The sequence below is a fragment of the Ruminococcus sp. genome, assembly GCF_016283395.1.
Window position 1 is genome coordinate 1 of record NZ_JAEEMU010000049.1, and the last position, 57,671, is coordinate 57,671.

Annotated in this window: 48 protein-coding genes and 1 tRNA gene (1 of these 49 running past the window's edge); 19 read left to right on the forward strand and 30 right to left on the reverse strand. The window is 43.6% G+C overall.

What is annotated here, in order from left to right; translation table 11 throughout:
• Positions 1 to 12 precede the first annotated feature (12 nt).
• The 13 genes from QZZ41_RS12450 to QZZ41_RS12510 all read right to left on the reverse strand — a co-directional run bounded on the left by QZZ41_RS12450 (position 13) and on the right by QZZ41_RS12510 (position 8,784).
• On the reverse strand, positions 13 to 834 hold the full coding sequence (locus QZZ41_RS12450) for a DNA adenine methylase (protein WP_295072863.1): 822 nt from the start codon (positions 832 to 834) through the stop codon (positions 13 to 15).
• Between the two features lie 91 nt (positions 835 to 925).
• Entirely contained in the window at positions 926 to 1,123 is a 198-nt protein-coding gene (locus tag QZZ41_RS12455; protein WP_295072661.1) for a hypothetical protein, read from the reverse strand.
• A 126-nt stretch (positions 1,124 to 1,249) separates the two neighbouring features.
• On the reverse strand, positions 1,250 to 1,504 hold the full coding sequence (locus QZZ41_RS12460; RefSeq protein WP_295072664.1) for a hypothetical protein: 255 nt from the start codon (positions 1,502 to 1,504) through the stop codon (positions 1,250 to 1,252).
• A gap of 3 nt (positions 1,505 to 1,507) precedes the next feature.
• Positions 1,508 to 1,855 (reverse strand): LPD28 domain-containing protein, encoded by a 348-nt coding sequence (locus QZZ41_RS12465; protein ID WP_295072667.1) that lies wholly within the window; start codon positions 1,853 to 1,855, stop codon positions 1,508 to 1,510.
• Positions 1,852 to 2,121 carry a DUF4314 domain-containing protein gene (locus tag QZZ41_RS12470; RefSeq protein ID WP_295072670.1) on the reverse strand — a complete coding sequence of 90 codons (270 nt, stop codon included), beginning with the start codon at positions 2,119 to 2,121 and terminating at the stop codon, positions 1,852 to 1,854. The genes QZZ41_RS12465 and QZZ41_RS12470 overlap by 4 nt, the downstream gene beginning before the upstream one ends.
• Before the next feature lie 4 nt (positions 2,122 to 2,125).
• Positions 2,126 to 2,578 (reverse strand): hypothetical protein, encoded by a 453-nt coding sequence (locus QZZ41_RS12475; protein WP_295072673.1) that lies wholly within the window; start codon positions 2,576 to 2,578, stop codon positions 2,126 to 2,128.
• A gap of 13 nt (positions 2,579 to 2,591) precedes the next feature.
• Complete coding sequence (locus tag QZZ41_RS12480; RefSeq protein ID WP_295072675.1) at positions 2,592 to 3,608, reverse strand: DUF6329 domain-containing protein; 1,017 nt, start codon at positions 3,606 to 3,608, stop codon at positions 2,592 to 2,594.
• 12 nt (positions 3,609 to 3,620) lie between these two features.
• Positions 3,621 to 4,550 (reverse strand): ArdC-like ssDNA-binding domain-containing protein, encoded by a 930-nt coding sequence (locus QZZ41_RS12485; protein WP_295072677.1) that lies wholly within the window; start codon positions 4,548 to 4,550, stop codon positions 3,621 to 3,623.
• Positions 4,551 to 4,818: 268 nt separating this feature from the next.
• The gene (locus QZZ41_RS12490; protein ID WP_295072680.1) at positions 4,819 to 5,751 is read right to left on the reverse strand and encodes an ETEC_3214 domain-containing protein; all 933 of its coding nucleotides are present in this window, start codon (positions 5,749 to 5,751) and stop codon (positions 4,819 to 4,821) included.
• Between the two features lie 371 nt (positions 5,752 to 6,122).
• On the reverse strand, positions 6,123 to 6,551 hold the full coding sequence (locus QZZ41_RS12495; RefSeq protein WP_295072683.1) for a hypothetical protein: 429 nt from the start codon (positions 6,549 to 6,551) through the stop codon (positions 6,123 to 6,125).
• A gap of 13 nt (positions 6,552 to 6,564) precedes the next feature.
• A complete protein-coding gene (locus QZZ41_RS12500) occupies positions 6,565 to 6,918 on the reverse strand; it encodes a hypothetical protein (RefSeq protein WP_295072686.1) in 354 nt (117 codons plus the stop codon).
• A 122-nt stretch (positions 6,919 to 7,040) separates the two neighbouring features.
• Positions 7,041 to 8,243 carry a hypothetical protein gene (locus QZZ41_RS12505; RefSeq protein WP_295072689.1) on the reverse strand — a complete coding sequence of 401 codons (1,203 nt, stop codon included), beginning with the start codon at positions 8,241 to 8,243 and terminating at the stop codon, positions 7,041 to 7,043.
• Positions 8,230 to 8,784, reverse strand: a complete 555-nt coding sequence (locus tag QZZ41_RS12510) for an RNA polymerase sigma factor (protein ID WP_295072692.1) — start codon at positions 8,782 to 8,784, stop codon at positions 8,230 to 8,232. Before QZZ41_RS12510 ends, QZZ41_RS12505 begins: the two co-directional genes overlap by 14 nt.
• A gap of 283 nt (positions 8,785 to 9,067) precedes the next feature.
• On the opposite strand from QZZ41_RS12510, the gene QZZ41_RS12515 reads away from it, so the two are divergent.
• The gene (locus QZZ41_RS12515; RefSeq protein WP_295072694.1) at positions 9,068 to 10,072 is read left to right on the forward strand and encodes a hypothetical protein; all 1,005 of its coding nucleotides are present in this window, start codon (positions 9,068 to 9,070) and stop codon (positions 10,070 to 10,072) included.
• A 477-nt stretch (positions 10,073 to 10,549) separates the two neighbouring features.
• Here the strand turns inward: QZZ41_RS12515 and QZZ41_RS12520 are convergent.
• Positions 10,550 to 10,638: transfer RNA gene (locus QZZ41_RS12520), tRNA-Ser, on the reverse strand.
• A gap of 107 nt (positions 10,639 to 10,745) precedes the next feature.
• Positions 10,746 to 12,536: a 1,4-alpha-glucan branching protein GlgB gene (gene glgB / locus QZZ41_RS12525; protein WP_295072697.1), complete on the reverse strand. Its 1,791-nt coding sequence runs from the start codon at positions 12,534 to 12,536 to the stop codon at positions 10,746 to 10,748.
• 243 nt (positions 12,537 to 12,779) lie between these two features.
• Between glgB and aroC the strand changes: the two genes are divergently transcribed.
• From aroC to QZZ41_RS12570, 9 genes are all read left to right on the forward strand, one after another.
• A complete protein-coding gene (gene aroC, locus QZZ41_RS12530; RefSeq protein ID WP_295072700.1) occupies positions 12,780 to 13,871 on the forward strand; it encodes a chorismate synthase in 1,092 nt (363 codons plus the stop codon).
• 31 nt (positions 13,872 to 13,902) lie between these two features.
• A complete protein-coding gene (locus tag QZZ41_RS12535; protein ID WP_295072702.1) occupies positions 13,903 to 14,931 on the forward strand; it encodes a 3-deoxy-7-phosphoheptulonate synthase in 1,029 nt (342 codons plus the stop codon).
• A gap of 421 nt (positions 14,932 to 15,352) precedes the next feature.
• Entirely contained in the window at positions 15,353 to 15,568 is a 216-nt protein-coding gene (locus QZZ41_RS12540; RefSeq protein ID WP_295072864.1) for a putative Se/S carrier-like protein, read from the forward strand.
• Entirely contained in the window at positions 15,555 to 16,691 is a 1,137-nt protein-coding gene (locus tag QZZ41_RS12545; protein ID WP_295072705.1) for an aminotransferase class V-fold PLP-dependent enzyme, read from the forward strand. The genes QZZ41_RS12540 and QZZ41_RS12545 overlap by 14 nt, the downstream gene beginning before the upstream one ends.
• A gap of 140 nt (positions 16,692 to 16,831) precedes the next feature.
• The gene (gene cdaA, locus QZZ41_RS12550) at positions 16,832 to 17,719 is read left to right on the forward strand and encodes a diadenylate cyclase CdaA (RefSeq protein WP_295072708.1); all 888 of its coding nucleotides are present in this window, start codon (positions 16,832 to 16,834) and stop codon (positions 17,717 to 17,719) included.
• Positions 17,716 to 19,059, forward strand: coding sequence for a CdaR family protein (locus QZZ41_RS12555; RefSeq protein ID WP_295072711.1), 1,344 nt, complete (start codon positions 17,716 to 17,718; stop codon positions 19,057 to 19,059). The genes cdaA and QZZ41_RS12555 overlap by 4 nt, the downstream gene beginning before the upstream one ends.
• Before the next feature lie 229 nt (positions 19,060 to 19,288).
• The gene (locus QZZ41_RS12560) at positions 19,289 to 21,265 is read left to right on the forward strand and encodes a DUF5620 domain-containing protein (protein WP_295072714.1); all 1,977 of its coding nucleotides are present in this window, start codon (positions 19,289 to 19,291) and stop codon (positions 21,263 to 21,265) included.
• A gap of 300 nt (positions 21,266 to 21,565) precedes the next feature.
• Positions 21,566 to 23,821 carry a D-alanyl-D-alanine carboxypeptidase family protein gene (locus QZZ41_RS12565; protein ID WP_295072717.1) on the forward strand — a complete coding sequence of 752 codons (2,256 nt, stop codon included), beginning with the start codon at positions 21,566 to 21,568 and terminating at the stop codon, positions 23,819 to 23,821.
• A gap of 915 nt (positions 23,822 to 24,736) precedes the next feature.
• A complete protein-coding gene (locus QZZ41_RS12570; protein ID WP_295072720.1) occupies positions 24,737 to 27,169 on the forward strand; it encodes an extracellular solute-binding protein in 2,433 nt (810 codons plus the stop codon).
• 481 nt (positions 27,170 to 27,650) lie between these two features.
• On the opposite strand, the gene QZZ41_RS12575 is transcribed toward QZZ41_RS12570, so the two are convergent.
• The 9 genes from QZZ41_RS12575 to pyrR form a co-directional block, all read right to left on the reverse strand.
• Positions 27,651 to 29,795 carry a cellulase family glycosylhydrolase gene (locus QZZ41_RS12575; protein ID WP_295072723.1) on the reverse strand — a complete coding sequence of 715 codons (2,145 nt, stop codon included), beginning with the start codon at positions 29,793 to 29,795 and terminating at the stop codon, positions 27,651 to 27,653.
• 63 nt (positions 29,796 to 29,858) lie between these two features.
• Entirely contained in the window at positions 29,859 to 31,667 is a 1,809-nt protein-coding gene (locus QZZ41_RS12580; RefSeq protein ID WP_295072726.1) for a cellulase family glycosylhydrolase, read from the reverse strand.
• A gap of 226 nt (positions 31,668 to 31,893) precedes the next feature.
• The gene (gene uvrB, locus QZZ41_RS12585) at positions 31,894 to 33,855 is read right to left on the reverse strand and encodes an excinuclease ABC subunit UvrB (RefSeq protein WP_295072729.1); all 1,962 of its coding nucleotides are present in this window, start codon (positions 33,853 to 33,855) and stop codon (positions 31,894 to 31,896) included.
• A 277-nt stretch (positions 33,856 to 34,132) separates the two neighbouring features.
• Positions 34,133 to 37,324, reverse strand: a complete 3,192-nt coding sequence (carB, locus tag QZZ41_RS12590; RefSeq protein WP_295072732.1) for a carbamoyl-phosphate synthase large subunit — start codon at positions 37,322 to 37,324, stop codon at positions 34,133 to 34,135.
• Positions 37,325 to 37,451: 127 nt separating this feature from the next.
• Positions 37,452 to 38,552 carry a carbamoyl phosphate synthase small subunit gene (locus QZZ41_RS12595; protein ID WP_295072735.1) on the reverse strand — a complete coding sequence of 367 codons (1,101 nt, stop codon included), beginning with the start codon at positions 38,550 to 38,552 and terminating at the stop codon, positions 37,452 to 37,454.
• Between the two features lie 190 nt (positions 38,553 to 38,742).
• A complete protein-coding gene (locus QZZ41_RS12600) occupies positions 38,743 to 39,357 on the reverse strand; it encodes a hypothetical protein (protein ID WP_295072738.1) in 615 nt (204 codons plus the stop codon).
• 185 nt (positions 39,358 to 39,542) lie between these two features.
• Positions 39,543 to 40,469, reverse strand: a complete 927-nt coding sequence (gene pyrF, locus QZZ41_RS12605; RefSeq protein WP_295072741.1) for an orotidine-5'-phosphate decarboxylase — start codon at positions 40,467 to 40,469, stop codon at positions 39,543 to 39,545.
• Positions 40,470 to 40,486: 17 nt separating this feature from the next.
• Positions 40,487 to 41,755 (reverse strand): dihydroorotase, encoded by a 1,269-nt coding sequence (locus QZZ41_RS12610; protein ID WP_295072744.1) that lies wholly within the window; start codon positions 41,753 to 41,755, stop codon positions 40,487 to 40,489.
• Positions 41,756 to 41,787: 32 nt separating this feature from the next.
• Positions 41,788 to 42,309 carry a bifunctional pyr operon transcriptional regulator/uracil phosphoribosyltransferase PyrR gene (gene pyrR / locus QZZ41_RS12615; protein WP_074717979.1) on the reverse strand — a complete coding sequence of 174 codons (522 nt, stop codon included), beginning with the start codon at positions 42,307 to 42,309 and terminating at the stop codon, positions 41,788 to 41,790.
• Between the two features lie 547 nt (positions 42,310 to 42,856).
• On the opposite strand from pyrR, the gene QZZ41_RS12620 reads away from it, so the two are divergent.
• The 6 genes from QZZ41_RS12620 (at position 42,857) to QZZ41_RS12645 (ending at position 46,977) form a co-directional block, all read left to right on the forward strand.
• Positions 42,857 to 43,042: a hypothetical protein gene (locus QZZ41_RS12620; protein ID WP_295072746.1), complete on the forward strand. Its 186-nt coding sequence runs from the start codon at positions 42,857 to 42,859 to the stop codon at positions 43,040 to 43,042.
• A 173-nt stretch (positions 43,043 to 43,215) separates the two neighbouring features.
• Positions 43,216 to 43,878: a tRNA (guanosine(46)-N7)-methyltransferase TrmB gene (gene trmB, locus QZZ41_RS12625; protein WP_295072749.1), complete on the forward strand. Its 663-nt coding sequence runs from the start codon at positions 43,216 to 43,218 to the stop codon at positions 43,876 to 43,878.
• Between the two features lies 1 nt (position 43,879).
• Positions 43,880 to 44,089 (forward strand): hypothetical protein, encoded by a 210-nt coding sequence (locus QZZ41_RS12630; RefSeq protein ID WP_295072752.1) that lies wholly within the window; start codon positions 43,880 to 43,882, stop codon positions 44,087 to 44,089.
• Positions 44,090 to 44,165: 76 nt separating this feature from the next.
• A complete protein-coding gene (locus QZZ41_RS12635) occupies positions 44,166 to 45,176 on the forward strand; it encodes a M20/M25/M40 family metallo-hydrolase (RefSeq protein WP_295072755.1) in 1,011 nt (336 codons plus the stop codon).
• Positions 45,177 to 45,178: 2 nt separating this feature from the next.
• The gene (locus tag QZZ41_RS12640) at positions 45,179 to 46,183 is read left to right on the forward strand and encodes a M42 family metallopeptidase (RefSeq protein WP_295072758.1); all 1,005 of its coding nucleotides are present in this window, start codon (positions 45,179 to 45,181) and stop codon (positions 46,181 to 46,183) included.
• Positions 46,180 to 46,977 carry a GNAT family N-acetyltransferase gene (locus QZZ41_RS12645; RefSeq protein ID WP_074717989.1) on the forward strand — a complete coding sequence of 266 codons (798 nt, stop codon included), beginning with the start codon at positions 46,180 to 46,182 and terminating at the stop codon, positions 46,975 to 46,977. The genes QZZ41_RS12640 and QZZ41_RS12645 overlap by 4 nt, the downstream gene beginning before the upstream one ends.
• 419 nt (positions 46,978 to 47,396) lie before the next feature.
• Here the strand turns inward: QZZ41_RS12645 and QZZ41_RS12650 are convergent, their stop codons facing one another.
• The 6 genes from QZZ41_RS12650 to QZZ41_RS12675 all read right to left on the reverse strand — a co-directional run bounded on the left by QZZ41_RS12650 (position 47,397) and on the right by QZZ41_RS12675 (position 54,733).
• On the reverse strand, positions 47,397 to 48,971 hold the full coding sequence (locus QZZ41_RS12650) for a tetratricopeptide repeat protein (protein ID WP_295072761.1): 1,575 nt from the start codon (positions 48,969 to 48,971) through the stop codon (positions 47,397 to 47,399).
• A 75-nt stretch (positions 48,972 to 49,046) separates the two neighbouring features.
• Positions 49,047 to 49,859 (reverse strand): hypothetical protein, encoded by an 813-nt coding sequence (locus QZZ41_RS12655; RefSeq protein WP_295072764.1) that lies wholly within the window; start codon positions 49,857 to 49,859, stop codon positions 49,047 to 49,049.
• 332 nt (positions 49,860 to 50,191) lie between these two features.
• Positions 50,192 to 51,334 (reverse strand): leucine-rich repeat domain-containing protein, encoded by a 1,143-nt coding sequence (locus QZZ41_RS12660; protein ID WP_295072767.1) that lies wholly within the window; start codon positions 51,332 to 51,334, stop codon positions 50,192 to 50,194.
• 187 nt (positions 51,335 to 51,521) lie between these two features.
• On the reverse strand, positions 51,522 to 52,511 hold the full coding sequence (locus QZZ41_RS12665) for a diaminopimelate dehydrogenase (protein WP_295072769.1): 990 nt from the start codon (positions 52,509 to 52,511) through the stop codon (positions 51,522 to 51,524).
• Between the two features lie 417 nt (positions 52,512 to 52,928).
• Complete coding sequence (locus QZZ41_RS12670) at positions 52,929 to 54,161, reverse strand: hypothetical protein (protein ID WP_295072771.1); 1,233 nt, start codon at positions 54,159 to 54,161, stop codon at positions 52,929 to 52,931.
• An 11-nt stretch (positions 54,162 to 54,172) separates the two neighbouring features.
• Positions 54,173 to 54,733 (reverse strand): sigma-70 family RNA polymerase sigma factor, encoded by a 561-nt coding sequence (locus QZZ41_RS12675; protein WP_295072774.1) that lies wholly within the window; start codon positions 54,731 to 54,733, stop codon positions 54,173 to 54,175.
• Between the two features lie 530 nt (positions 54,734 to 55,263).
• Between QZZ41_RS12675 and QZZ41_RS12680 the strand changes: the two genes are divergently transcribed.
• The 3 genes in view from QZZ41_RS12680 to QZZ41_RS12690 are tightly spaced (at most 36 nt apart) and all read left to right on the forward strand, a layout consistent with a single transcriptional unit that may run on beyond the window.
• A complete protein-coding gene (locus QZZ41_RS12680; RefSeq protein WP_295072867.1) occupies positions 55,264 to 56,280 on the forward strand; it encodes an SDR family oxidoreductase in 1,017 nt (338 codons plus the stop codon).
• 36 nt (positions 56,281 to 56,316) lie between these two features.
• Positions 56,317 to 57,498, forward strand: coding sequence for an iron-containing alcohol dehydrogenase (locus QZZ41_RS12685; RefSeq protein WP_074718005.1), 1,182 nt, complete (start codon positions 56,317 to 56,319; stop codon positions 57,496 to 57,498).
• Positions 57,495 to 57,671, forward strand: the start of a protein-coding gene (locus QZZ41_RS12690; protein ID WP_295072779.1) for a cyclase family protein. It continues 402 nt past the right edge of the window; the window shows 177 of its 579 coding nt (coding positions 1-177); it begins with the start codon at positions 57,495 to 57,497; its stop codon lies beyond the right edge, outside the window. Before QZZ41_RS12685 ends, QZZ41_RS12690 begins: the two co-directional genes overlap by 4 nt.

Consider the following 57,671-nt stretch of genomic DNA (forward strand, 5'->3'; position numbering starts at 1 on the left):
TCTTTTTCATTATTAATATCCTTCCTCGTCATCGTCAAGAAATGACAACTGACGGTTTAAATTACGCCTTTCAGACGTATCGTAATTGCTGATAAACACCTCATGATATTCGGCGCCGTTTTCATACCGCAGTGCAAGATTATTAGGTCTGACAACTTCCTCAAAGTATATACCGGGGATATCCCACAGCTCCCTTATCTCAGGACAGTCATTGTATGATACAAGGAACTTGCCCTCACATTCGAGCAGGGTATTTCTCAGGCGAATGTGATCCTCTCTTTTGAAGTCCACATCGTTATAGAAGCTCTCCGTATCGTAATACGGCGGATCACAGTAGAAGAAGCTGTCAGGCCTGTCATAGAGCTTTATGAGTTCCTCAAAGTCCCTGTTCTCGATAGCCACTGACTGAAGCCTTTCTGCGGCTCTTTCGATAAGCGGGAACTTCTTCCACATAGAAACAGGTTTGCAGCAATATTGGTCAGTTTTGTGACCGTAGCTGTACTGTATGAGATAATAGAATTTCGCGGCTCTATCGTAGTCACGGAATCGTGTAAAAAGACCTCTCCTGCGCTGCTGCACAATGCAGCGAAAATCATCACGTGCATTTATCATAAACATGAGCTTGTATATGAGCTTTCTGGCGTTTCTGCGTACACAGCGATAAAGGTTTACAAGATTACTGTTGGCATCGTTGAAAACCTCAAATTTCTCAGGTGTTTTATGAAAAAGCACCCAGCCTGCACCGCCGAAAACTTCTATATACCGCCCATAGTTAAGCGGAAAACGTATTATTATCTTGTCCCGGAGAGATTTCTTACCTCCCACCCATGACATGAAACTGTTCATACGCCTCCTTTCCGCCGCTTATGCGTCGGAAACAGAAAAAGCCGCCTGCATGGAACATTTCTGCTCCCGACAAGCGGCTTTAAATATTATTCTTCTTTGCCTGTAAACAGGCTGATATCATTCCTTTCTTTGTAGTATAGTCTGCCGCCTCATTGACGGCGAAACACAGCTCGCGGTACTGCTTACAGGAAAGCACCGTTTTTGCTCTTTTCAGCATTGACGGTACAGTTCCATTAAGTGTAACACTTGCTTTTTCGTATCTTTTGCGTGTCTGCATACGACCTCCTTCCCTCAAAGGTTATCAGGACGTATCCATATTTCATTCCTCCTTTATTGCTCCGAGATTGACAGTATTTCTGCCGAGCCGTCGCTGTTTTTGAAATATATATATTAACAGCAGTATTTATAACTGCTGGGATAGGCTTTCGGCATCTTCAGTTTCTGCCTGCAAGTCCTGTTCTCTGCAGGGCTCAATATATTCGCCGATAATACAGAGTGCTTTCAGATAGTCATCCGAAGAAGTAACGCGGTTATACATTTCCTTTGCTTCTTCAGCCATACCGTTTTCTTTTAATGTCCTTGAAGCAATCCCAAGTAAATTGAAAATATTTCCGTTAGCTCCTATTATCGGGCTCATTGGCTTTTTCTTTTCTGACATTTATTACATCTCCATTTCTGCGGACTCTTCTTCATAACAGTCCGTATTTATATATTCATCAAGCTTTACGCTATCGCCGAGATAACTGTAATCATCCTTATCAACAAATTTGCTATGCCAGAACTCATCCAGTTCAATAGGCTCTTTACAGATGATCGTACCCCAGTGATTTACCATTACAGACGGCTTTATCTCACATATTTCGCCTGTACAGTCATCATCGTGTCTGACATCGTATGCATAAAGACCTTCGGGTACTGTGCTTCGGTCAACTCTCATATTTGTGAAAAGCACTGTCTGTCCGAAAAGCTCCATAAGCTCAAAGTCTTCTTCTGCTGCATTTACCTTCATAGCTGCATACCCATGTCATGAGCTTCTGACTGGCTTTCTTCCTGAGATATGACATGAAAGCTGTCAACTCCGGGAACAAGAGAAAGCCCTTGCCCGTTATCCCACCTCACCATAATGCTGCACATATCATCAACGCCTATAACAGTTCCCGTAGTACCGGGTGGTACAGGTCTGGGATCGTCAGACATACAATCACAGCATATCCTTGTTCCTGCAGGATAACGGCTGCGGTAGTATTCTATTTCTCTTTCACTTGGCATTCTCATAATATCAGCTCCTTTGCATGGCAGGAAATATGGGCTCTATAGCCCACCCGTTCATAAACCACAGGTAAATGATTATCCTGCCGAGTTTTCTTGTTTTTATTTGCATTTTACTGAGACTTTCATTCGCCTGTACAACCCTTTTCTCCCACCAGGTGCAAAGCTCATCAAGCTCAGATTCCGCAAGTGTGCTGTAACATTCACAGTTAAGGCAGAGCATGAGTTTGCCGTTCTTTTCCTCAATAGCAGGAACTGCAGAATAAATGCGGTGTTCAAAGCACTGCGGAAGAGAAACAGGGGTAAGTGCATTACAAGAACTTACATATATCTCATTCCTGCATTTTTTCTTCTCACGCTCGATAAGGACGCGGTAATCGTCGCCGCCGTCCCACGGATTTTCGTATGGCGCTTCTCCCTTTACCATTATCGGTGAAAAGAGCTTTAGTTTTACAAATTTCATATTTTACCTCCGATCATAAAGAAAGACCGCCGATCTCTTCAGTATCAGCGATCATATTCTGTGTTTCTTCTGTTGTAACGGTTATTTCGGGCTGCAGTGGAATGTTGAGGTTACTGACTTCAACAGAACTTATCCCGTCAAGCTTCCTGACTTTCTGTGCGATAGCATTAAGCAGCATATCGTGTACATCGTCCAGAGAGCAATCAAGGTCTTTCAGAACATCTTCAATAGTGAAGTCCTTATGACCGAGATGCGCGAATGTTGCTATCCTGTCTGCTGCACTCGATATGGTATCAAGAAGCCTTTTTTCGCTCTCTGTAATGGGAGCTTTGACTGTTTTCAGTCCGCTTTGCTCCAGTTCATGCTGTTCAAGCATAGTTTTTGCATGAGGAACAAATGCTGAATATTTCGGGTAATTACAACCGTCAGCATTAATTATAACTCCATCACCGCTTGTATCATCATAGATAAGGATACAATGATTATTGTTATCTTTATCGTAATACATACACTCCTGATTTTCAGCAATAAAATCATAGCAGCTGTCAGTAATATTGATTAGGGCATCATATTCTTCATGCGGTATAGCTATGGCTTTCTCAACTATGCAGTCAGCAGGCTCATAGAAGTTTGCGTTATAGTTAAGCGTAGTCCTTATGACGAGCTTATCAGTAGTTTCGAGCTCTGGCGGAGTCGTTAATTCGTTATATAGGTCTGAGATCGTTTCAGCATGGCTTTCACATATCCTGTCATACATTTTATCAGCATCTCTGTTTGAAATGTACAGCATAAGGTCATTAAGCAGACCGATATTATCATGCAGAATTATTCTTGAAGCTACCTCCATGTCAATCTGACTCTGAGCATATATCTCAAGCTTATAGCCGATATCATTATGATTTGAAAGGTTTATTTCCTGCAGTGGTACATTCAGTCCGATACCTGCAAGCTGCTTTTCAAGTTTTTCTGTTTCCTTTGGAAGTCCTGTAAACAGTGCTTTCTCATTGTTTTTTATAAGGATTCCTATCAAAAAAATACCTCCTTACATAGAAATGCCGAGGAACTTGTCCTCGGTCTGTTCTTCTGTTTGGTTTTCGGATAATGCCTGAAGCTCCGTGTCTATGGCATCACATATCGTCCTAGCAGTATAATGTATCTCATTAAGGAAGCGATTGAGCTGTTCAAGCTGTTTGCCTTGACTCCATGAGGCAATATATGGGAAACTGTAATCACTTGTGTCTATACCGTACCTCGAAGCCACAATGTACGCCACCGATTCAGCCTGTACTTCCTTATCACTTCGGGAAGTATTCGCCGTTGGGAGCTTTTTATCGGGATCATGCAGCAGGGCATGAGCGCATTCGTGAATAACAGTCTTTACGGCTTGTGCGCCGCTGAGATTCTCCTGTATCACTATTCGCTGTTCGCCGTAGCTGTAATATCCCTTTGCTCCGCTGCTGATATCCTCGAAATCCACAGGAATACCTGTTATATCGTGAACAGCATTAATTACAACTTCAACGTGCTCGTCCTCTAAAGCTTCATTAAGCTCATGGACATATTCGGGAATAGGCTTGCCGCTGGTCTGAGATACATCAAAGACATGTACCTTTTTGAAGCCGATTGAAGTTTGTTCGACCTCAACCTTTTCTTTTTTCTCAGTTCCGTCAGCGTTGTATACCTGATTGCCGCAGCTGTCCGTAACAGGTTGCTCCTTGATTTCTTTACTCTTGAAGGACATAGGAGCAAGTATGGCTATACCTTTCTCTCCCTTGTTGATAGTCCTGCCGAGTTCCTTCCACTTGCCGAATGCTGCTACAAGGCTTGCATCGGGCTTCTGAAGCATAATGAGAATACAATTGCCTGCGGAGTAATTCGTGAATTTACTCATATACCGCAGGCATTCTTTGTAACTATCTGACTCAAAAACAGCCTTAACGCCATCATCGATCTTTTTGAATAAGTTCTGCATTTCCTCACGCTTTTCAGCCTTATATTCAGCTTTCTGCTGCAGCGTGAGCTTTTTCTTCCATGCCAGTATTATCGACCTCCCTTGTCATGAAAATTATGTATATATGCCAAAAAGCCGACTCTGCATAAAACAAAGTCAGCTATATAATCGAATTTCACCTCATAAAAACTACCTTTACCGCCACTCGTATTCATGATTTCATCTGTAAACATGAGTACTTTAGTCTTTGAAAATCATTCATTTTTAAAATAACGTATAAAAATACTGTTTATGGTTTATCCGTGTCATCTAGATAATAAAACGGTTCTTTTTTTAACTGAAAACTATCAAATCCTCTGCTATCATATAATAAAGTCCAAGCCAACTGATCTGGAATAGCACCTGTAGATAGTCCAAAAGTATTGGGAATGTTTTCTTTTCTATTTTTTATATTTTGCATTCCTAATACTTTGGGAGGATTTTCAATGGTTTTATCATCCCATTCTATTTCTGTTCCACAAATGGAAATTTCAAAAGGACAGTCAATACCATAATCAAGATTGCCAAATATAAAATTATAATAATTGCCAGCTGAGTTATAATAAAAAGTCTCTCCATAAAAAGTTCTTAAATTTCCATTTGAAATACCTCCTCCAATAATTGTTGGTGAACCATATATGTCATAATAAGAAAAATCACCAATAGGTTTATTATTTACATAACGTTTATATGTTGAAGGTAAATTTATAACATACTTTTCATTTATGGAAGTTATATAAAATGCCTGACACGAAAGATCTTCTTTTTCAAAGTATACTTTGCAAACAGCTAAATCTGTTACATAAATACAACTCAAAAAATCGTATTGCATTTCCTGAGGTGTCATATCAATTAGCGTAATAGTTCCATCACAAGTATATGTAAATGTTGGAACACCTAATTTATCATCTATCCACTCTTTAGAACAACCTATATAAATATTTTCAAGAGTATCAATTTGCATATTTATTTTTTCTTCTCTTGCCAATTTTAATAGGCTTTTTTCAATCAAATAGTCCGCTAAATAAGCAGTAATAATTGGAGCACAAAACAGCGACAGAACACAGGCAAAAAATTTTTTAAGTTTTGATTTATAATTGTTTCTTGTTTTAGATTTGTGATGGTCTATTTTTGTTATTTTAAAAGAGTGTAATTTGTTGTTTTTTATAATATGAATTTTCATTTTATCCCCTATTTCTATAATATAACGATTTTTTCAAATACGACATTGAATGTGATTATTGAGTTCTATAATATCATGCCGCGTTTATTTTATTATACCTTAAAGTGGAGATATTTTCAATATAAATATGTAAACAATCACAAGGAAATTTCCTATGTGCTACATGGTCTTGCGAAAACATCATAGAATGCATCAATTGTACATGTTCCTTTCTCACTCTATATTTTTTCATTTTATACTTTTACAAAAATATAGCCCCCTGATTCAGATTGAATCAGAGGGCTATGACAGACTGAAGCAGCGCATCATTTGCAGCTTTTTTAATTCTTAATGCGTAATTGCTGTGTCAGCCTGTGCGGACGAAATAATAATTATGACAGCTTTTCTGTCATTGTGTCTATTATGGTAACTCCGTCAGACTCATATACGTTGAATGATCTTGGTACATATGTCCCGTTTTCGACAGCCTCCATATATTTCTCAACTTCTTCAGGAGTCATATCAGGTCCTAAGAAATCTTCCTTGTAAGCATAGCCGATTTTTCCGTTGTCCCCCATTACAGCAACAAGATCGGGATAATCCTCAATATATATAACATCTCCTGTAGTACCATAGGTCTGACCATTGCCATTGACCTCATATTTTTTATGAGAATGTTCTATTATTTGAGTTTTCTCTCTATCGGCATATATGACCTTTTCATTGCTCTTAGAGCTTCCATAAGCAAGTATACCTGTTGTAAGTGAAAAACCTGCCAGTAATGAGGCGGCTATGATAGAACTTCTGAATACTTTTTTCATTATAATCATCTCCTCATGAATAATCATTAAGCAATATAGTTGCATTTGAACTATAATTAATGTAGAAATTTGAGTATTTAATTTTTATATTTCCTTTTGCTTTTAAATATGGTGAACCAGAAAAACCTGATAATGTAACTGAATGACTCATTCCAGAAACATTACTAGTATTATAATACCAATTTCCAGTAACAACAGCAATATCAGAATTATTATATATTACTGGTTGTACTCCCATTTTATTTGCAGGCTGATTATAATAAGTATCAATATCGATATAGCCACGAGCAAACTTATGAGCGTCATTTCCTTCACGACCAGTATACAACGTATTAAATGCAGTAAAATCTTCACTGTCAACTGTCATAGTCGAGGTTGATCCAGTAGTATAAGCATAAGCTTTTGCATAAACTGGAATGGCCATGCAAACAGAACTGAGAGCGACACCGCAGAGGAACGATTGTACTACTTGTTTATATATCATATAAACTAATAATTTTCAATTATATAATTTATTATCTCATTTGCTTTATCCTCACCGATATAGTAACAAGAACCAATTCTTCCAATATTAGTAGAGATATAACCATTTTCTGAAATACCAAATGAACCAGAAATAGCATTTATATATGGTGAAGTATAATAAAAACTAATTTTAGGAACAATTACTATTCCATTTTTACTGCAATATTTACTCTTATTAGGAAGATCTATATTTTCAGTAATCATATTCCAAACTTTATTTATATCGAAACCTTTACATTCTTTATTATCTAAATTTACATATGCTGTATCATTTATTCCATCTGAACTTAACGCAAGATCTTCTATGAGCTTACTTAACGTGTTAGGATAATAACTTTTATCAAAATAAAAGTAATATTTATCATCATCTAAAAAATTTACTGCTACTGCTGATTTGGAGGAAATATCCTTTATGCTATACATTTCTATATCTGTTTCAATTGTTTTTAGTTCATTATCCGCATAATATTCTGTTTGAATATGTTGTTTATCAAATATATTTTCGATTAAATCATCTTCGACCAAAACGTTTGTATAACTATATGTTTTGTAGTTATCTTCACCTATGGCAGACTCCATACCTTTTTTTATTTTTATTTCTATAAATTTATTTTGTAATGATGATTCATGATTATATGGATTTTCTGGTATTGTTGTTGGATTTTCAATTTGAGTTGTTAATGCTACAGTAGTTGTATGAGGTTGAGTTATTTGTGGAATTGTCGAAATCTGTTTAACATTGTCAGGTTTGGCGGTAGTTAAAATAGTATTAGATGCAGGTATAGTTTGAGAACGCATTTCAGTTGTCATAACACCGGAATAACATGTTGTCGAAACTGAATCTATTGCTTTTGTAGTAATAGTTTTATTTGAAGTAGTTGAAGAAAAAGAAGATATAGATTTTGTAGTTATCATATTAGTTACTTTTTCTGTAGATTCAAAATTATTCTCAACATCATCTAAAATATAGTTTTCGTTATAATTATTGTTATTAAGATTATTTGATGATGTAATACGCCATACACCCACACTAACGATAGCAGCAGCACATATTCCTGATACAGTAGCCGATGTTCTTTCTATTTTCTTTATCTGTATTCTTTTTTTCTCAATTAAAGCATCTCCCTTAGAGAAAATACTTTCAATAGTTTCATCATAAGTTTTCATAAACAAATCCCTCCTTTTCAAGCTCTGCTTTCAGAGCTTTTTTAGCGTTATATAAAAGATTTCTTATCTGCCTGTTTGTCTTATTCATTACTTTGGCAGTCTCATCACTTGAAAACTGTTCAAAAAAAACAAGATACAGTACCTGTTCATAATCGGGTTTGAGCCTTTGCATAGCTTTATGAAGAGTAATATTATCTTCACTTTTCACAAATGAATGTTCCATGTTTTCTTCATTAGAAATATCTATAATACTATCATAAGGAATAATTGAAATACGAGTTTTTTTACGTATATAATCAGTTGCAGTATGCTTGCCTATAGAATAAAGCCATGTTTTAAAAGAGCTTTTCTCAGAATATTTCGGTTTTTTTACATATATCTTTACAAAGGTATCTTCCATTATTTCTTCAGCTATATCCATATTTCCGACAATACTAAAAATATACAAAGTAAGACCGTCTCTATGTGTGCGAATTATATCTACGAGACCATCTTTATCGCCCGAAAGGAAACGGCGGTAACTGCTCACACCATTATCCATATGGTTCCTCCTTTCAAAAGTTCCAGGTTAAGAGCAAGTATTATATAAAATCAGCCATAATCCTCTCTATTACTTAGTCGCACAAATACAACTTTTGTCTAAGGAAAATTTTTAAAATATATCATAAACAAATAGAAACATAAAACATCTTTTATTATCTCGTTAAATATCTAAAATATATATTTTTTTGTCATTTAACTTAGACAACAATAAATATAAAACGACTAATAAGTGAAAAAAACAATCACCACCCTTATTTTCAAAATAAAAAGGAGGTCTTCTCATGAAAAAGAACAAACGAATAATTGCTGCATTGATGTCAGCAGTAACAACCATATCATTATCTGCAAATTTAACAGCCAATGCTATGGTCGATGGCAGAACCAGTGAAAGATTTGCAGAATTACTTGAAGGATATGGATATCCATATTCAAGAATTGAAGATGCAAGTGCGCTTGAGATTCAGGAATATGAAATAGAAAGAGGTGCTGTTTACTATATAAATGAAATAGGGCAAGTAATAGCTGTAAAACAGTCCAGCCCTTATGTAGTAATAAAAATGTTAGATGATGCAGATGAAAAAAAACTAAATGAAGCTATTGCAGAAAAAATACCTAACACTAAAGTTGAAAAAGGAGTAGCTTATAACACAGATGGAGTAATAATAAAGGAAATAGAAATTTCTTCCCAAACAGGAGACGAAATATCATTATTACAGGCTAAGGAATTGTTTTCTATAGTTAAAGATGATATTATCGGCTATGATTATATTTCTGCATTATATAGGATCGGTCATCCTCAGTACGAATGGAGAGAAAATACCGATGGAACAAAACGCCAACATTTCACTTCATATTTTAAATGTAATGATAAAAAAGATGAAATACAAGCAGTTATTGATGAAGATAATTTGCCATGCCATATCGAAGAACTTAGTGACAAAATTATAGATGTTGTTTTCGATACGCAAATGAACTATCTGGATGAAATAGCAGCCGCAAGTAAGATAACTAACGCTACAGGTGCTAAATGTATTGCGGTAACCCCTGAAACAGTCGGGGAAAAAATAGAGGGTTCTAAAATAGATATATATAATTCAATAAACGGCGATGCTAACTGTGATAAACAAATGGATATGTCCGATGTGGTTCTTATTATGCAGACTCTTGCAAATCCAAATAAATACCAGCTCTCAACACAAGGCAGCTATAACGCTGACCTTGACGATAACGGTATAACAGTTGGCGATGCTCAGGCGATACAAGAAAAACTCCTCGGAATAAATTGAATATAGATATAGTTTATCAGAGAAGCTCCGCAATGCGGAGCTTTTCTTTCTATATAATTATACTACTATAATTATAACTTATTTATACGATGTTTTCTATATTTTTTCCTAATCTGCAACTAATTTTCCTAATTTGCAAATAATTATCACCATAATATTTCTGTAATAAAACAAAAAACATTTTTCAATATTTAATAACAAAAGACTCTGTATGGTTTCTGTAAAAAGCCAACAAAATCGGCTTTGAAATCGCTTTAAAATTCTATATTATATTTTTTCCTTTTTGTGGTGTATTATTCGTTTTTGACTCCTGATAACATCAAAAGCAGCTCTGAAAAGGTTCCTTAAAAGGGTTCGAATCCAATTTTTATGGCTCGGGATCTACGGCTTCACCTTGAAAATTTTTCTCTCTTAAAACAAAAAAACTCCCGTAAAATCGGGAGTTTTTAGCTTGGGATCTAAATTGATTCACCATTTTGGCGCAGTGGGTGGGATTCGAACCCACGTCCCTCAAGGGGCATCATGATTTCGAGTCATGTCCGTTATGACCACTTCGATACCACTGCATAAAAATTACTATAATATTATATCACACTGCTGTTTGGAAATCAAGAGAATTGTAAAAAAATAATATTATAACAAAAAGAGCAGAGGATTTCCCCTGCTCTGTGTATTATTTAGTCAGCAGGAACATTCTGCCGCTGAACGGCGGGATATCCATATCAAGTCTGCCGTCTTTGCACGAAAATGCTGTTTTTCCATGCGGTGTAGTACCGCTGTAGAGCTGATCGTCGGAGTCAAGAAGCAGTTCTGCACTGTACTCATCGCCTATACGGACGGAATATTTTGACTGAAACCAGTCCGAGAAATTGAACACTGCAAGTATATCGCCTTCCGCGGACTTCCTCCTAATTGCGTAAATGCACCTTTCTATTGCATTGCAGTCCGACCACTCAAAGTTTGTGGGATCATGGTCGTAGTGAAGCGCACTATGATCAAGATATATCTTATTAAGAGCTTTGATAAACTCACGGAAAGAGTCATGCAGCGGATATTTCAGCATATCCCAGTCCTGCTGACGCTTCTCGTCCCATTCCCTGAGCTGAGCGAACTCACTTCCCATAAAGTTCAGCTTCTTGCCGGGGTGAGCTATCATATACATATACAAAGCCCTCGCCTGCGGAAATTTCTCGGGATACTGTCCGTTCATCTTCTGTGCGACTGTAGCCTTTCCGTGGACTACCTCATCATGGGAAAGCGGAAGAATGAACTTCTCATTATAGAAATAAAGCATGGAAAAAGTCAGCTTATGATAGTCCCGTGAGCGGTACATCGGCGCACTCTGAAAATACTCCAGCGTATCATGCATCCAGCCCAAGTCCCATTTATAGTCAAACCCAAGACCGCCTGCAAAAACAGGAGCAGTCACTCTCGGATATGCTGAGGAGTCCTCTGCGGCTATGACAGCAGAAGAATGACGTGCTTTAAGTCCGCAGTTCATAGCTTTTATGAACTCTATTGCAGTACGGTTCTCTCCGCGGTGTTCATCGCCGTTCCAGTATATCATATTGCGAATAGCGTCCATGCGCAGTCCATCGAAATGATACACACTCAGCCAATAATCGGCAGCCGACTGTATAAAAGACCTTATCTCACCTTTCGAGTGATTGAAGTTGCGGCTTCCCCACTCGTTATACCCTGCACTGTCGTCAGGATATTCATAAAGCTTAGTGCCGTCATACTCGGTAAGTCCATAGTGGTCAACTGCAAAATGCACAGGAACAAAGTCAACTATTACGCCTATGCCGTTTTTATGACATTTATCCACAAGCTCCATAAGCTCAGAAGGAGTGCCGTAACGCGAAGTAGGAGCAAATAATCCCGTACTCTGATAGCCCCACGACTCATCGCATGGATGCTCGCTGAGAGGCATGAATTCGATGAAATTATAGCCGTATTCCTTAACGTAAGCGATGAGCTCGTCAGCTATCTCGGCATAGGAATACCAGCCTGTCTCCTCTTCATCTGAACGCCTTTTCCATGAGCCGAGATGCACTTCATATATATTCATGGGCTTGTCATGGCAGTCCGTGCGATTTTTCAGCCATTCATCATCTGTAAAGGAATAGTCATCAATGTCCCTTATAACGGAGCAAGTTCCGGGGCGCACCTCCATGCCAAACCCATAGGGATCACAATGGTCGATGAATTCACCTTTTTTATCGTAAATACGGTACTTATACCGCATACCTTCCTCAGCTTCGGGCAGACATAACTCAAAGAACCTGCCGTCCTCAACAGACTTCATGGGGATATCCTTCCAATCGCTGAAATCGCCTATTACCGATACCTTTGACGCATTCGGCGCATATGTACGAAAAACAGTTCCCTTTTCAGTGATATGAGCACCGAAATATTTATATGCTTCAAATTCCTCTCCCTTGTAAAAACTCATAATGTCCATACTATCAGCTCCCGTCACCGATCTCTCTTTTCTGATTATAACACGATATATCGTCAAAGTCAATGATGTCAAATACGACAAAAAGGAGCAGCTGCACCTATACAAAATCACTATTTACTTTAGCACTTTGTACCTGCAAATCGTTAAATTGCCGTGTTGACATATTTTTGACTCAGTGATATAATTTAATAGTGTTCCGAATATGGATATCGGGGCATAAAACGTTATCAGGGAGATGAAATAATGAAAAACACCTTTGGTTCAAGCGTTTCCGTAACCGTATTCGGTGAGAGTCACGGCGAAGCTATCGGCGCAGTGCTTGACGGAATGGCATCAGGTATCCCCGTAGATGAGGATTTCATAGCACAGCAGATGCAGCTGAGACAGTCTATCGGTGCTCTTTCCACAGCAAGACGCGAAGCAGACAAGGTAAGGATAGTCAGCGGAATCTTTAACGGAAAAACTACAGGAACTCCTATGACGTTTATCATAGAAAATCAGGACACAAGAAGCAAAGATTACGGCGAGCTCGCTTACAAGGCACGTCCCGGACACGCAGACTTTTCCGCACAGATGAAGTATCACGGCTTTCAGGATTTCCGCGGCGGCGGACACTTCTCGGGCAGGATAACAGCAGGAATAGTTGCGGCAGGCGCAGTGGCAATAAGTGCTCTCCGCTCTAAAAATATAAACATAGCAACTCATATCTTATCATGCGGCGGAGTCTATGACCGACCGTTCAATAACATCAAAGACGACATAAAGCAGCTCAATTCTATGGAATTCGCTGTTCTTGACGAAAAGAAAGCCGAAGAAATGAAGACTGCAATAACTGCTGCAAAAAACGCCGGCGACAGCGTAGGCGGCAGGCTTGAAACTATTGTTACGGGACTTCCCGCAGGTGTAGGCGAACCCTGGTTCGACACCCTCGAAAGCGTACTTGCTCATGCACTTTTCGGTATTCCTGCCGTTAAGGGCGTGGAATTCGGCGCAGGCTTTGCCGTTGCCGATATGCTTGGAAGCCAGTGCAATGACTCTTTCCGTTCAGCTGACGGAAAAATCTACAGCGCTACCAACAACAACGGCGGTATCATCGGCGGTATAACCACAGGACTGCCTGTACTTTTCAGGACAGCAATAAAGCCTACTCCTTCTATTTACAAGGAACAGGAAACTATCGACCTCAACACACTTGAAAATACCACATTGCAGATAAAGGGCAGACATGACCCTGCAATCGTTCACCGTGCAAGAGTAGTGGCAGACAGCATCACCGCTCTTGTACTCTGCGACCAGTTGTCGCTCCGTTTCGGAACAGACTGGCTGAAAGCGTAAAACGCTTTTCATTAAGAAAGGAAAAAGTAATATGGCACTTAATATTATCCGCGAGCTGCCTCATCCGTCTGAACTGAAGGCTGCTCATCCGCTCTCACAGGAGCTTATCGACATCAAGGCTAAACGTGACGAAGAAGTAAAGAAGATATTCAGCGGCGAGTCTGACAAGTTCCTCCTCGTTATCGGACCTTGTTCCGCCGACAACGAGGACAGCGTACTGGATTATATAACCCGTCTGCGTGAGCTTCAGGAAAAGGTCAGCGAAAAGATACTTATGATACCGAGAATATATACAGGTAAGCCAAGAACTACAGGTGCAGGCTATAAGGGTATGCTCCACCAGCCAAACCCTGCTGCAATGCCTGACCTTAAAAGCGGCATCATAGCTGTAAGACATCTCCACATGAGAGTCCTCTCGGAAACAGGCTTTTCATCTGCTGATGAGATGCTCTATCCCGAGAATTACAGCTATCTTGACGACCTTCTTTCATATATCGCTATCGGTGCGCGTTCTGTAGAAAATCAGCAGCACCGACTGGTATCAAGCGGAGTTGATATCCCTGTTGGTATGAAGAACCCAACAAGCGGCGATATTTCCGTAATGATGAACTCTATCACAGCTGCACAGCACCACCATGCTTTCATATACAGAGGCTGCGAGGTTAGAAGTGACGGAAATCCTTATGCACACGCTATCCTCCGCGGCTATGTCAACGACAAGGGACAGTCATTCCCGAATTATCACTTCGAGGATCTTTACAACCTTGCACAGACATATGCAGAAAAGGAACTGAAAAATCCTGCTCTTATCGTAGATACCAACCATGCTAACTCAGGCAAGCGCTATGAGGAGCAGATAAGAATATCCAAGGAGATACTCCACAGTATGCGCCACAGCGATGACATCAAGAAGCTGGTCAAGGGACTTATGATAGAGAGCTATATCGAAGACGGAGCACAGAAGATAGGCGAAAACATCTACGGCAAGTCTATCACAGACCCATGTCTCGGCTGGACAAAGACAGAAAAGCTTGTATACGATATCGCAGAACAGCTTTAATAAAAAAGTGCGAATTTAATCTCGGCACTCATATAGAAGTTTATAGTTAATTATCGGGGGAACCCTTTCTGAGGAAAGGTTTTCCCCCGAACCCCTTTCCAAAGACTTTTATCTGATTTTTTTCCAGATAGAGCGCGACCTGCATTTTGACAGGTCTTTTTTATTGCTTGTTCGCGCCCTATCTGGAAAAAAATAAAAACAGAAGTTTTCGGGAGAGAGTTTGAGAGAAGCCCCTTTTTCAAAAGGGGTTCTCTCAATAATCAGCATAAAATTTCCTATATAAGTATTGAAGTTAAGTTCGTACTTTTTATTATGACATTTTCTGTCATATCTACATATAATAAACAGTACCGCATTTCCTGCTGACCTGCGCAATACGCAGCAGTCAGGGGTGATACTATTGACCAACAGTATTCTAGATATGCCCTCATATACCTACGCTGTCAAAGCACAGCGGCTTCTGCGGTCACGGGGCTATCCATGCATGATAAAAAGGCGAGAAAAGAGCTCTGAACGAGGCTGCGGCTACTCAGTCCACATTGCAGGGAGCAGTGAAAGCGCAGTTAAGCTCCTTGAAAGCCGCGGTATACCCTATTCTGTCGTAAATGACGGAGGTGAAAGCGATGACCAACTTTGACAACGCAGCCACCACCTATCCCAAGCCGCTGCCCGTACGCCGTGCCGCTGTGGAAGCCATACGCAATTACGGAGGCAATGCAGGCAGAGGCGGTCACGAGCTTGCCATGCGTACCTCAGAGGCACTTTACTCCGCCCGTGAGACCGTCGCAGGATTTTTCGGAGCAGAAACTGAAAACACCGTCTTTACGCTTAACTGTACACACGCTCTGAATATGGCGATACAGGGAGTGATGAAAGACGGCGGACACCTTATCATAAGCAGTCTCGAGCACAATTCCGCAGCCCGTCCCTCATTCACTCTTGCAGCCGAAAAGCGCGTGACTCTTTCAATAGCCGAGGTCTTTGCTGATACGGAGCAGACTGTGGAAAGCTTCCGCCGCCTTATCCGCAGCGACACAAAAGCAATAGTCTGCACACTTGCAAGCAATGTTACAGGTCAGCTTCTCCCCTACAGGGAAATAGCCGCCCTTTGCCGTGAAAACGGCATATGCTTCATAGCAGACGGCGCACAGATATGCGGCATATATGATATAAAGCTCGAAAGCGGCATAAATATACTATGTACCGCAGGTCATAAGGGACTTTACGGCATCACGGGCACAGGTCTCCTTATAACTGACGGCAGCTTTCCTGTATATCCGATAATACAAGGCGGCACGGGAAGCGATTCCCTGCGTCTTTTCCAGCCTGATATGCTCCCCGACAGTCTTGAAAGCGGAACACCGAATATCATCGGTGCAGTTACCGTGGGTGCAGGCATAAACTATATAAACTCCTACGGCATGGAAAATATACGACGCCACGAAGAAAAGCTTTGCAGAATGTTCATTTCAATGCTTGAAAATACGGATGGCATTACCTTCTACCGTGACAGCAATGCGGAATATGCTCCGATCGTATCCTTCAATATCGACGGCTTTTCATCTGAGGAAGCAGCCAACCTGCTTGCTGAAAAAGGCTACTGTCTCCGCGCAGGATACCACTGTGCAGCACTTGCTCACGCTTCCCTCGGGACTAAAAACGGCACTGTGCGTTTTGCACCGTCAGTATTTAACACAGAAACCGAAGTAAAAAATCTTGTACTTTTTGTTAAGACAATGAAAAATTTACAAAATTCTTAAAAAACTATTGAAATTATCTGAATTTGTGGTACAATAATAATATAGTATTGCGCAGTCAGCTATGAGGACAGCCGTCCTCATACATAAACAGATGACGCAAAATAAATATGTGTAATAATTCCCCGAGGGGGTGTATATAATTGTTCAAAACCAAACTCCAGGATGTGCTGGATGCTTTTCTCAGCGTAATAAGTACGTTCAAAGCTAAAGACGTAATAGACGTTCTTATCCTTACATACGTTATCTATATTCTGCTGAAGCTTATACGTGAGACCCGTGCAGGTCAGCTCGTTAAGGGAATTTTATTCCTTGTTGCCAGCTATTTTATAAGCGTTGCTCTTGAACTCAATGTCGTAAGCTATTTACTGAATAAAGCTCTCAGTATGGGTGTTCTTGCAATGATAGTCCTCTTCCAGCCTGAGCTCAGAAGAGCTCTTGAGAAAGCAGGACGTACCCGTTTCGGAATACATCTTTTCGGTATCGGACAGAACAACGATGAATTACAACAGCGTTGGGGTCCTGCTATCGAAGCCATATGTGATTCATGCGTAGAGCTTTCCGCCACCTGTACAGGCGCACTTATCGTCGTTGAAAGACAGGTGCGTCTGGGCGAACAGATTGAAACAGGCACTATACTTAATGCAACACCCAGCAAGGAAGTGTTCGGAAATATATTCTACCCGAAAACACCTCTCCACGACGGTGCTGTTATAATGAGAGACGGCATAATACTTGCCGCAGCCTGCTTCCTGCCAAAGCCGCAGAATGACGCTATAATCAATAAAAAGCTCGGTTCAAGACACAGAGCTGCAATAGGCATGAGTGAAAACTCAGATGCCGTAGTCGTTGTTGTTTCCGAAGAAACAGGTCAGATCTCCGTAGCAGTAAACGGTACTCTCACAAGAGACTATACTCACGATAAGCTTAAACTACTGCTTGAAGATATGCTCTTCAACGATAAGACAGAAATATCTATAGGCAAGAAGAATATCTTTTCTTCATTCTCCGAAAGGAGGAAGAAAAAATGAGTTTTTTAAATCCCGGAAAGCCGCATAATCCAAAGGACGCGAAAAGCAACGCCATGCTTTTTGTCATTGCTTTGATATGCGCCATAGCCTGTTGGTTCATAATCGCTATGAAGATATTTCCGTCTACTTCAAGACACCTGTACAACATTCCAGTATCCCTTGATGTAAGCGGTACTTCCGCAGCAGAAAACGGATTGCAGGTGCTTTCTCCCGAAAAAGTTACCGTAAATGTCAGCTTTGACTGCAGCCGTACCGATTTCAACAAGCTCACCAATGACAATATCATAGCTTACGTTGACTTTAACAATATAGATACCATAGGTTCAAGAGAGCTTAAAGTCGAAGTAAAAAGCAAGGACGGCTCAGGAATGTCAAACATCAGCTGTAGTCCGTCGACCATAAAGGTATATCTTGATAAGTTTGAGACCAAAACTATCTCGCTCAAGCCAAAGCTCCAGAATTTGAAAACTGTGGAGGGTATGTCTTATTACGATGATGAGATCACCTGCACACCTGACGAGATAAAGATCACAGGTCCTTCTCAGCAGCTTGCAAAGATCGCCGAATGTTATGTGGTATCAAATAAAGATGCTACCCTTGACAGAGAATCTGATATGGCAGGCGAAGCTTTCCAGATACTTGACGAAAACGGAACAGGTCTTGACGATACGGGTATCAAATTCGGCGTTGAAGCACAGAGCGTAAGTATGCATATACCTGTACGTATACAAAAGACTGTAAAGCTTGATGTTGGTCTCGGAGTATGGCCCGATAACTTCAATCCCGACTGTCTCAATTTCACTATAACACCTGAAAGTATCCCGATCGCGGCAATGGATACCGAGTCAAATATCCCTGATACACTGACGATACCTATCCGTCTCAGCGCACTTGATATCGGATACTCATGGGATACAGAGATAGATAAGCTGCTGGCAGACAGCAACCTGAAGAATATATCGGGAATAGACAAGATCAATGTTACTCTCAACAGTGAAGGTCTTTCATCTAAGGAGGTCACTATCAACTGTGAAGATATACCTCTTACCAACAAGCCCAGCGATAATAATGATTATACGATACTTACCGGTCAGGTAAAAGTCAAGATCGTAGGACCTGAGGACATAATCAACGAACTCACAGCAAAGGATCTCAGTGCCCGTGTCAATCTCCTCGGAGCAGACACCTCCAGCGATCAGTTCAAGTATAACGTTACTGTATCGTGTTATACATACGATAATGTATGGGCTGTAGGCGATAAGAAGGTAGAGATAAAAAAGACTCCGAAAGACGGAAAAACCTCTCAGTCTTCCACGACAGCAACTACAAGTGCAAACTGATATCAAAAGCTCCACTGTACTAATGTACAGCGGAGCTTTTTTTGTTCATACAGATACATAGCATTAGCAATTTTTCACAAATTATTCACAACATATTAAAACATTATGCCGAATTTTACCGCTTGTTAACATTTTATTAACATTTCAACGTCATAAGAGTGCTATAATGTGCGTGTACAGTGATGTACGATCTTATTTTATTTAATCTTATCTGAAAGGATGATACACAATGAAAAACCATCTCTCCAACCGAATAACCGCTTCTGTAATGAGCCTTGCAATGGCAGTTACTGCTCTCCCGTTATATGCTATGCCCGCAGTTGCTGCAACTCCGTCGGGAAATATAGCAGCTGTCAGAAACGTAGAGCTGTCTCAGACTATGAAGGTAGACTCTGTATACAAGGGCACTTTCCCTGAGGGCGGTGCTGACTCTGTTACATTCACTCTGAGCACAAGCTACTCGGGACAGAGCTTTTCATACGGCTTCGGCTGCTCGACCGCAGAAGATCCATACTGGCTCGAACTTGACAAGAGCGGCAAGTGGATGGAAGGCGGAAAAAATTCAAAGGTAGAGGGTACTGCCTGCAAGCTTGACAAATCATCGAGCACTATCACTATCGACCTGAAAAAGGCTGGTATAAAGCCGGGCGGCTCATTTGAATTCAGATGCTATTATTCGGCACACTGGGATAACTCCAAGAGCGATATGGTGGACAACTCCGTTACTCTCACAAGTGTGGATTTCAAGGGTGGAAGCAGCTCATCTTCTTCATCTTCAAGCAGCTCATCTACAACATCAAAGAACGCAAAGAGCGGCGCATGGAGCTTCAAGGACAACAAGGACGGTACTGCTACTATTTCATCAACTGTAACAAAACAGCTTGACGACCTTGATTATAAGCTCACAGTAGGCTATGATGAGGACTATTACACTTCAAAGGGAGAAAAGATAACAGACGACTCCCCTATCAACAGCCATAAATTCAAGTACAGCGATTTCGGCATAACCGAGACCGAGGGCATCACCATAGAGTCACTTGATGTTATCGTTGAGACAGATTTCGACGTTGATAAATTCATGTACGGCTGCGGAACCAACGTAGAAAAAGGCTCTCCTGCCGATACAGAATACGCTAAGAGCGGCATAATAGAGGGCAAGGATACTGCCGGATACTGGTACAACGAAATGGGTGAGGATTCACGCAAGGAATTCGAGGACGCAGGCGTTGAATTCGGTATCAAGGATATAGGTGAAGGTACAACTCTCGAAGGCGCAGGCAAATGGATAGAATGTGTCTGGGACGTTCCCGCCGAAGTACAGAAGTATCAGACCACAGCAGGAAACGATTCTATCGGCTTCCAGTTCTGGTACGGCACAAAGGATGCTACAAAGTATACCGAGATAACAGAAAAAGATGATGTTACTATCACAAGTGCTGCACTTACATATACAATAACAAAGACTGTCCCCTATACCAAGTCTGTGAAGAGTACTATAGGCAAGTCGCTTGACTGCACAGCTACATCTGACTCAAAGAAGAACCTTGAAGTAGCTTATTCCGACCTCGGTATAGAGGACAATATGAAGGTCTACGCTATCAGATTTGATGTTTCCGCAAAGAAGGACGTAAAGAAGCTTGTTTACGGCACAGGTACAGGCACAACAAATAAAGCTGATGATTACTGGTATCAGGAGCCTGTAAACTCTGTTATACTCAACGCAGGCAAGTCCGCAGAGATAATGTGGGTACTTCCTGCAACCATCACAGGCGACAAGCCCGAAAAGAACATCGTAAATCCGTCAGGAAACGTTGTATTCGGCTATTACTACGGTGAGTCCGACTCTATCACAGTTGACGATATCGAGGTATACTACGATGTAGTTGAGACTACAACAACTACTACGACTACGACCACTACTACAACTACCACAACAACCACTTCGCCAACACCAAAGGTAACAGTCTGGGGCGATGCTAACTGTGACGGCGACATGGACCTCAGCGATGCTGTAATCATAATGCAGAGCCTTGCAAATCCTAACAAGTACGGTGTAAAGGGTACTGACGATCACCATATCACCGAACAGGGTATCGCAAACGGTGACGTATACCAGAACGGTACAGGACTCACTTCAAACGATGCTGCATCTATACAGAAGAGACTCCTCAACCTCATTACAGAGCTTCCCGAGTCGTATAAATAAGAAGATAATATCGGAGCAAACCGTTTTTTACAAGCTGTTTTTCCGAAAAATGGTAAAATTATACATTATATAAAAAACAAACATTGTTCAAGAGCTGCCGTTATCGGGCAGCTCTTTTTTATGGAAAACACCGAAAATAGCAAAAAAATCCGTATTTTTTCCTATTATATCTTCCATTTTGACTTTAAGAGTGTTATAATGAAATCTGCCGTTTAACATAATCATATAACAATAAGCGGCATTTGTGTTGTAAAAAGCACAAAATGATATACATCGTCACAATTATAGAAGGAGAAAAATATGAATGTCAAAAGATTTTTAGTGTCTGTGCTGTCGTTTGCATTATGTACAGGACAGCTTTCCTCATTCGCTGCCAACGCTGAATATCCTAACAATGTTACTTCATACGGCACAGCTGCGATCGCAGATACAGCAGAAGTAACAGCGCAAGCTAACATTCATTCCGTTAAGGGAACATCACAAGAAGCCGCCATAAACGCTCTCGGTGATATAAATAACGACAAATTCATTGACGCAAACGATGCATCGCTGATCTTGAAGGCATATGCAAAGATATCAAACAATATGTCCTCAGGTCTTACCTTCGAGCAGGCTAATGCAGCTGATGTAAACACAGATCATCATATTGATTCTATCGATGCTTCGTGCATACTTTCATATTACTCCTATGTATCCACAAACGGCACTCTTTCACTTGAGAACTTCCTCAAGGCTGACAAGCTGTCCGCAACAACGACCACTACTACAGCAGCACCTGTTACAACTACAACGACAGCTGTTTCGACAACTGTATCCAAGACCACAACTGCTGTATCCACCTCAAAAACTTCTTCAACATCTAAAGCAACTACAACATCAACCGCTTCTTCAACTACTACCACAAAGGCAGTAACAACAACGAGCACTGCTGTATCAACAACTACAACAGCTGCACCTGTCGTATCTATAGTATCAGCTCCGCCAACGAGTACGACAACGGTCACAAGTTCTTCTACAACAACTACTGCCGTGACCACAACAGCTGTCCCAACATCAACAACTATACTTACCGCTGCTACAACTTCGTATCAGGATCCTTACAAGGTACAGGGAATAAAGCTCAGCAAGACCGAGATGACTCTTACTGTAGGCGACGGCGGCGGAATATCATACGTTACTATGCTCCCACTGACTGTAACAGACTATCGTGATATATGGAGCTGCTCCGACGAGCGCGTAGCAATAGTCGACAATGAAGGCTGGATATTCCCTCTTGCGGAAGGAAACTGCATTGTCACCGTACAGAGCATAAACAATCCTGCCGTCAAGGCTGAGATAAAGGTCACAGTAAAGGACCCTAACAAGGTAACATCAATGAAGCTCAGCAAATACAATATGTCCATACCAATAGGCGGCGGCGATATAGCTTATGTAACGATGCTTCCTTCAAATGCCACAAACAAGAAGGAAACATGGAAAAGCTCTGATACAAGTATCGCAACCGTTGATCCATCAGGCTGGGTAAGCGGTGTCTCCGAAGGAACGTGTACAATAACAGTCACAAGCAAATCAAATCCTGATGTAAAAGCAACTATAAATGTTATAGTGACTAATCCGAAAAAGGTAAGAGAGATAAAGCTCAGCAAATACGAAATGGATCTCGCTGTGGGCGGCAAGGATATCGCATACGTTACAATGCTCCCATTAACGGCAGAGAATACCGAGGAAGTATGGACAAGCTCAAATCCCGCTATCGCCAGCGTTGACGAGTACGGAAATATCAAGGGTATAGCCCCCGGAAAGTGCGTAATATCAGTAATAAGCAAAGCAAACCCGAATATAAAGGCTGATATATCAGTTACAGTACACAGCGGTTCTGTTGTCACTTCTTCCTCAACTACAACATCTTCCACTACCACCACAACAACTACTACGACTCTGACTTCAACTACCACAACATCGACCACTACAACTACTTCAACAACATCAACTGCCACAACTACAGTAACTCAGTCCGAACACCTTGTTCAGACAATAAACGGCGCAACATATATCGACGGTATATTAGTTGTAAACAAGACCTACAGTCTCCCCGAAAACTTCAGTGCGACTGCACTTAATCCCCTTGCACTTGGCAGCTTCAACAAGCTTGCAGAAGATGCTGCAAAGCTGGGATTAAAGATACAGTGTTCATCAGGCTTCCGTTCATACGCTACACAGAAAGCGATATACAATAACTATGTAGCTTCCGACGGACAGGCAGCTGCAGATACATATTCTGCAAGACCGGGACATTCGGAACACCAGACAGGACTCGCCATAGATGTCAATTCCATAAGCAATGATTTCTTAGGTACTCCCGAGTGTGAATGGCTCGCAAAGAACGCTCACAAATACGGCTTTATAATCCGTTACCCAAAGGGCAAGGAAGCCATAACAGGCTATCGCTATGAACCGTGGCATATAAGATATCTCGGAGTAGATACAGCCACAGCAGTTTACAACAGCGGTCTGTGCCTTGAAGAATACCTTGATATCGACTCATACTACAGATAAACAGCAAAGCTGCCGAAGTCTCGGCAGCTTTATTTTATATGAAAGCAGCCTTCCGAAGCTTCGCCGTATGTCGGGAAGCTATTCACGGGAACAAGACTGCTCCACCTCCTGACGACGCGCTCATATTGCCGCTTACATTATATTATGCAGAAAGCGAAAAAAAGTACAAAGAAATTTCTTACAGCACACATAAAACTTTAAATTGAAATTGGAAAGGAAAACATTGTGTAATACAGCCATTAGCCCTTAGCCTTTAGCTAATAGCAAATGTGTCGCCTTCGGCGAATAATTTAAATAATGTGAGCCTAAGCGGACACTTTCGGCTAATGGCTAACAGCTAACGGCTTAAATACTTTCATTATTACTATTGTCATTTTTGTCAGAATTATGTAACCGATGAAATACATTCCGTAAGCAATTGATTTCCAAACTGTATTCAAACCGTGATTGCTCTGTTATTGCAAATCCGCCCCCCATGATATATAATATAGTCATACCAAGGAAAAACACACTCATAAAAAACTTCATTGTTCCCCCCGTGAAGTGTCTAACATACCTCCAGACGCTTCAACTGAGACGGATTCGCACACACCCCGTCTATGAACACACCTTTCAGGAAAAAGAGGAAAAACCGCCGGCGCAATAGTGTCGGCGGTTCTCTTTTTCACATTGCTTTATCTTTTCAAAAACTTTTTTCTGATTTTCTGTCACAAAAGCTTTGAAAAAAGCGTTTATATAAGTGTGGGGACAATCAGTAACACATATAAAGGTGATTTGAATGGCATAAAAGGCCGACCTGCGCACTTGGTCTGTGTATACAGATAACGGCTACAATAATTGTGCAAAGGTCATAGGCACTGTGCTTTTTATGCTTAACAAATCACTTTTATATGAAAAACCGAAAGGAGCCCAGACATGAATAAAAACTCATCACGAATACTTGCATTTGCTTTTTCAGCTTGTATTGCACTGTGTTCCTGTTCCGAAACAAAAAAGAATTCCACCAGCTCTGAAAAGCAGTCATTACAGGAAAACAACTCAGCAGCACAGCATGTTTCAGAGCTTTCCGAAACCTCATACAAGCTGGTAAAATACAAGACTCTTGAAAATGTCAAATATCTTTATAACGTCATAAAGACCACAAACGGCGACTATCTGGCATATAGCGATTACAACGGAAATGAGCCCTGTATATTAAGGATAAACTCTGATTTTTCCGATACGCAGGATTTCATACTTGATCTTCCCGAAGAAGCCAGAAAAGCCGATGAGCATTCTAACTACGTAACTTATAATTCGGACGGCACTGCATCTGTTTATTACACATTCTTCGACAATGGCGGTATGTCTCTTCCCGAAGAAGATTACGAAAACTTCGATTACGATGCCTTTTACGCCAATCAGAAAGAAACTCACGCTATCTGCTTCTACAACAGCGACGGAAGCATAAAACAGTTCATCGACCTCGGTGACATGGGCGAAGAAGAGGATAAAGAGTACAGCGATTATACTTACCCTGCAAACTCAGCAATGCCAGACAGTGATACATTCATTTCAATGTTCAGGTCAGGTGAATTATATATTTTCAAAAGTGACGGAAACCGTGAAAAGTTCGATATCTCGTCAGAATACTCACAATACTGTGAACCTCGTCTGATTACAGGTTCTGATGGTAAAGTTTACATAAGTACCGTTGTTTTTAATAATGATCATTCTTGCACGCAGGTACAAATACATGAGATAGATATCGACGCTAAGGAAATAAAAGAACCTGTTTTCACCGAAGATGGCAATTACGGTATGTCAAGCTATTCAACAGGCTACGGCGACTATCTTTTCATCGGTACAAACGAAGACTATGTTATCGGCGTAAAAGCTGACGGAACAACCGAGACCATACTTAAATGGGTAGATGCAGATACTACCGGCATGGAAATCGTTCCTGCGGAAAATGACGAGTTTTACTGTTATACATTTAATTACAACGACCCGAACTCGTCCGTTGAGGTATACAAGCTCGTACACCGAGAACCGGGTGAGCTTGACAATGTGCAGATAATAACAATAGCTTCTTTAGGCTCTAATCAGCTGAATTACTATATAAGCAAATTCAACCGCGAACAGAACAAGTACAGGATAAAGTCAATAGACTATTCCACTGAGCTCACTCCCAAAGAAATGGAGGACAAATCTCCTCAGACTATCGCGGAACGATACAAGGAAGATTTCAACAAGCTGAAGGTCGATATAGCAGCAGGCAAATGCCCTGACATATTATTGCTTGACAAAAGCACAACAGCTCTTCTCGGCAAGAAAGGCGCACTCCTTGACCTGTATACCCTTATGGATAACGATACAGAGGTGAACCGCGATACTGTAGTACCCAATATACTCAGAGCACTTGAAAGCAGTGACGGCAAGCTTTATTCGATCACACCAAGCTTTACCGTCAACACATTTGCAGCAAAGAAAAAACTTGTTGACCATGAAAACTGGACATTAAAGGAAATGATAGATCTTTTCGACAGCAAGGATACCGCAACTCACCGCTATGACAGAATGACCAAGCAGGAGATATTCGGCATACTCATCAACTCAGACAGCAAGCTTGTAGATGTAGAAAAAGCGGAGTGCCATTTCGATACTCCTGAATTCACAGAGCTTCTCCAATTCTGCAACAGATTTGTTGATGATGTTGATTATGGCGACAAGTCAAATGAGAAGGAATACATGAAATATTGTATTGATCTCGAAAACAGCTACAGAGATGAAAATGAACTTATCTCAAGGGTAAATCTCTGCGGAGGTTACGATCTCGCCTTTGAAAAATATGATTTTGGCGAGGATATATCTCTGGTAGGTTATCCAACATCAAACGGTAAGGGCGGAAAGATCTCACTGGACTATGAATTCTCCATAGGCGCAAAATCTTCTGTTAAGGAAGGTGCATGGGAATTCATCAAGATGCTGCTCACCGAAGCTTCAGATCAAAGCATTGATGACGGCAAGGGCGGTCTTGCAAACGGCTATTCCGTTTTAATGAAAGAATTCGATAAACAGATAGACAAAATGTCAAAGGTATATGTTTACGATGAAAACGGTGATCTTACTGAAACAACCACCTTTACAGCCAGCGGAATACCTATAGAAGTCCTCTCAAAGGACGAACTGAAAGACCTCAGACGTTATATACTCAGCTGTGATACTCTTAATAACTCACTTGACGATGATACTTACGCAATTTGCATGGAAGAATCCGATGCATATTTCAAGGGTGAAAAGTCCGCAGAGGAAGCTGCAAAAATGATGCAGAACCGCGTATCACTTATAGTCAGCGAGAAGAGCTGAGTTTATTAAAGACATCTTCTATTATGCTTTTTTCATAATATTCTCTATATTTCAGGAAAACGGCAGTCATAATAATGGCTGCCGTTTTTCTTTACAAAAAAATTTTCATGATATTCAATGGTTTTCCGTTGAAAAAACCGCTTTTTCAGCCCCCTTATAGAAAGCAAAAAAATCGGCACAGTATAACTATAGTGCTGATATAGAAAACTTATACAGGAATATCGGGGGAAACCTTTCTGAGGAAAGGTTCTCCCCCGTACCCCCTTCCAAAGACTTTTATCTGGTTTTTCCCTCTATAGGGCGCGCACAAAATAAAAAAAGACCTGCAAATATACAGGTCGCGCCCTATAGAGGGAAAAACAAAACCGAAAGTTTTAGGAAAGGAGTTTGAGGAAGAACCCTTTTTCAAAAGGGTTTTCCTCAATAACTCACGTAAAATTTCTAAATAAGCACTGCGGTTAAACCGTGCCGATATTTTTATTTACTTGCCTGCCTTTGGATCAAACTTTCCGAGGAGGTAGAGCTGTATTCTTACAGCATCGTTATTAGTAACGCTGCCGTTATAATTTACAACAGAAGCATTGTTAAGACCAGCCTGTGTGATGTGGTTCTTGTCAGTACCGTTCAAACCGTATTTGTTCGGATTAGCAAGGCTCTGCATGATAAGAACAACGTCTGACATATCAACTTCGCCGTCACCGTTTGAATCTCCCCATACAGTAGGCATTACTTGTGTAACAGGCTGTGTTCCTGGTACTATATCAGTACCCTTAGTAGATGTAGTTGTAGTTGTCGTCGTTGTTGGCTGTTGAGGTCTTGTGCCGATGTAAACGCCGTTATCGTAGCATTCCTGACATACAGGGAAGCCAAGAGGACCATAGATAGCCTCTGATTTTGGTATCTCCTTGCCGCAGTGCTCGCACTTTACAGTCTCTACGGGAGCTGTAGTTGTAACTGTTGTAGTAGTTGTAGTCTGCTTGCTTGTTGTAGAAGTTGTAGTAGTTGTTGTTGTGGTAGTAGTTGTAGTAGTAGCCTGTGAAGTAGTTATTGTTACCTTAGGCTCAACAACTACAGGAGTACCGCCGCCTGACTTACCGCCGTCAAGGTTGCTCTTTGCACCTGATGAATAGAACTGATTAAGTGAAAGACCGTTGTCTCCGAGAGCTGTCTGGTGGTCGAGACCGATATACTTACCTGAATCTGTCTGCCAGAGCGACTTCTCGAACAGGCTGTACTTATTGTTATCCCAGTTCATGAATGTAGAATCAAGAAGTCCGCCTGTATCGCCTGAGTTAGGATTGATACACCAGAATGTGTGGTTGATATGATTGTTTATCATGTAATCACGGAGAAGCTCCATCCACTTCTGGTTAGCACCCTTGTCCATATGACCGCCCCACTCACCGATGAGGAGAGGTGCGATATCTTCCTTATTGATGTATGCCCATGTGTCATACCAATAATCATCAAGAAGAGTATCTGTAGTAAAGTTCTTGTCGAACCATGTCTGTGCATAAACTGACGGACCGTAATCGTGAGGTGAATATACTATCTGTGAAGACTCAGGAAGTACAGGGAGCTCCTTTACACCTCTGAGGTTTCCGCCCCACCATGCGCCGTACCATTTTTCTTCACCTGGCTGTGGATTGAACTTATCTGCATCGTTCCATGTAACGTTCTTGTTAAGCATAGGAGACTGCTCGATACCTTCAACGAGGATAAGAGCGTTCGGATTTACAGCGAGGATAGACTTAGCACACTCTTCTGCTGAGTATCTCCAGTTGTTCTTATCTGTAGAGTCGTCCCACTTAGCCATGTTTGCAGGGCACTCGGTTCCGTTGTAGCCGCGCTTGCCGTGAGGCTCGTTCTTGAGGTCATAAGCAATGATAGTATCATCATTTGCATACTTCTTAGCAAGCCATGTGATAGAGTCCTTCCAGTCGTCCCAGGTTATCTTAGCCTTTGAGAAGTGACCTGTAGCCATACCATCACAGTCCTCTGCTGTTGGCTCATAGTACCAGAGGTTATAGTTATGACCTGAATTGTGTGAAGCAGGGCTGTGAACATCAACGAGAGCCTTGATACCATACTTCTTGCACTTCTGCATGATGATATCAAAAATAGCCATTGAATCCTTGAGAGTCTTACCGTCAGACTCAACGAATTCCTTATTGATATTTCCGTACTTACCTGCCGGAGTAATAGTACCGTCCTCGCCTACTTCGTCCTGAGGAGGATTGTAGCTTGCCTGTACTGAGCTGACAGGAAGCGGTTTACCGTCCATCCAGGAAATCAAAAGCTCTGTGGAAATAGGGAAACGGATAATGTTGATACCGTGATCCGCAACACTCTTGAGGAGGTCGTCAACATCTCTTGCATACAGACCATGAGGAACGTTCTCGGTACAGTTAAGACCGAACCAGTTAGCACCTGTGAGCCATACTTCGTTTCCGTTCATGTCGTAGAGTCGGCTTCCCTTTGCGTGGAGCCAGTCGTCATTGTTGTCATCGGCAGCAATAGCTACACCGATGGTGTCGGGCGCAACTGCCGGTGCATAATAAGCAGCACCTGATACAGTCAGCGCAGCTGCGGCAGCAACAGCTGCCAGTGATTTTAAGATCTTCATAGTTTTTTCCCTCTCTGATTATATATTTTCCGCACCGCCCGTATCAGCAGCGCGATATGAAGCTTATTTTACAGGAAGTGACGTATACTTGCCAAGGAGATAAAGCTGTATAGCCTGTGCATCGTTGGTAGTTATACCGTTTCCGTTGCCCTCAACGTCAGCATTTGCCGAACCTTCTTTTGTGAGGTGGTGTTCATCTGTTCCGCTTGTTCCGTACTTATTAGGATTAGCAAGCGACTGCATTATGAGAACAGCGTCTGCAAGATCGACCTGACCGTCGCAATTAGCGTCTCCGAATAGGCGATTACTGACGTCCACAACAGATGTGGTAGTTGTAGTTGTTGCAGAAGATGAAGTAGTAGTAGTTTTGGAAGTAGTAGTAGTGGTCGTCTTAGCAGGATCAGCATCAACTGTCTTGCCGTCTGACTTCTTTCCGCCGTCAAGGTTGCTTCCCTCTGAAGCAGCATAATTAGCGTAGAAATCGTTCAGTGAGATACCGTCCTTGCCCAGTGCAACCTGATGATCGAGACCGATGAACTTCTTTGAAGTCGAGGTTTTCCATATAGCAGGATAATAGTATGTCTCATACTTTTCCGTATCCCAGTTTATGGTAGTCTTTCCTTCCATTTTACCGTCAGCACCCTGTGTTACGCCGAACTGGATATCCTTCCAGAGTCCGCCCGTATCGCCTGAGTCGTCATTGAGACACCAGAATGTATGACTGATATGATTTTTTATCATGTAATCACGGAGAAGTCCCAGCCATTTCTCGTTATCTCCTCCGTCAAGACGTCCGCCCCATTCTCCGATGAGAAGCGGATACATATCCTTGTCAACAAGGTATGCCCATGTGTCGTACCAGTAATCATCAAGAAGCGTTTTTTCTGTAAAGTTCTTGTTGAACCATGTCTGGTCACTTACTACAGGGCCGTAGTCGTGAGGTGAATATACTATCTGAGACGTTCCCGAAGCAGGCTTTACAGGGTATTTTGCAACGCCGCGGAGATTTCCTCCCCACCATGCGCCGTGTCCCTCAAAGCCTTCTACGCCCTCAATAAAAATGAGTGCATTGGGATTTTTTTCAAGTATAGCATCAGCACAGTCCTGTGCTGCCTTTTTCCAGTTGTTAGGAGCATTGGAGTCGTCCCATATAGCATCAATAGGAGCTCCGCCGTACTTACTGTGCGGCTCGTTCTTCAGATCGAAACCGATAAGGGTATCGTCGCCCTTATAGTGGTCTGCACACCATGCAAGAGTTTCTATCCAGACATCGGTAGTTACTTCAACTTTCTTTCCGTCACGTCCCGTGAAGCTCTTGCCGTACCAGAGTCCGTAGTTGTGTCCCGAGTTATTGGATTCGGGGCTGTGGATATCAATGAAGCACTTTACGCCGTACTTCTTGCACTTAGCGAGGAGCACGTCAAAGGTCTGCTGGCTGTTTGCTACAGAGCCGTCGGGATTGATAAGATCCACATTGATAGGATAGTTGGGATCATCATTAGGATTAACGCTTCCGATAGGATCGGGATCACCAACCATCCAGTTGTAAAGCAGCTCTGTGGAAACAGGAAGTCTGAGCACGTTTACACCGTGATCGGCAATATCCTTTACCATGTGGTCGATGTCGCCGCTCCAGAGATAATGCGGAACGCACTCGGTACAGTTGAAGCCGAACCAGTTTGCACCCGTGAGCCATACCTCATTGCCGTTCATGTCGTAGAGTCGGCTTCCTTTTGCGTGGAGCCAGTCGTCATTGTTTGTGTCGACAGCGCAGGCTGTCATTGTCGTCTGGCTAAGACAAGGTGATGCTCCTGTCATAGCCATTGCTGCAGCAGAAACTAACGCTGCAACAGAGCGTGTTAGTTTTTTCATTATTTAATTTCCCCTCTCATAGCACACTTTTTCCAGTGTACTTATAATTACATATATTGTAGCATTTCAGCACAAAAATGTCAATAGTTTTGGTTACATTGAGTGCAGAATACAGGCAAATAATAATGAATTAACGAAAAGACAGGCGAGTAAAAACATAATGCCGCACTCTATACTTTAATAATCGTAAAAGCGCGGCATAATCGGACATATAATATTGTTTTTTTCAGCTTTCTCTCAGTTCCTGTATCTTATCGCGGAGATATGCAGCGTGTTCAAATTCAAGCAACTTTGCTGCATTCTTCATTTCCACAGTGAGCTTGTCTATGAGATGCTGCTTCTCGGAAGCCGACATCTTCTTCTTTTTTGTCTTTTCCTCCACCTTGTTCTTGGAAGTTATCTCCAGAACATCGCGGACTTCCTTGATGATAGTCTTTGGCACTATGCCGTGCTCCTCGTTGAACGCCATTTGCAGTGAGCGGCGGCGTTCGGTCTCGGTTATGGCTCTCTCCATAGAACCTGTTACGGAGTCGGCATACATTATTACCTGACCCTTGGCATTTCTTGCCGCACGTCCTATGGTCTGGATAAGGGAAGTCTCGCTTCTAAGGAAGCCCTCCTTGTCCGCATCGAGTATGGCAATAAGGCTTACCTCTGGTATGTCCAGTCCCTCACGGAGAAGGTTGATACCTATGAGTACATCAAAAACACCCTCGCGGAGATCCTTGATTATCTCCATACGCTCGATAGTGTCGATATCGTGGTGGAGATAGCGGACTTTTACGCCAAGCTTTTCATAGTAAGAAGTCAAGTCCTCTGCCATTTTCTTGGTGAGAGTAGTAACAAGCACTCTCTCATTAAGGGCGACACGTTCGTTTATCTCGGACAGCAGGTCGTCCACCTGTCCGTGTGTGGGCTTTACGATTATCTCAGGGTCTACAAGTCCCGTAGGACGTATCACCTGCTCCACGATAGTATCTGTCTTTTCACGCTCTATCTGTCCCGGAGTTGCACTGACGTATATAGCCTGATGTATATGATCGTTGAACTCGTCAAAGTTCAGCGGACGGTTGTCCATAGCACTTGGCAGACGGAAACCGTAATCCACAAGAGTAGTCTTTCGTGCGCGGTCACCTGCATACATAGCTCTTACCTGAGGCAAAGTTACATGGCTCTCGTCAACTATCAGGAGAAAATCCTCGGGGAAGTGATCCATAAGTGTGAGAGGAGTACTTCCCGCTGGTCTGCCTGCAAGTACACGGGAGTAGTTCTCGACTCCGCTGCAATAGCCCACTTCTCGCAGCATTTCCATGTCATAATGGGTGCGCTGCTCGATACGCTGAGCCTCTATGAGCTTGTTGTTCTGCTGGAAGTAGTCGATACGCTCCGCAAGCTCACGGTCGATCTCTGTAAGAGCAGCTTCAAGCTTTTCATCACCCACAACATAGTGAGAAGCTGGAAAAATAGCCGCATGGGACACAACTGCCTTGACCTCGCCCGTTATCACGTTTATCTCGGAGATACGGTCTATCTCATCGCCGAAGTACTCAACTCTTACAGCCGTATCCGTGGACATTGCAGGAAATATCTCCAGAACATCGCCGCGGACTCTGAACCTGTTACGCTCAAAAGCTATATCGTTGCGCTCATAGCGTATCTTCACAAGCTCAGCAATAAGCTGATCGCGAGGCTTTTCAGCTCCCTGACGAATGGAAACGCACATGGAGCGGTATTCCTCAGGACTACCGAGAGAATATATGCACGAAACACTGGCAACGATTATAACGTCACTGCGCTCCGCAAGAGCAGTTGTGGCGGAATGGCGGAGCTTGTCTATCTCGTCGTTTATGGAGGAGTCCTTTTCGATGTAGCTGTCGGTGCTTGGCACGTAGGCTTCAGGCTGATAGTAGTCGTAGTAGGAAACGAAGTACTCAACGGCATTTTCGGGGAAGAACTCGCGAAACTCCGAGCAGAGCTGTGCTGCAAGTATCTTGTTATGGGCAAGTACGAGGGTAGGCTTGTTCACACGGGCGATGACGTTCGCCATAGTGAAGGTCTTTCCCGAACCCGTAACACCGAGGAGTATCTGCTCCTTTTTGCCCGACTGTATACCGTTTACAAGTTTGTCGATAGCCTGCGGCTGATCGCCTGCTGGCGCGTAGTTTGAACATAGCTTGAAGTGATCCATAGTTCCCCCTTTGGAAGTTGAGAGTTGTGAATGTAGGGGCGCACACTGTGCGCCCGTGTTTTACATTTAAACAAATATGAAACGAAATGTAGGGGGCGATGCCAACATCGCCCCGTCAATTTAAAGTTATTGTGTAAGGGCTGCCTTTGACAGCCCGAATTTCTTTCAGCGTATCTTGCAGGCGGACAATGTGCGCCCCTACAAGCTAACGGCTAAAGGCTTGCGGAACGCCGCCCTCGGCGTTCCATACTATCGGGCGGATAATATCCGCCACTACTTATATCTTGGTGATATCGACTAATTCAACATCATTGATAGTTCTGCCCGATTCGAGGACTTTTACCAGTGATTTCGCTGTATCTACAGCTGTAAGGCTACAGATAGAACGCTCTATGGACTTTCTTCTCATCTTAACGCTGTCACGCTCAGGGAGTCTGCCCTTTGCGGAAGTGGATATTACATAGTGTATCTTGCCGCTGTCAAGGAGAGTCTCAACATTAGGCTCGCCGTCCGATATCTTGCGGACAAGATTTGCAGCTATCATATTTCTGTGGAGCACGCTCTGTGTACCAGATGTTGCATAAAGCTCAAAGCCCATACGCTCAAACTTATCGGCAATAGGAAGTATCTCCCTCTTATCGCTGTCGCGTACCGAGATAAGAACTCCGCCCTCACGCTTGAGGTCAAAACCTGCTGCGATAAGTCCCTTGAGAAGTGCGTCCTCAAGGTTTCTGCCGATACCGAGACACTCACCTGTAGACTTCATCTCAGGTCCGAGCATAGTATCAACGTCTGTGAGCTTCTCGAATGAGAATACAGGAACTTTAACTGCAACGTAATCGCCAGCAGGATAAAGTCCGCTCTCATAGCCCATATCTTTAAGCTTTGCACCGAACATTATCTTTGTTGCGATATCCACCATAGGTATACCAGTTACCTTGCTGATGTAAGGAACGGTTCTTGATGAACGCGGATTTACCTCGATAACGAATACTTCATGGTTGTACACAACATACTGTATATTTACAAGTCCGATAACATTGAGCTCCTTAGAAAGGAGTCTTGTGTACTCAACGATTATACGCTTGATACGATCTGAAAGATGCTGTGCAGGATATATCGAGATAGAGTCGCCCGAGTGAACGCCTGCACGTTCGATATGCTCCATGATACCCGGGATAAGGAAGTCCTCACCGTCACAGATAGCGTCTACCTCAACCTCAGTACCCATCATGTACTTGTCGATAAGTACAGGATTTTCAATGTTATGGCTCATGATGATGCCCATGTACTCCTTTACATCTGCATCGGAGTGAGCGATTATCATGTTCTGACCGCCGAGAACGTAGGAAGGTCTGAGAAGTACAGGATAGCCAAGGTCATTGGCAGCCACAAGAGCTTCCTCTGTGTTCATTACAGTATGTCCGGCAGGTCTCGGTATACCGCACTTTTCAAGCACTTCGTCGAAACGCTCTCTGTCCTCTGCTGCGTCTATCATATCAGCAGAAGTACCGAGGATACGAACGCCCATATCCGAGAGGTAACGTGTGAGCTTGATAGCTGTCTGTCCGCCGAACTGTACAACTACACCGTAAGGCTGCTCGGTCTCGATAATGGACTGTACGTCCTCCTTTGTGAGCGGATCGAAGTACAGACGGTCGCCTGTATCAAAGTCGGTAGAAACTGTCTCGGGGTTGTTGTTGCATATTACAGCCTCATAGCCAAGCTCTTTAAGAGTCCATACGCAGTGTACAGAGCAGTAGTCGAACTCGATACCCTGTCCGATACGGATAGGACCTGAGCCGAATACGATGACCTTCTTCTTGCCCTTGTCTGTGCGCTCGATGAACTGCTTTGCCTCATTCTCATCGTCAAAGGTGGAGTAGAAGTAAGGAGTCTCAGCCTTGAACTCGCCTGCGCAGGTATCGACCATTTTGTATACGGCACTCTTGTGCTTAGGGCACTTCTGTCCCGAGATGCGCTCGATAGTGCTGTCAAGATAGCCGTACTGCTTTGCGATATCGTACTTTTCCTCTGTGAGCTCGCCCTCTGCAAGCCATTTCTCCAGCTCTACAAGGTTCAGGAGCTTATAAAGGAACCAGTTGTCTATCATGGTTATCTCGTGTATCTCTTCGGGAGTTATTCCGCGCTTGAGAGCTTCAAATACGCAGAATGAACGCTCGTCGTCGATAACGTGGAGCTTCTCGCGTATCTCCTCTGTGGAGAGCTTTGCAAGCTTTTTGAGGTTCATGGTGTCAAGACCAAGCTCGATAGAGCGGACTGCCTTCATCATAGCCTGCTCGAAGCTTGTACCGATAGCCATTACCTCGCCTGTTGCCTTCATCTGTGTGCCGAGGGTACGCTTTGCATATACGAATTTATCAAATGCCCACTTAGGGAACTTGATTACAACATAGTCCAGTGCAGGCTCGAAACAAGCGTAGGTCTTGCCTGTTACCTGATTGATGATCTCATCAAGAGTATAGCCGATAGCGATCTTTGCCGCAGTCTTTGCTATCGGATAGCCTGTAGCCTTTGAAGCAAGTGCGGAAGAACGTGAAACTCTTGGGTTTACCTCGATAACGGCATACTTGAAGCTTGTTGGGTGCAGTGCGAACTGGCAGTTGCAGCCGCCCTCAACTTTGAGCTCCTTGATGATATTGATAGCCGCTGTACGGAGCATCTGATACTCTCTGTCGGTGAGAGTTACAGCAGGTGCGATAACGATACTGTCGCCTGTGTGAACGCCTACAGGGTCGAAGTTCTCCATAGAGCAGACTGTGATAACGTTGCCCTTTGCGTCACGGATAACCTCAAACTCTATTTCCTTCCAGCCGCTGATACACTTCTCAACAAGTATCTGTGTGATAGGTGAAAGACGAAGTCCGTTTGTTGCGATGTCGCGGAGCTCCTCTTCATTCTGAGCTATACCGCCGCCTGTACCGCCGAGTGTGAAAGCAGGACGAACGATAACAGGGTAGTGTATCACCTGTGCGAAGTCAACTGCGTCCTCAACTGTCTCTACGACCTTTGACGGGATACAAGGCTCGCCTATCTTTTCCATAGTGTCCTTGAAAGCCTGTCTGTCCTCAGCCTTGTGGATAGTCTCAGGATCTGCACCGAGGAGCTTTACATTGTGGCTGTCGAGGAAGCCTTCCTCTGCAAGCTGCATGGACAGTGTAAGACCTGTCTGACCGCCGAGTGTGGAAAGAAGGCTGTCGGGCTTTTCTATTTCGATTATTCTCTTTACAACGTCAAGTGTAAGGGGTTCGATATATACCTTGTCTGCCATAGCCTTATCGGTCATAATGGTAGCAGGATTAGAGTTTATGAGGACTACTTCAAGTCCCTCCTGTTTAAGTGCGCGGCAAGCCTGTGTGCCTGCGTAGTCAAATTCGGCAGCCTGTCCGATTACGATAGGACCTGAGCCGATAACGAGTACCTTTTTTATATCACTTCTGAGTGGCATTTCACTTTACCTCCAAATAAGTTATTAGTGATTAGTGGTTAGTGGTTAGTATTTGTAGGGAACGCCGCCCTCGGCGTTCCATTATACATCACTTGTGCGGAACGGCGTGGGCGCCGTTCCCTACTAATTACTTTTTGCACATTGTTTTTACAAATTCGTCAAACAAGTAAGCTGTGTCCAGCGGACCGCCGTGTGCTTCGGGGTGGAACTGGACTGTTCTTGCGTTGACTGAGGTATAATGTATGCCCTCACAAGTTTTGTCGTTGGCATTTATATGTGAAACATGACCTACTGACGGGTCGATGCTGTCTCCTACTACCGCATAGCCGTGATTCTGGCTGGTAACGTAGGTAAGACCGCTTTCAAGGTCGATAACAGGCTGGTTTGCACCTCTGTGACCGTATTTCAGCTTCTCGGTCTTTCCGCCGTTGGCAAGCGCCATGAGCTGATGTCCGAGGCAGATACCGAATATCGGTATGCCAAGCTTCTGTATCTCCTTGATATTCTCTATTATCTCAACATTTTCGGCAGGATCTCCGGGGCCGTTGGAGAACATGATACCGTCGGGAGCAAGCTCCTTTATCTCATCAGCTGTAGTATATGCAGGTACTACCACTACCTCGCAGCCGCGCTTTAAAAGCTCCTGTCTGATATTGCGCTTGTAGCCGAAATCGAACAGCGCAACTTTCAGCTTTTTCTCCTCAGGCTCATATGTAAGAGTTTCGGTATTTGTAACAGTCTTTACAGCGTCCTTTACTGTGAAAGCGCGTATTTTTTCGAGAAGCTCGTCCTTCTTTGCGTAAACGTCCTCGGTAGTGATAACGCCGTTCATAACGCCAACTTCACGGATAATACGTGTAAGACGGCGTGTGTCGATGTTGTTGATACCGACGATGTTGTGCTCCTTCAAAAAGTCGTTGATATTGCCCTCGCAGCGGAAGTTTGAAGGTGCATTGCACCATTCTCTTACGATATATCCCGATACGTAGGACTTTGCGGACTCATTGTCCTCGGAGTTCACACCGTAGTTTCCGATAAGCGGAAATGTCTGTGTGACTATCTGTCCGTAGTAGCTGGGATCTGTGAGAGTTTCCTGATAGCCTGTGACACCTGTTGTGAATACAACTTCACCTATGACAGTGCCCTTTGCTCCAAAGCTCCTGCCCTCGAACACCTGTCCGTCGGCAAGCATAAGGTAAGCTTTTTCGCCCATGTTGAATAATGACATTGTAAATTCCTCCCTTTAGTTTTTAGAGGTCGTATTGTTGATGTTTTTCACCCTGTTCCACGCCATTGTGGAGAGGACGTTTTTTTAATTCGGAATTCGTAATGCGGAATTCGGAATTATTGTGTCCGCTTACGCGGAAATCATTTGTATCCTTGCGGGTGGATGATATCCGCCCTGCTTGGATCATGATTTACAATCCAAGCTCTTCAAAATCCATTATCTCATTTTCGACTGTAACTTTTCCGTCTTTGATAATGTACTTAATTCTTGCAGGTATATCTGCATATATGCTTTCCCACTCATAGTCCGCAGGCTCTGCGCTCTCAATAAACTTTACAAGCTCCTTTGCAGCCTGCTCATAATCAGGAACATTCAGACCGCTTTGCTCTATCGGTATCGAATAGGAAGGTCCACCTGAACCATGGTATATCTCCACAAGATATTTGTTTCCGTTTTCGTCCTCAGCCGTGATCGGATATGAATACATACATTCCCAATCATCGCTCAGTGAATCGTTTTTTCCGAAACATGCCATGACCTTTCCAAGAAAAAGTGCATATTCTTCCTCGCCAGCTGTTCCTGTTTCGTATATCCACTCTCCGCCGTATTGGACTTTTCTCATTTCATTTTCTTCATCTTTTGTTGCATTTCTGAATGTAAACATAGTTTTCTCCTTGCTTGATACTTCGGTTGTAATAGTAGTTTCAGCGATCGAGTCTATGACATTTCCATTTTCAGCATTTATATTTCCACAGCTATTCATGCAGATCAAAGCTATAACAAATACACAAAAACTCTTTTTCATAATGCTTTATCTGTAACGCACAGGCGAGCGGAACTCGCCCTACAGTTTTGTTCGTGTTATTTATCTCGTCGGGAACGGGACGTCGAGGACTCCCAACAGGAGCCGCGACCCTCTGTCAGCTTTGCTGACATCTCCCTGTACTACAGGGAGTCACCGTCCCCTACTTTCTACTTTCTACTCACTACTCACTTGAGATTGATATACTGGCAGATATCGTCTCTCATGCGGATAACTTCTCTTCTTGCTGCCTTTGCGAATTCTCTCTCGTCGCAGCCTTCCTTCTTGTATGCACACATTACTGCGCGTGAGGAGTTTACTATAGCTCCAAGACCGTTCTCGTCAAAGCCGCCCTTTAAGCCTTCTGCTCCGCCGCCCTGTGCGCCGTAGCCTGGAACAAGGAACATAGTGTGAGGGAGTCTCTTTCTAAGCTCTGCAAGCATTTCGGGATATGTAGCACCTACAACTGCACCTACTGCGGAATAACCGTACTTTCCGCGTGTATCCTCGCCCCACTTCTCGCACATATCACCCATGCACTCGTAGATAGTGCGTCCGTCGGCAAGCTTCATATCCTGAAGCTCACCTGATGAGGGGTTGGAAGTCTTAACAAGTACGTATATGCCCTTGTCGCGGTCGCGGCATACTTTAAGGAGAGGCTCGATACCGTCTGTGCCAAGGTAGCCGTTTACTGTGAGAGCATCTGCGCCGAAAGCTTCAAGCTGATTTTCGCCTACAGAAGTTACGCCAAGATGTGCAGTAGCATAAGCTTCCATTGTTGCACCGATATCGTTTCTCTTGCCGTCTGTCATTACGAACATACCGTTGAGCTTTGCATATCGGATAGTCTTTTCAAGAGTTCTGATGCCGTAGTGACCGTACATCTCGTAGTAAGCAGCCTGTGGCTTGATAGCAGGTACTATATCATGTATCTCGTCTATGATAGCCTGATTAAAGTCGAATATTGCCTTTGCAGCAGCCTTTAATGTCCAGCCGTCACTGTCGAGATAACGACGCTGAATGAATTCGGGAACATATTCCAGCTTAGGGTCAAGACCTACCACTGTAGGGTTTTTAAGGTCGATTATCTTTTCGATAAGTCTGTCAAATGACATATGTTTTCCTCCTGTATTTACATTTCATTATATCTTATCTCGCCCTTTGATATAGTAACGAGAGGCTTTCCTGTAAGTTCCATGCCCTTGAATACGGTGTTATGCGATTTTGAATGGAGCTTTTCGGGCACTACTGTCCATTTTTTATTTATGTCCGCGATCACAAGGTCTGCTGTGCTGCCTTCCTTTATGGCAGGCACTTCAAGACCCAGAAGCTTTCGCGGATTTGCACACATGAGCTCCACTACTCTGTTAAGGCTTATCTCGCCTGTATGATAGAGTGCGGTAAGAGTTGCGGCAAGAGATGTTTCAAGTCCCACAACTCCGTTTGGAGCTTTCTCGAAATCAGCTTTTTCCTCGGCTGCATGAGGTGCATGGTCTGTGATTATGCAGTCGATAGTGCCGTCCTTTACGGCTTCTATGATAGCCTTTACGTCCTCGGGAGTTCTGAGAGGCGGATTCATTCTGTAGTCCGCATCACGCTTTTCAAGAAGCTTATCCGTAAGCATGAAGTAATGCGGAGCAGTCTCGCAGGTGACCTTTACTCCCCTTGACTTTGCAAAGCGTATCATCGCCGCACTTCCCTCGGTGGAAACATGGCATATATGGATACGGGCATCAACTGAAGAAGCAAGTATCATCTCACGTGCGGTTATGTAGTCCTCGGAAGCTCTGTCCATACCCTTGACACCAAGCTTTGCGGAAGTCTCGCCCTTGTTCATAATGCCGCCGTTTATAATGCTCAGATCCTCGCAGTGTGAAGCAACAAGAAGCCCGTTCTCTTTTGAAAGCTCAAGTGCTTTTCTCATCATCTCAGCATTTTCAACAGGTCTGCCGTCATCGGATATGCATATGCAGCCTGCGGCTTTCAAAGCTTCGTAGTCGCAGAGACCGTTTCCGCTCATTCCGCCTGTGATGCAGCCTACGGGATATACTTCAACTCCCGTGCCCTCTGCCTTGTCGATTATGTAGCGTATAGTTTCGGGGTTATCGCATGGCGGCTTTGTATTCGGCATCGCAAGTACTCCCGTAACTCCGCCTGCAAGTGCAGCAGAGCAGCCTGTAAGGATATCCTCCTTATGAGTAAGCCCAGGGTCGCGGAAATGAACGTGCATATCAAAGAGTGAGGGCATGAGCACAAGCCCTGTGCCGTCTATTGCCTTGTCTGTTTCTGCTGAGATATTATTCCCCAGCTTTGATATTTTGCCGCCGCTTATCAGCACATCTGTTGTCATATCCGTTTCTGTATCGACTGCACGGATATTTTTGATAAGTATCTGAGACATGATTACCTCGCTTTCGTATTGTGTATATTGGTTCAGTATATGGCAACTCCGTCGCTGCCGTCTATCTCCATTGCGGAGACCTTTACGACTTCACTGTGAGAGGTAGGAAGATTTTTGCCCACATAATCGGGACGTATGGGGAGCTCTCTGTGTCCTCGGTCAACCAGTACCGCAAGCTGTATAGTACGCGGTCTGCCGCGCTTTATAAGTGCATCTATGGCAGCACGGGAGCTTCTTCCCGTAAATATAACGTCATCGACTATGATAACGTTCTTGTCTGTTATATCGAAAGGGATATCGGTCTTTTCAGTTTCTCCTGCCGAACGGCTGTCGTCGCGGTAAGGAGTTATGTCAAGTGCTCCGAAAGGCACATCATTTTTTTCAAGCTCGGAAAGCTTTGCTGCGATACGCCTGCCAAGAGGCACTCCCCTTGAAAAGATACCAACGACACAAAGATCTTCCGTACCCTTGTTCCTCTCGATTATCTCGTATGAGATACGTGCAATGGCTCTGTTGACCGCTTTATCGTCCATGATAATGCGCTTTGTATCCATACAGGCTCTCCTTTCAACAAAAAATGCTCCCCGCTTCGGCAGGGAGCATACTTATAGTTATAGCTATAGTTAGAGATATAGTTATAGTATCAAATAACGCGCCTTGCCGACCTCACGGGATCGGATTTAAAGGGTAGTTTCCAAATAACACATCTATTATAACACATACTCTTTAACTTGTCCAGTCATTTCAGCATTTTTATTATCAATTGACAAAATATCTGCAAAGTGATATAATAACATCAGTATAAAAAGACCGTATCATCAAAAATTATTGTAAAGGAGTGAGCTTATGAATTATGTTGGTATATTACCTTTGATCATTCTGTTTTTCATAGGTCTATTAGGTCTGTGATCACATTTGATGTTCAGTAATTACCGTAATATCAAAAACTTTCCGCAAAGGAGGTATCTTATGTCTTTTTGGTATTTATGGTTTATAATCATCCTTTGCTGCTGCATAATCCCTGCCGCCAACGCAAGAAAAATACGTCAGGTAAAGATGGCAAAACAAAATCGCAATAAAAGAAAACTCGGAGGTCTAACTATGAACGAACTTATAAAAAGCTTTATCGGCAAGAATGTGCTCCTTTACGGTTATTCCACAGGTGTCGAAGGCACTGTTACAAAGGTCGAAGAAAACTGGATCGAAGTGGAGGACAAAAAGGGCAAGAAGCAGCTGGTCAACATCGACTATGTGAGCCGTATACAGGAATATCCGCGAAAGAAGTAATAACACAGAAATCCGAAAGCGTTCATGTGCAGCTGCTTTCGGATTTATTTTTTTACTTCAATTATTGCAATGTTTGATATTTATAGATAAAATATGAAATTATTCTCTCTTAACGTTGATTTATGCGACAATATATGATATAATTATTTTATGAATTCATTTGGAGGTAATTTATGAGAATTCGTCATAAACCATGGGCAAAGCCCGAACTGGAAGCCTGCCCTTTTTATATACATGAACCCCAGAAGCAGATAGGTCACTGGCGTGAGCTTTTCGCAGAGCCTGACAAGCCGCTCTATGTGGAGCTTGGCTGCGGCAAGGGCGGCTTTATATCACAGGCTGCTCCTGCTCACCCTGAGGTCAACTTCATCGCTATGGATATCAAGAACGAGATGCTGGTCCTCGCAAAGCGCAAGCTGGAATCTGCATACGAGGAAAAAGGTGCTTCTCCCGACAATGTACGCATAGCTATACAGAATATCGAGCGTCTTGAACTCGCATGGGACGAAAACGACCGTGCTGACCGTATTTATATCAACTTCTGCAATCCGTGGCCAAAGGCTAAGCACAAGAAACGCCGTCTTACACATACACGCCAGCTTATCAACTATAAGAAATTTCTCAGAGGCGAGCTCTGGTTCAAGACAGACGATGACGAGCTTTTTGAGGAGTCGTTTGAATACTTCGAGGAAGCAGGCTTCAGGATAAAATACAAGACTTTCGACCTCCATGCGGAAAGTCCCTATGAGAATTTCGTAACGGAACACGAGAAAATGTTTACCGATGAGGGCAAGAAGATAAAATTCCTCATTGCAGAGCCTGTCAGGGAGGACTAATATGGAATTTCAGAAGGATCTCGGTATCTTCCATATCGAGGGCGGTTCTATGAAGACCGCAGGCAAGGGCAATCTCGGCGTTACCGAGGAAGTGCCGCAGAATATCAGAACAAAGACTGATGTGAAAAAAGTGGCTAAGACTGCTGCAAAGGCAGCCGCTCTCACAGGTTTATTCCTGATGAAGCAAAAGATCAAGAAGAAAAAGAAATGACGCTCGCATATCGTCTTTTCTTTTATGTGTATATCTGAACTTTTGAGATCAATTTTATATGAAAGGAGTTATTGCAATGGATATTACACAAACCGTAATCTCTCTCTCGGAGTCTGTGGGTGCTTCGGGAAATGAAGAGAATGCCGCAGCCCTCGCACTGAGTATGCTGCGCGAATACTGTCCCGATGCCGAGATCAAAAACGGCAATGTTATCGGACATTTCGGTACTCACCGCGAAGGTCTGCCGTCACTTGTACTTGACGCGCATATCGACCAGGTAGGCTTCATCGTTACCTATATAACCGATGAAGGCTTCGTCAAGGTGGGAAATATCGGCGGCATAGACCGCAGACTTCTCCCTGCACAGCCCGTTATCATTCACGGAAAGCAGGACGTAAAGGGCGTTATCTGCTCCGTTCCGCCTCATCTTTCAAACGGCAGCAGCAAGGTGCTCAGTATCGAAGATGTTGCCATTGACACAGGCATGACCAAAGATGAACTGTATCAGGTCATTGCTCAGGGCGATACCATAACATTCGATGTATCCTGCCGCAAGCTCATCGGCAGCCGCATTACAGGCGGTGCTCTCGATGACAGATGCGGTGTTGCAGCCCTGCTGTACACTCTTAAACTCCTTAGCGGATATGAGACCGCTTACAATGTTACTGTTATATTCTCGACTCAGGAGGAAGTCGGTGAACGCGGCGCAAAGATAGGCGCGTTCTCACTCGCTCCGGATATCGCTATTGCTGTGGACGTGAGCTTCGCTTATGCTATAGGCGAAGAAGAAAGCAAGTGCGGATATCTCGGAAAAGGTCCTATGATCGGACTTTCTCCGTCACTTTCAAGAGAAATAAGCGACAAGCTCATAAATACTGCCGAAAGCGCAGGTATCCCCTATCAGAAGGAAGTTATGTGCGGTCTGACTTCTACAAATGCAGACCGTTATTCCGTAAGCAGAAACGGCGCAAAAACCTGCACTGTTTCCATACCTCTGAGAAATATGCATACGCCTGTTGAGGTCATAGATATGTCAGATGTCGAAATGACCGCTATGCTCTTAGCAGCATTCATCAAGGAGGGCTGAACATGAAAGATCTTCTGAAAGAACTCTGCCTGACTGATGGTATCTCAGGCGATGAAAATGCTGTACGTGACCTCATAATCAGCAAGATAAAGCTGGTCTGCGACTACAGTATAGATAATCTCGGCAACCTTATCTGCTTCAAGAAGGGCAGAAAAAAGCCAAAGAAAAAGCTTATGATATGCGCTCACATGGACGAGGTAGGTCTTATGGTGACTTATATCCGTGCTGACGGTACTCTTTCGTTCAACTGCGTCGGCGGTATAGACCCGTCTGTTATCATCGGCAGACAGGTACGCATAGGAAAGGACCGCATAAGCGGTGTTGTCGGCTCGACTGCTGTACATAATCTCAGCAAGGAGGACAGGGACAAAGCTCCCGAGGTGGACAGCCTTTACATTGACATCGGTGCCGAAAGCAAGGAAGAAGCCGAAAAATACGTATCCCTCGGAGACAGTGTTTTCTTCGACTCTGAATTCACCGAGCTGGGCGGCAGCCGCGTAAAATCAAAGGCTCTTGATGACCGCGCAGGCTGCGCTATGATGATAAAGCTGCTCCATGAAAAGCTTGAATACGATACATATTTCGTTTTCAACGTGCAGGAGGAGATAGGTCTGAGAGGCTCGACTGTCTCGGCTTTCTCGGTAGCTCCCGACTTTGCTATAGTCCTTGAAGCTACTACAGCAGCAGATATCGACGGAGTATCAGGTGCAAAGCGCGTCTGCGTACTCGGTAACGGTCCTGTTGTATCGTTTATGGACAGAAGCACTATCTACGACAAGGAGCTCTATCAGCTGGCATTCGATATCGCTACCTGCCAGACAAAAACCATGATAGCAGGCGGAAACGACTCGGGTGCGATACACATAAGCGGCAGCGGTGTGCGCACTATCGCTATATCCGTTCCTTGCAGATACCTGCACTCCCCTTCGTCAGTCATCGAAATGTCTGACCTTGAAAGCTCATACAAGCTTGTTAAAATTCTCGCCAGAAGGATACCCGAATTATGATAACACTTATCGAACATGAGCACGAGCTCGACCGCGTACTGCTCAACAAGACACTCTCAGGCAAAAAAATGCTTGCATATATGAGAGCCTATGGTCCGAATTATGAATTCTGCCGTTTCTACAAGATAACTGATGAGACGGGTATCGGATTCATGTTCATTATAAATTCCACGCTTATTATATGCGGCGACGGAAAACTCGAACCCAATGAGGAGATAGACCTTTTCGTCAGTATGAACGTGCCTTTCCGTATCGAGGGCGATCAGAAGATACTCGAAGGCATAAAGATACCCGAAAGGTATCAGGTGCTCAACCGCACTATCTTCGAGCTTATCCCCGATGATACTCCACTTGAAGCTATCGAGGAGCACGTTGAGTTCAACCCCAATCTTCCCGATGTATACAAGATACTCAGCGAGGGATTTCCGAATATCGCCGACTTTTCACTGTGGTACACCGATACCTCTCACAGATGCCGCCACGGTATCAGCAGAGTATTCACCTACCGCAACTCTACCACAGCTTCTGCCGTGTTCGATATCGGCAGCACAGTCCTCATCGGTCAGGTAGCTACAAATACAGCTGCCCGCGGAAGAGGCTATGCAAGAGAATTTCTCAAATGGCTTGCCAAATTCTTCAACGGACTGGGAAAACGTGCATACCTGCTGGCTCTTGACGTCCGCGTAAGCTTCTATACCGAAATAGGCTTCCGCATCGCAGGACGCGAGATAGTCCTCGAACGTATCGACATCGAAAAGGACAGCGCAGCTAAGGGACGACTTGAAGAAAGATGAAAACTATATAATAGTAATGCAGGGACGACCGTAAGTCGTCCCTGTTTTTTGCCAACGGGCGGATATTATCCGCCCATACAGTGTGTCATATGGAGTTTATGTGTAATTTACGGGCGAGCGGAACTCGCCCCTACAGTTCGTCCGTGTATCTTCGGACTGCCCAAGGCAGTCGCTACATATAGTTATAGCATACATAACAGTTACGGGTTAAACGGACGACCGATGGTCGTCCCTACAGCGCATAGCCTGTGCCCCCTGCCCACGTTGCGAGCTGAGTCAGCTCGGTTGCCGCTCGTAAACTCGCTCACTCTTATCAACACCCATACTCGTACATCGCTTACGGCACATTAATTACAAATTACGCATTGCAAATTAAAAAGGGCGGATAATATCCGCCCTTACTTATCACTAACAGCTGCTCATATCATATCGTAATCGAGACTGTACTGATCTGCGTAGTGATGAGCTTTTGCCTCATTTATTGCCAGATAGTCTCCGCCGTATTTATAGCAGGCAACGAGCACCTTTGCGGCTTCCTTGTCTCCTGCGGCAGCTGCCTTTGCGAACTGGTCTGCGGCAGATGCAAAATTTTTCGGAGTCCCCGTGCCATTGGCATAGCAGTAACCCAGAGCTTTCTGCGCAGCTGTATGACGCTGGGCAGAGGCTTTCTCAAACATATCCTTAGCAAGGATATGATCCCTCAGACAGCCAAGGCCGTCACGGAGGCACCAGCCGTATGAGAACTGTCCGTCAGGATCGCCTTGTATAGCGGCTTCCTTGAACCATTTAACGGCTTCTCTTGCATCCTTTGTAACTCCAAAGCCGTTGAAGCAGCATTCGCCGTAATTATACTGAGCCTTTGCAAGACCGCTTTCGGCAGCTTTTTTGTAATACCTTGCTGCTGCGGACTGGTCGGTGTGAGTGCCTTCACCGCGCATAAAGCAGCCTGCAAGATTGTTGAGTGCGTCCATGTCTCCGCCGTCAGCAGCCTTTTTGTACAGGTTAACTGCGGTTATACGGTCCCGCTGCACGCCGATACCGTAGTAGTAGCACACGCCTAAGTTGAACTGAGCAGCAGGATAGTTCTGGTCGGCAGCTTTTTTGAACCACGTAACAGCAGTTTCGGGAGATCTTTCCACGCCTGTACCGTGAAGGTACATATTTCCAAGCTTGAACTGCGCAGAGGGTATGCCTGCCATTGCGTTCTGGAGTATATCCTCTGTAGTACCGCGGCTTATGGGGATATTGTATCTTTTTGAGTAGTATTCAGCCTTTTTAGTATCGGCAAGCAGTCCGTTTCCACCGATCATATAGCATTTTATAAGAGCCTTCTGTGAGTCGTAATCGCCCTGCTCGGCAGCCTGCTCGTATCTGTGAGCAGCCTTTGCGATATTTCTTTCAGTACCCTGACCGAGATAATAGCAGTCAGCCAGCTTTTTCTGAGAGCTGCAATCTCCGCGGTCCGAGGACATGATGTACCATTTTACAGCCTTTGCGTAATCCTGTTTTACACCGCGTCCGTAGAAGAAGTGTTCGCCCAGATTGAAGCAGGCATCGTTATCACCGTTCTGAGCGCGCTTGAAAAGATCCTCGATAAGAGAAGCAGAGCTGCCATAGGAGACAGTCTCATCGCTGTTATCCTGAGTTTTTTCTTCGGGCATAGCTGTTTTCCAGCCCAGAGCTGCTGCGATGCTTCTTGCAACGAGCTCAGCCTTTTCGTTGTTGAGATATTCGCTTATATCCCTGATCGCGCGCTGCATAACATCTTCGGGATTTTTATTGCCTGCTGCAACGTCATCGTTCTCGCGTATGAAAATACTTCCGATATTCTCGCTGAGAGCCACAAAGAAAGCCTTGTTCTCCTTGGAGAGCTTTGGTGCGAAATCGGCAAAAGCTGAACAGAAGCGTTTATGGTCATCGAGTATTTCTATGCCAAATCTGTCAACTACCTGCTTGACAGCCTGAGAGGTATCACTGAGAGTTTTGCTATCCATAAATGTTATCCTCCTGATAGGTTTATGAGTCAGACACTGAGCTTTTATCAGAAAAGGGCGGAGTTCCGCCCTTTGTCAGAATATATCTTCTAAATATGTTATAAGCTCGCTGTGCATGATACTGGTATATGAAAGATACCACCTGCCGTCAAGCTCTACAAAAGCGCAGCCGTTGCCGATGAAGTTGTGTTCGTCGTTGCCGTCTTTGTAATATACCATACCGCAGTCCGCAGCACTTGTGAACTTAGTGCCGAGAGTCTTGTTAAAGTCGTTCAGCTCGTTCTCGCCTGTTGCTTTCAGAAGATCCTCGCTTAATGAGGTAGTCCATTTATCGGCAGGAACATCAGACTTCTCAGCCATGATGTCATGTATATTTTTCATGGACTGCTTTATAGCGTTTACAACGTTTGAGCGTTTGAAAACTACCTGAGCGTTCTTGCCCTGCAGCAGGTCTGTAGTGCCGAGGTAAGCGAAATATCCTTCCATTTCCTCTGAGCAGAACATATCATATACTGCATCTGCATTTGATGTGAGGTATGCATTGTAGTAAGCCTTAGCGGCTTCAAAACTGCTGCTATAGCCTTTTTGCGGAGCTTCTTCAGCTTTTTTCTCTGTTTCCTTTGGCTTTTCTGTAGTAGCTGCTGTAGTGGTAGTCTGAGCAGCAGAGGTCTCAGCAGAAGATACAGTAGTCTCTGTTGTTTTATCCGAAGCAGTTGTGGTTTCCTTCTCGGAAGTACTTGTTACATCAGTTGTTGTTTCGGCGGACGAGCTTGTGGTAGTTTCATTTTTATCTGAGCTGTCCGTTTTCTTTTTATCACCGCAGCTCCACATAGAAGCAGATATCGCACAAACAGCGGCAGCAACGATGATTTTTGAAATAGGTGTCATATGTCTCTCCTTAAAACAATATATAAACATTATACCGCCAAAAGGAGAATGAGTCAATAGATAATCTGCAATTTTGTGAGCAGAATTGTTGGGGCGGCGGTTTTAATTCTGAATGCGGAATTCGGAATTAAAAGGCGTTTCACAAGTGAGTAGTGAGTAGTAAGTAGTAAGTAGTGTAGGGACGCGCATTGCGCGTCCGAAAGAAATGCAGTTCCGCACTGTAGGGGCTGGCGTCCTCGACAGCCCATGAGTGAAGTAGTAGAGAACGCCGCCATCGGCGTTCCGCTGACACGAAAAAAGTCCCGAAAGTCTGAACCTTCGGGACTGATATATCAATAGTCTTTTTTCTTGCCGCAGAGTTTGCAGGTCTTTGAGATGAGCTTGAAGTCACCTCCGCAGTAGACGCATTTACCTGCGGTCTTTCTGCTTGCGACAACTGTCTCATAGTAAGCGGGGAAGTTTGAAGCATTGTCCGCAAGATTAGGCCAAGCGATGCTCAGGAGCTTCGGACAGTTATTGAAGCCGCCGCTTATTTTCTTGAGTGAAGCAGGCAGAGTTATCTTTTCAAGGTTGGTACAGCCGCTGAAATCGCCGATAGACGAAACACCGCCCGGAACTGTAAAGGCTCTCAGACCTGTACAGCCGCTGAAACCGTCAACGCTGAGTATTCCGCCGGGAAGCTCGATATCGCGCAGTGATACACAGTTCTGGAATGCAGATGCACCGATAGACTTGATAGTTCTCGGCAGTCCAACAGCAGCCAAAGCAGTGCAGTTGGCGAAAGTACACTCCTCAACAAGAGACACGCCCTCGGGGATATTGACCTTTTCAAGCTTTTCGCAGCCTGAGAAAGCGTATTTTCCGATAGTAGAAACATACTGCGGTATGTTTATTTCTTCGAGATTTTTACAGCCTGAGAAAGCGAATGAACCGATACTGCCGATAGGCTCGGGGAGCTCCACGGAAGTAAGGCTTGAACAGTCTGCAAAGAGGCAGTCTGATATTGCTCTCATATGAGGCGGTACTACAACGCTTTTAAGGCTTGTGCAGCCTCGAAAAGCCCATATATCAATAGAATTTATACTGTCAGGGAGCTTTATCTCCTCCAGTGCGGTACAGCCGCGGAAAGCATATGCACCGATCTCTTCAACTTTATCATGGATAGTGATATTTTTTAGAGTGGTGTTGTTCTCAAAAACGTGCTTGCCTATTTTGCGCACTTCTCCGGGGATAGTGATATCCTCAGAATCTCCTTTATATTCGGTAAGAACGCCATCGGTAACAACAAAATCGGAACTGTGCTTCTTTACAGCTTTTACCTTTTTGGCAACGTCCTTGTGCTGTGCCTTATACTTGTTTACCGCTTTTGAAACAATGAACGGAGTACTGCAATAGGGACATACCCACGCATCTTTTGTGTTGTCTACCTCGACAGTTTTGTTACAGCTTGTACAAATAGCATTTACGTTAGCCATAATAATTATCCCCCCTGTAAAGCTTCTTTTATAAAATAATTGTACCACGTATGGGCAGATATGTCAATAAAACTAAAGCAAATATCACAAAATATACAGAACCGCTTACTGTTGTTTGGTATAATTGCATATACATAAAGTAAAAGAGCCACTTAAAAAATGGCTCTTTTGTAAAACGTATTTTTTATCAAAGCATTGAAGCTCTGAGTTCCTCACCGCTGAGCTTAGAAAGGTATGCAGGAGCAATATCGAATGCAGTCTTGCAGCCTGTTGCGCCCTCAGCCTTGAGTCTTGCAAGTGCTCTTGCATAGCAGATAAGTACGCTTGCTGTGAACTCAGGATTTGACTCGAGCTTGAGTGAATACTCTATCATCTGGTGAGTCTTTTCACCGTCACCTGTGAGACCGCTTCTCATAACGAAGCCGCCGTGAGGCATCTTGTTGTGCTTAGCATCAAATTCCTCTTCGCTGATGAAGTTTACTGTTGTATCGTACTCGTCGAAGTAGTTCTTCATAGTCTTGATATCGTTCTCGATCTGTGCGAGATCAGCACCCTCCTCAGGAACTACCCAGCACTCTCTGAGGTGCTTCTGACGAGTTGTGAGCTCAGGCTGACTTCCGCTGCGGACAGCTTCCATAGCTGATTCTATCGGAACAGTGTACTGGATACCTCTCTTAACGCCTTTTACGCGGCGGATAGCATCTGAGTGACCCTGGCTTACGCCCTTGCCCCAGAATGTATAGCTCTTGCCGTTAGGAAGGATCGACTCAGCATAGAGTCTGTTAAGTGAGAAAAGACCCGGATCCCAGCCGAGAGAGATGAAAGCGAGGTGACCGCTTTCCTTTGCAGCCTTGTCAACGTTAGCGAAATGCTCAGGAATTCTTGCGTGAGTATCGAAGCTGTCGATAACATTGAAGAGCTTAGCCATTTCGGGAGTCTGCTTAGGAAGATCTGTAGCACTTCCGCCGCAGATTATCAATACGTCTATATCTTTTGCCATTTTCTCAGCATCAGCAACATTATATACCTTTGCACCTGCTGTAAGGGGCTTTACTGTATTCGGATCACGACGTGTGAATATGCCTGCAAGCTCCATATCATCATTCTGACGGATAGCAAGCTCAACGCCTCTGCCGAGGTTGCCGTAACCTAAAATACCTATTCTGACTTTTTCCATTTGGAAATACCTCCTTTGATTTGCCGTACTCGCCTTTGAACACAGCCTATGAACATTATAGCACCTTTTTTCATAGTTGTAAAGCATTAAATTTATAAATTTAGAACTTAGTTTAAGTGCATAGTGATTAGTGCATAGTGCATAGTAGGGGACGGCGCACCCCGACGTCCCAAAAGTGAGTAGTGATTAGTGAGTAGAAAGTAGTATGGGCGGCGTTCAGCTCGCAACGCGGGCAGGGGGCGCAGGCTCTGCGCTGTAGGAACGACCATCGGTTGTCCTAAACATATATCAAACACGATACGGACGTGCAATACATAATTTTTTTTCGCCAACTAATACCACCATAGACATAAAGAAAGACTTCCCTTTTCGGGAAGTCTTTCTGCTATATGGAGTTCATAAACTGAGCTTGATTTCTTACCAGTTAAGTTCCTCAATATTCATGTCATCGTCATTCTGCTTGTTGTATCCGCCGTTTTTAATTTCTTTCATTATGTCAGAAGGTGTCTTGAATTCCTCTGCTTCATCATCAAACTTATAATTTGTGGCTTTGAATATTGTGCTCGGAGTTCCATCTTCTTCATGGATCTCATAAGAAAGTGTTATACCTGTTGCCGCATCAATTTCAGCTGTATAATCATAATTAACATATCCTTCTCCGTGTCCGCTTATGCTGACGATAGTTCTTCCGTTTTCTGTTCTCTCGCCTGTTATCTCCCAATCATCACTATTAAGAATGTCAGTAATATTTGTGCCGCATGGTATTGTATTTATAGTTACCTTGGTATCATACCAGCTTCCAAAGCCATAGACAGAAGAAATACCATACTTTTTATCAGGAGCATCCAGGAATATATAACCGGTATTTACCAAATCCATATCCCTTGCTAAATACTCTATGGCATAGAGTTCATTCTTATCCTTTATTGCATAAAGCTCTGATCTTATCAGCTTATCATCGTAATAAACATTTTGCTCTCCGGATGCTGTAAGAGTTGTATTGTCAAGATATATCTTGCCTACCATTGTCTCAGGCTTCGGACGGTATTCATTATGCATAATAGTATAGCTGTATTCAGCTGAGAACTTATCAAAAAATACCTTTTCAGTCAGGACATCAGCTCTTTCTTTAAGCTCTTCCTTAGTTACGCTGAATTTCTTCTCAGACTGCTTTTCTCCGTTTGATGCAGTCTTTTCTGTTGCCTTTTCTGTTACCTTTGCATCACCTGCAACAGTTGTATTTACTGTAGTTACTGATGTTGTAACTGTAGTTTTACCTGTCTTTTCTGTACCTGTGCCTGTTCCTATAACAGTTGTTGATGTGTTTGTAACATCTGTAGTAACCTCATTCAATACAGGCTCAGGAATACCTGGTTCGCTGTTATTTCTGAAAAGATATGCTCCTCCACCGATCGAACCTACTAATAATACTGCTGCTGCAGCTATGCTTGCTATTTTTGTCATACTAATTCTCCTCTCGTACTTTTCAACGCCGCTAACGACGTCTGTGTATTCGTTATGCTCAATATTTGCTCTGCGCTGTGCCTTTGCAAATATCTCATTCTTCTTAGCTTCCTCCGCCATGAGTCTCTCAACGGATGCTTTATCCGCACTGCGAAGGGTATCTATTATTTTCTTTTTATTATTCATATTTACCCTCCTTAAAGAGTTATACCGTCAGCTTCAAGGATCTTTTTCAGCCGCTTCATGGCTCGTCCGCAGCGCATTCTTACTGCCGTCGGATTAAGTCCTACCATTTCGGCTATCTCCTTAGAGCTTTTTTCGTAGTAATACTTCTGAATAATTATTATGGAATCAGGAGGCCCAAGCTCGGACACTTTGCTGAGCAGAAGCTCTGATGTTTCAGACTTGTCGGTATTTTTTTCGATGTCCTCTTCATCTGCTATCTCTGCCATGCTTTCATCGTCTGCGGATACGTTTCTGCCCGTCTTTGCCGCCAGTGAACGTCTCATGCTTATTGCAGCATTTCTTGCCACTGTACCTACATATGACTTCAATGAACATTCATCATCAGGTCTGAGCTTCATCATGACCGAGGCAAATACATCTATAACACATTCCTCCGAATCATCAGTACTGCCAAATCCACTTATTATCCTGTTCACTATTGAATATACATAACTGTAATATTTATCAAAAAGAGCACGTTGTCCCAGCGGCGGTGTTTCACGCATCAGACTCAATATCTCATTATCAGTCATATGCTTTCTCCTTTGTATTTTTTTAAGATCAGATCTGTTCTTCACCTATAGTAACGCATCGCGTTTATCATGTGTAACACATTTTTTTGAAAAATTTTTCGTGTCCGTTTGGACTGTTTTAAGATCAGACCTGTCTTTCAACTATAGTAACGCATCGCGTTTATCATGTGTAACACAATTTTTTGAAAAATTTTTCGTGTCCGTTTGGACTGTTTTAAGATCAGATCTGTCTTTCAACTATAGTAACGCATCGCGTTTATCATGTGTAACACATTTTTTGAAAAATTTTTCAAGTCCGTTGGGACTGTTTTTTTAGATCAGATCTGTTCTTCACTTATAGTAACGCAAGTGATACACAGTGTGTAACACCATTTTAGCATTTTTTATTTTTAAGTGCAAGAATTTATATTATAAACAATAAATTTGATACTTTTCTCCTTGCAAAAGGTTGCTTTTTTAATAAATTTGTGTTATAATGGTTCCAACACTTTAGCGCATTAGACAAAAATAATAAAAAGAGGTGAAAAACTATCAAGATACTACTTATCGGCGGCACAGGCACTATCAGTATGGCTGTAACAAAACTCCTTGCACAGCAGGGACATGAAGTCATTCTCCTTAACCGCGGCTCGCGAAATGAACAGCTCCCCGAGGGAGTAAAAACTATTCAGTGTGATATATCAGACGAGGCTGCAACTGCAAAAACGCTTGAGGGTATGAGCTTCGACTGCGTTGGCGAATTCATAGGCTTCGTACCTGCACAGGTCGAACGTGACTTCCGCCTTTTCAACGGAAAAACAAAGCAGTACATCTATATAAGCTCTGCTTCTGCGTATCAGAAGCCCCTTTCAGACTGCGTTATCACAGAGAGCACTCCCCTTTCCAATCCGCACTGGCAGTATTCAAGGGATAAGATAGCCTGTGAGGAATACCTTATGAAGCAGTACCGCGAAAACGGATTTCCTGTAACTATAGTCCGTCCCAGCCACACCTACGATGAAAGATCGGTACCATTGGGAGTCCACGGCGACAATGGAAGCTGGCAGGTGGTGAAGCGTATAATGGAGGGCAAGCCCGTTATCATTCATGGCGACGGATCTTCACTCTGGACTATCACCCACAATAGCGACTTCGCAAAGGCTTACGTGGGACTTATCGGAAATATCCACGCTATAGGTCAGGCTTTCCATATTACATCTGACGAGAGCGTCACTTGGGATCAGATATACTCTATCATCGCCGATGAGCTTGGTGTGGAGCTGAAAGCCTGTCACGTATCTTCAGACTGGCTCAATGCTGTAGGTCCTTACGACTTTGAGGGAACTCTCCTCGGCGACAAGGCTTGTACAGTTATTTTCGACAACTCAAAGATAAAACGCGCAGTACCAGATTTCAAGGCAACTGTACGTGCAGATCAGGGCATCAGGACTACTGTGAGATACATCCTCGACCACAGGGAATGTCAGATCGATGATCCCGAATTCGATAAATGGTGCGATAAAATAGTCGCTGCTATGGAAAAGGCTAAAAACGATTTTTTAAACTGAGACATATTATACTTATTAAAAGGGAGGAATTACACTATGGAAAATTTTCAGTTTTACAGTCCGACTGAATTCATTTTCGGCAGAGATTCAGAAGTAAAAACAGGAGAAATGGTAAGTAAATACGGCGGAACTAAAGTCCTTATACACTACGGCTCGGGTTCGGCTGTAAGATCGGGACTTATCGACAGAGTAAAGGCTTCGCTGGAAGCAAGCGGCATCGCTTATACAGAGCTCGGCGGCGTTAAGCCAAATCCCCGTGATACTCTTATCTATGAGGGCATCGAATTATGCCGCAAGGAAGGCGTTGACTTTATCCTTTCAGTAGGCGGCGGTTCGTGTATAGACTCTTCTAAGGCTATCGCTCTGGGCGTGCCTTATGACGGCGATTTCTGGGACTTCTACGGCACAGGCAAGACCGTTGAAAAGGCTCTGCCCGTTGGTACTGTCCTCACTATCGCTGCGGCAGGCAGTGAAGGTTCGGGAGCTTCTGTAGTAACAAAGGAGGAGGGCTGCCTTAAACGTGATGTAGGCTCTGACCTGCTCCGTCCGCGCTTCTCTATCCTCAACCCCGAGCTTACTTGCTCTCTCCCTGCTTATCAGACAGCCTGCGGTGCTACTGATATCATGGCTCACGTTTTCGAGCGCTATTTCACCAATACCCGTGAAGTCGAGATAACAGACCGTCTCTGCGAAGCTGTTCTCCTTACTATGATAAAGGAAACTCCCCGTGCTATCGCTCAGCCCGACAACTATGACGCCCGTGCAAATATAATGTGGGCAGGTACTGTTGCTCATAACGATATTGTCGGTGTTGGAAGAAGTCAGGACTGGAACAGCCACGCTATCGAGCATGAACTGTCGGCTCTCTATGACTGCGCTCACGGTGCAGGACTTGCCGTTATCATGCCTGCATGGATGGAATTCGTATACAAGCACGATGTTATGAGATTTGCTCAGATGGCTGTCCGCGTATGGGGCTGTCAGATGAACTTTGAATTCCCCGACGAGACTGCGCTCGAGGGTATCGCCTGCTTCAGAAGCTTCCTGCACAGTATCGGTATGCCTATAAACTTCGAGCAGCTTGGTGCCAAAGAGGACGATATACCTAAGCTTGTCAGAAAGTTCGGCATAGGCGACGGCAAAACAGGAGGTTTCGTTCACCTTTCTGCTCAGGATATTGCATCTATCTATCGTATCGCAGCTAACGCAGGCTTATGATATACGATATATCAAGGGAGATGTTCTCCACTCCCACATTCCCCGGCGACCCTGTTCCCGAAAAATCGGTGCATATGGGCTTCAATAAGCCTGTACCCGATGTATATCAGGTCACAAAGATAAGCATAACAGGTCATACGGGGACTCACGCTGACGCGCCGAGACACTTCATA

Excerpts from the sequence above, each read along its gene's own strand:
- QZZ41_RS12450 (WP_295072863.1), bottom strand. The coding sequence starts at position 834 with ATGTCATGGGTGGGAGGTAAGAAATCTCTCCGGGACAAGATAATAATA.
- QZZ41_RS12455 (WP_295072661.1), bottom strand. The coding sequence starts at position 1,123 with ATGCAGACACGCAAAAGATACGAAAAAGCAAGTGTTACACTTAATGGA.
- QZZ41_RS12460 (WP_295072664.1), bottom strand. The coding sequence starts at position 1,504 with ATGTCAGAAAAGAAAAAGCCAATGAGCCCGATAATAGGAGCTAACGGA.
- QZZ41_RS12465 (WP_295072667.1), bottom strand. The coding sequence starts at position 1,855 with ATGAAGGTAAATGCAGCAGAAGAAGACTTTGAGCTTATGGAGCTTTTC.
- QZZ41_RS12470 (WP_295072670.1), bottom strand. The coding sequence starts at position 2,121 with ATGAGAATGCCAAGTGAAAGAGAAATAGAATACTACCGCAGCCGTTAT.
- QZZ41_RS12475 (WP_295072673.1), bottom strand. The coding sequence starts at position 2,578 with ATGAAATTTGTAAAACTAAAGCTCTTTTCACCGATAATGGTAAAGGGA.
- QZZ41_RS12485 (WP_295072677.1), bottom strand. The coding sequence starts at position 4,550 with ATGCAGAACTTATTCAAAAAGATCGATGATGGCGTTAAGGCTGTTTTT.
- QZZ41_RS12490 (WP_295072680.1), bottom strand. The coding sequence starts at position 5,751 with ATGAAAATTCATATTATAAAAAACAACAAATTACACTCTTTTAAAATA.
- QZZ41_RS12495 (WP_295072683.1), bottom strand. The coding sequence starts at position 6,551 with ATGAAAAAAGTATTCAGAAGTTCTATCATAGCCGCCTCATTACTGGCA.
- QZZ41_RS12500 (WP_295072686.1), bottom strand. The coding sequence starts at position 6,918 with ATGACAGTTGACAGTGAAGATTTTACTGCATTTAATACGTTGTATACT.
- QZZ41_RS12505 (WP_295072689.1), bottom strand. The coding sequence starts at position 8,243 with ATGAAAACTTATGATGAAACTATTGAAAGTATTTTCTCTAAGGGAGAT.
- QZZ41_RS12510 (WP_295072692.1), bottom strand. The coding sequence starts at position 8,784 with ATGGATAATGGTGTGAGCAGTTACCGCCGTTTCCTTTCGGGCGATAAA.
- QZZ41_RS12515 (WP_295072694.1), top strand. The coding sequence starts at position 9,068 with ATGAAAAAGAACAAACGAATAATTGCTGCATTGATGTCAGCAGTAACA.
- glgB (WP_295072697.1), bottom strand. The coding sequence starts at position 12,536 with ATGGACATTATGAGTTTTTACAAGGGAGAGGAATTTGAAGCATATAAA.
- aroC (WP_295072700.1), top strand. The coding sequence starts at position 12,780 with ATGAAAAACACCTTTGGTTCAAGCGTTTCCGTAACCGTATTCGGTGAG.
- QZZ41_RS12535 (WP_295072702.1), top strand. The coding sequence starts at position 13,903 with ATGGCACTTAATATTATCCGCGAGCTGCCTCATCCGTCTGAACTGAAG.
- QZZ41_RS12540 (WP_295072864.1), top strand. The coding sequence starts at position 15,353 with ATGCCCTCATATACCTACGCTGTCAAAGCACAGCGGCTTCTGCGGTCA.
- QZZ41_RS12545 (WP_295072705.1), top strand. The coding sequence starts at position 15,555 with ATGACCAACTTTGACAACGCAGCCACCACCTATCCCAAGCCGCTGCCC.
- QZZ41_RS12555 (WP_295072711.1), top strand. The coding sequence starts at position 17,716 with ATGAGTTTTTTAAATCCCGGAAAGCCGCATAATCCAAAGGACGCGAAA.
- QZZ41_RS12560 (WP_295072714.1), top strand. The coding sequence starts at position 19,289 with ATGAAAAACCATCTCTCCAACCGAATAACCGCTTCTGTAATGAGCCTT.
- QZZ41_RS12565 (WP_295072717.1), top strand. The coding sequence starts at position 21,566 with ATGAATGTCAAAAGATTTTTAGTGTCTGTGCTGTCGTTTGCATTATGT.
- QZZ41_RS12570 (WP_295072720.1), top strand. The coding sequence starts at position 24,737 with ATGAATAAAAACTCATCACGAATACTTGCATTTGCTTTTTCAGCTTGT.
- QZZ41_RS12575 (WP_295072723.1), bottom strand. The coding sequence starts at position 29,795 with ATGAAGATCTTAAAATCACTGGCAGCTGTTGCTGCCGCAGCTGCGCTG.
- QZZ41_RS12580 (WP_295072726.1), bottom strand. The coding sequence starts at position 31,667 with ATGAAAAAACTAACACGCTCTGTTGCAGCGTTAGTTTCTGCTGCAGCA.
- uvrB (WP_295072729.1), bottom strand. The coding sequence starts at position 33,855 with ATGGATCACTTCAAGCTATGTTCAAACTACGCGCCAGCAGGCGATCAG.
- carB (WP_295072732.1), bottom strand. The coding sequence starts at position 37,324 with ATGCCACTCAGAAGTGATATAAAAAAGGTACTCGTTATCGGCTCAGGT.
- QZZ41_RS12595 (WP_295072735.1), bottom strand. The coding sequence starts at position 38,552 with ATGTCATTATTCAACATGGGCGAAAAAGCTTACCTTATGCTTGCCGAC.
- QZZ41_RS12600 (WP_295072738.1), bottom strand. The coding sequence starts at position 39,357 with ATGAAAAAGAGTTTTTGTGTATTTGTTATAGCTTTGATCTGCATGAAT.
- pyrF (WP_295072741.1), bottom strand. The coding sequence starts at position 40,469 with ATGTCATTTGACAGACTTATCGAAAAGATAATCGACCTTAAAAACCCT.
- QZZ41_RS12610 (WP_295072744.1), bottom strand. The coding sequence starts at position 41,755 with ATGTCTCAGATACTTATCAAAAATATCCGTGCAGTCGATACAGAAACG.
- pyrR (WP_074717979.1), bottom strand. The coding sequence starts at position 42,309 with ATGGATACAAAGCGCATTATCATGGACGATAAAGCGGTCAACAGAGCC.
- QZZ41_RS12620 (WP_295072746.1), top strand. The coding sequence starts at position 42,857 with ATGAACGAACTTATAAAAAGCTTTATCGGCAAGAATGTGCTCCTTTAC.
- trmB (WP_295072749.1), top strand. The coding sequence starts at position 43,216 with ATGAGAATTCGTCATAAACCATGGGCAAAGCCCGAACTGGAAGCCTGC.
- QZZ41_RS12630 (WP_295072752.1), top strand. The coding sequence starts at position 43,880 with ATGGAATTTCAGAAGGATCTCGGTATCTTCCATATCGAGGGCGGTTCT.
- QZZ41_RS12635 (WP_295072755.1), top strand. The coding sequence starts at position 44,166 with ATGGATATTACACAAACCGTAATCTCTCTCTCGGAGTCTGTGGGTGCT.
- QZZ41_RS12640 (WP_295072758.1), top strand. The coding sequence starts at position 45,179 with ATGAAAGATCTTCTGAAAGAACTCTGCCTGACTGATGGTATCTCAGGC.
- QZZ41_RS12645 (WP_074717989.1), top strand. The coding sequence starts at position 46,180 with ATGATAACACTTATCGAACATGAGCACGAGCTCGACCGCGTACTGCTC.
- QZZ41_RS12650 (WP_295072761.1), bottom strand. The coding sequence starts at position 48,971 with ATGGATAGCAAAACTCTCAGTGATACCTCTCAGGCTGTCAAGCAGGTA.
- QZZ41_RS12655 (WP_295072764.1), bottom strand. The coding sequence starts at position 49,859 with ATGACACCTATTTCAAAAATCATCGTTGCTGCCGCTGTTTGTGCGATA.
- QZZ41_RS12660 (WP_295072767.1), bottom strand. The coding sequence starts at position 51,334 with ATGGCTAACGTAAATGCTATTTGTACAAGCTGTAACAAAACTGTCGAG.
- QZZ41_RS12665 (WP_295072769.1), bottom strand. The coding sequence starts at position 52,511 with ATGGAAAAAGTCAGAATAGGTATTTTAGGTTACGGCAACCTCGGCAGA.
- QZZ41_RS12670 (WP_295072771.1), bottom strand. The coding sequence starts at position 54,161 with ATGAATAATAAAAAGAAAATAATAGATACCCTTCGCAGTGCGGATAAA.
- QZZ41_RS12675 (WP_295072774.1), bottom strand. The coding sequence starts at position 54,733 with ATGACTGATAATGAGATATTGAGTCTGATGCGTGAAACACCGCCGCTG.
- QZZ41_RS12685 (WP_074718005.1), top strand. The coding sequence starts at position 56,317 with ATGGAAAATTTTCAGTTTTACAGTCCGACTGAATTCATTTTCGGCAGA.